Annotated in this window: 62 protein-coding genes and 4 tRNA genes (2 of these 66 running past the window's edge); 18 read left to right on the forward strand and 48 right to left on the reverse strand. The window is 47.8% G+C overall.

What is annotated here, in order from left to right; genetic code table 11:
• Positions 1-14: the final stretch of a monovalent cation:proton antiporter family protein gene (locus LRY47_RS08825; RefSeq protein WP_295224374.1), read on the forward strand. It extends 1,960 nt beyond the left edge of the window; 14 of the gene's 1,974 nt are visible here — the last part of the coding sequence; its start codon lies beyond the left edge, outside the window; its stop codon occupies positions 12-14.
• 144 nt (positions 15-158) lie between these two features.
• Here the strand turns inward: LRY47_RS08825 and csrA are convergent, their stop codons facing one another.
• From csrA to LRY47_RS08890, 13 genes are all read right to left on the reverse strand, one after another.
• On the reverse strand, positions 159-389 hold the full coding sequence (gene csrA, locus LRY47_RS08830; protein ID WP_295224376.1) for a carbon storage regulator CsrA: 231 nt from the start codon (positions 387-389) through the stop codon (positions 159-161).
• Positions 390-404: 15 nt separating this feature from the next.
• Complete coding sequence (locus LRY47_RS08835; RefSeq protein WP_295224378.1) at positions 405-839, reverse strand: flagellar assembly protein FliW; 435 nt, start codon at positions 837-839, stop codon at positions 405-407.
• Between the two features lie 83 nt (positions 840-922).
• A complete protein-coding gene (locus LRY47_RS08840; protein ID WP_295224381.1) occupies positions 923-4,708 on the reverse strand; it encodes a hypothetical protein in 3,786 nt (1,261 codons plus the stop codon).
• Between the two features lie 12 nt (positions 4,709-4,720).
• Entirely contained in the window at positions 4,721-6,472 is a 1,752-nt protein-coding gene (gene flgK / locus LRY47_RS08845; RefSeq protein WP_295224384.1) for a flagellar hook-associated protein FlgK, read from the reverse strand.
• A 29-nt stretch (positions 6,473-6,501) separates the two neighbouring features.
• Complete coding sequence (gene flgN, locus LRY47_RS08850) at positions 6,502-6,981, reverse strand: flagellar export chaperone FlgN (protein ID WP_295224386.1); 480 nt, start codon at positions 6,979-6,981, stop codon at positions 6,502-6,504.
• 68 nt (positions 6,982-7,049) lie between these two features.
• Positions 7,050-7,349, reverse strand: coding sequence for a flagellar biosynthesis anti-sigma factor FlgM (gene flgM / locus LRY47_RS08855; RefSeq protein ID WP_295224388.1), 300 nt, complete (start codon positions 7,347-7,349; stop codon positions 7,050-7,052).
• A 117-nt stretch (positions 7,350-7,466) separates the two neighbouring features.
• Complete coding sequence (locus tag LRY47_RS08860) at positions 7,467-7,859, reverse strand: rod-binding protein (RefSeq protein ID WP_295224390.1); 393 nt, start codon at positions 7,857-7,859, stop codon at positions 7,467-7,469.
• Complete coding sequence (locus LRY47_RS08865; RefSeq protein ID WP_295224392.1) at positions 7,859-8,971, reverse strand: flagellar basal body P-ring protein FlgI; 1,113 nt, start codon at positions 8,969-8,971, stop codon at positions 7,859-7,861. Before LRY47_RS08865 ends, LRY47_RS08860 begins: the two co-directional genes overlap by 1 nt.
• Positions 8,972-8,984: 13 nt before the next feature.
• Complete coding sequence (locus LRY47_RS08870; RefSeq protein WP_295224394.1) at positions 8,985-9,701, reverse strand: flagellar basal body L-ring protein FlgH; 717 nt, start codon at positions 9,699-9,701, stop codon at positions 8,985-8,987.
• Between the two features lie 91 nt (positions 9,702-9,792).
• Entirely contained in the window at positions 9,793-10,641 is an 849-nt protein-coding gene (flgA, locus tag LRY47_RS08875) for a flagellar basal body P-ring formation chaperone FlgA (RefSeq protein WP_295224396.1), read from the reverse strand.
• 12 nt (positions 10,642-10,653) lie between these two features.
• The gene (flgG, locus tag LRY47_RS08880; protein WP_295224398.1) at positions 10,654-11,442 is read right to left on the reverse strand and encodes a flagellar basal-body rod protein FlgG; all 789 of its coding nucleotides are present in this window, start codon (positions 11,440-11,442) and stop codon (positions 10,654-10,656) included.
• Positions 11,443-11,453: 11 nt separating this feature from the next.
• Positions 11,454-12,221 (reverse strand): flagellar hook-basal body protein, encoded by a 768-nt coding sequence (locus LRY47_RS08885; protein WP_295224400.1) that lies wholly within the window; start codon positions 12,219-12,221, stop codon positions 11,454-11,456.
• Positions 12,222-12,224: 3 nt separating this feature from the next.
• A complete protein-coding gene (locus LRY47_RS08890; RefSeq protein ID WP_295224402.1) occupies positions 12,225-12,977 on the reverse strand; it encodes a hypothetical protein in 753 nt (250 codons plus the stop codon).
• Between the two features lie 435 nt (positions 12,978-13,412).
• Between LRY47_RS08890 and LRY47_RS08895 the strand changes: the two genes are divergently transcribed.
• Both LRY47_RS08895 and LRY47_RS08900 read left to right on the forward strand, forming a co-directional pair.
• Positions 13,413-13,832, forward strand: a complete 420-nt coding sequence (locus LRY47_RS08895; protein WP_295224404.1) for a Fur family transcriptional regulator — start codon at positions 13,413-13,415, stop codon at positions 13,830-13,832.
• Entirely contained in the window at positions 13,820-14,716 is an 897-nt protein-coding gene (locus LRY47_RS08900) for a zinc ABC transporter substrate-binding protein (protein WP_295224406.1), read from the forward strand. The genes LRY47_RS08895 and LRY47_RS08900 overlap by 13 nt, the downstream gene beginning before the upstream one ends.
• Before the next feature lie 22 nt (positions 14,717-14,738).
• Here LRY47_RS08900 and LRY47_RS08905 read toward each other — a convergent pair whose 3' ends face one another.
• The gene (locus LRY47_RS08905) at positions 14,739-15,683 is read right to left on the reverse strand and encodes a radical SAM protein (protein ID WP_295224408.1); all 945 of its coding nucleotides are present in this window, start codon (positions 15,681-15,683) and stop codon (positions 14,739-14,741) included.
• A gap of 114 nt (positions 15,684-15,797) precedes the next feature.
• On the opposite strand from LRY47_RS08905, the gene LRY47_RS08910 reads away from it, so the two are divergent.
• On the forward strand, positions 15,798-16,910 hold the full coding sequence (locus LRY47_RS08910; RefSeq protein ID WP_295224411.1) for a hydrogenase small subunit: 1,113 nt from the start codon (positions 15,798-15,800) through the stop codon (positions 16,908-16,910).
• Positions 16,910-18,610: a nickel-dependent hydrogenase large subunit gene (locus LRY47_RS08915; protein WP_295224412.1), complete on the forward strand. Its 1,701-nt coding sequence runs from the start codon at positions 16,910-16,912 to the stop codon at positions 18,608-18,610. The genes LRY47_RS08910 and LRY47_RS08915 overlap by 1 nt, the downstream gene beginning before the upstream one ends.
• A gap of 17 nt (positions 18,611-18,627) precedes the next feature.
• Here LRY47_RS08915 and LRY47_RS08920 read toward each other — a convergent pair whose 3' ends face one another.
• Both LRY47_RS08920 and LRY47_RS08925 read right to left on the reverse strand, forming a co-directional pair.
• Complete coding sequence (locus LRY47_RS08920) at positions 18,628-19,002, reverse strand: DUF779 domain-containing protein (protein ID WP_295224413.1); 375 nt, start codon at positions 19,000-19,002, stop codon at positions 18,628-18,630.
• Positions 19,003-19,016: 14 nt separating this feature from the next.
• Positions 19,017-20,543 carry an aldehyde dehydrogenase family protein gene (locus LRY47_RS08925; RefSeq protein WP_295224415.1) on the reverse strand — a complete coding sequence of 509 codons (1,527 nt, stop codon included), beginning with the start codon at positions 20,541-20,543 and terminating at the stop codon, positions 19,017-19,019.
• Between the two features lie 340 nt (positions 20,544-20,883).
• Between LRY47_RS08925 and LRY47_RS08930 the strand changes: the two genes are divergently transcribed.
• From LRY47_RS08930 to LRY47_RS08960, 7 genes are all read left to right on the forward strand, one after another.
• Positions 20,884-22,035 carry an alanine--glyoxylate aminotransferase family protein gene (locus LRY47_RS08930; RefSeq protein WP_295224417.1) on the forward strand — a complete coding sequence of 384 codons (1,152 nt, stop codon included), beginning with the start codon at positions 20,884-20,886 and terminating at the stop codon, positions 22,033-22,035.
• Positions 22,036-22,047: 12 nt separating this feature from the next.
• Positions 22,048-23,160, forward strand: a complete 1,113-nt coding sequence (locus LRY47_RS08935; protein WP_295224420.1) for an ATP phosphoribosyltransferase regulatory subunit — start codon at positions 22,048-22,050, stop codon at positions 23,158-23,160.
• Between the two features lie 9 nt (positions 23,161-23,169).
• The gene (locus LRY47_RS08940; protein ID WP_295224422.1) at positions 23,170-24,456 is read left to right on the forward strand and encodes an adenylosuccinate synthase; all 1,287 of its coding nucleotides are present in this window, start codon (positions 23,170-23,172) and stop codon (positions 24,454-24,456) included.
• Positions 24,457-24,551: 95 nt separating this feature from the next.
• Positions 24,552-24,624 (forward strand) — tRNA-Lys (locus LRY47_RS08945).
• Positions 24,625-24,633: 9 nt separating this feature from the next.
• Positions 24,634-24,708, forward strand: a tRNA-Glu gene (locus tag LRY47_RS08950).
• Between the two features lie 127 nt (positions 24,709-24,835).
• A tRNA-Val gene (locus tag LRY47_RS08955) sits at positions 24,836-24,908 on the forward strand.
• 11 nt (positions 24,909-24,919) lie between these two features.
• A tRNA-Asp gene (locus LRY47_RS08960) sits at positions 24,920-24,993 on the forward strand.
• 55 nt (positions 24,994-25,048) lie between these two features.
• Here the strand turns inward: LRY47_RS08960 and LRY47_RS08965 are convergent.
• Entirely contained in the window at positions 25,049-25,441 is a 393-nt protein-coding gene (locus LRY47_RS08965; protein WP_295224424.1) for a type II toxin-antitoxin system death-on-curing family toxin, read from the reverse strand.
• Positions 25,441-25,668 (reverse strand): AbrB/MazE/SpoVT family DNA-binding domain-containing protein, encoded by a 228-nt coding sequence (locus tag LRY47_RS08970; RefSeq protein WP_295224426.1) that lies wholly within the window; start codon positions 25,666-25,668, stop codon positions 25,441-25,443. Before LRY47_RS08970 ends, LRY47_RS08965 begins: the two co-directional genes overlap by 1 nt.
• 112 nt (positions 25,669-25,780) lie before the next feature.
• On the opposite strand from LRY47_RS08970, the gene LRY47_RS08975 reads away from it, so the two are divergent.
• Both LRY47_RS08975 and LRY47_RS08980 read left to right on the forward strand, forming a co-directional pair.
• Positions 25,781-26,146, forward strand: a complete 366-nt coding sequence (locus LRY47_RS08975; protein WP_295224428.1) for a diacylglycerol kinase — start codon at positions 25,781-25,783, stop codon at positions 26,144-26,146.
• 60 nt (positions 26,147-26,206) lie between these two features.
• Positions 26,207-26,446 carry a hypothetical protein gene (locus tag LRY47_RS08980; protein WP_295224430.1) on the forward strand — a complete coding sequence of 80 codons (240 nt, stop codon included), beginning with the start codon at positions 26,207-26,209 and terminating at the stop codon, positions 26,444-26,446.
• Between the two features lie 77 nt (positions 26,447-26,523).
• Here LRY47_RS08980 and LRY47_RS08985 read toward each other — a convergent pair whose 3' ends face one another.
• The 6 genes from LRY47_RS08985 to LRY47_RS09010 all read right to left on the reverse strand — a co-directional run bounded on the left by LRY47_RS08985 (position 26,524) and on the right by LRY47_RS09010 (position 31,955).
• Entirely contained in the window at positions 26,524-27,174 is a 651-nt protein-coding gene (locus LRY47_RS08985; RefSeq protein ID WP_295224432.1) for a Crp/Fnr family transcriptional regulator, read from the reverse strand.
• A 19-nt stretch (positions 27,175-27,193) separates the two neighbouring features.
• The gene (locus LRY47_RS08990) at positions 27,194-27,994 is read right to left on the reverse strand and encodes a 4Fe-4S binding protein (protein WP_295224434.1); all 801 of its coding nucleotides are present in this window, start codon (positions 27,992-27,994) and stop codon (positions 27,194-27,196) included.
• A gap of 3 nt (positions 27,995-27,997) precedes the next feature.
• On the reverse strand, positions 27,998-28,753 hold the full coding sequence (locus LRY47_RS08995; protein ID WP_295224436.1) for a 4Fe-4S dicluster domain-containing protein: 756 nt from the start codon (positions 28,751-28,753) through the stop codon (positions 27,998-28,000).
• On the reverse strand, positions 28,750-29,061 hold the full coding sequence (locus tag LRY47_RS09000) for a chaperone NapD (protein WP_295224438.1): 312 nt from the start codon (positions 29,059-29,061) through the stop codon (positions 28,750-28,752). The genes LRY47_RS08995 and LRY47_RS09000 overlap by 4 nt, the downstream gene beginning before the upstream one ends.
• Before the next feature lie 110 nt (positions 29,062-29,171).
• Positions 29,172-31,559: a nitrate reductase gene (locus LRY47_RS09005; protein WP_366043571.1), complete on the reverse strand. Its 2,388-nt coding sequence runs from the start codon at positions 31,557-31,559 to the stop codon at positions 29,172-29,174.
• 18 nt (positions 31,560-31,577) lie between these two features.
• Positions 31,578-31,955: a cytochrome c3 family protein gene (locus LRY47_RS09010; RefSeq protein WP_295224443.1), complete on the reverse strand. Its 378-nt coding sequence runs from the start codon at positions 31,953-31,955 to the stop codon at positions 31,578-31,580.
• Positions 31,956-32,206: 251 nt separating this feature from the next.
• Here LRY47_RS09010 and LRY47_RS09015 point away from each other — a divergent pair, with 251 nt between their 5' ends.
• Positions 32,207-33,388 carry an FAD-dependent oxidoreductase gene (locus LRY47_RS09015; protein WP_295224445.1) on the forward strand — a complete coding sequence of 394 codons (1,182 nt, stop codon included), beginning with the start codon at positions 32,207-32,209 and terminating at the stop codon, positions 33,386-33,388.
• A 149-nt stretch (positions 33,389-33,537) separates the two neighbouring features.
• Entirely contained in the window at positions 33,538-33,972 is a 435-nt protein-coding gene (locus LRY47_RS09020; RefSeq protein WP_366043573.1) for a class II SORL domain-containing protein, read from the forward strand.
• 3 nt (positions 33,973-33,975) lie between these two features.
• Here LRY47_RS09020 and LRY47_RS09025 read toward each other — a convergent pair whose 3' ends face one another.
• Positions 33,976-34,380: a helix-turn-helix domain-containing protein gene (locus tag LRY47_RS09025; RefSeq protein ID WP_295224449.1), complete on the reverse strand. Its 405-nt coding sequence runs from the start codon at positions 34,378-34,380 to the stop codon at positions 33,976-33,978.
• Between the two features lie 100 nt (positions 34,381-34,480).
• Here LRY47_RS09025 and LRY47_RS09030 point away from each other — a divergent pair, with 100 nt between their 5' ends.
• Together LRY47_RS09030 and LRY47_RS09035 are read left to right on the forward strand one after the other, a co-directional pair.
• Complete coding sequence (locus LRY47_RS09030; protein WP_295224451.1) at positions 34,481-34,759, forward strand: antibiotic biosynthesis monooxygenase; 279 nt, start codon at positions 34,481-34,483, stop codon at positions 34,757-34,759.
• The gene (locus LRY47_RS09035) at positions 34,756-35,373 is read left to right on the forward strand and encodes a flavodoxin family protein (RefSeq protein WP_295224454.1); all 618 of its coding nucleotides are present in this window, start codon (positions 34,756-34,758) and stop codon (positions 35,371-35,373) included. Before LRY47_RS09030 ends, LRY47_RS09035 begins: the two co-directional genes overlap by 4 nt.
• Before the next feature lie 161 nt (positions 35,374-35,534).
• Here the strand turns inward: LRY47_RS09035 and LRY47_RS09040 are convergent, their stop codons facing one another.
• From LRY47_RS09040 to LRY47_RS09150, 23 genes are all read right to left on the reverse strand, one after another.
• Positions 35,535-36,149 carry an HAD family phosphatase gene (locus tag LRY47_RS09040; protein WP_295224456.1) on the reverse strand — a complete coding sequence of 205 codons (615 nt, stop codon included), beginning with the start codon at positions 36,147-36,149 and terminating at the stop codon, positions 35,535-35,537.
• Positions 36,150-36,404 carry a DUF167 domain-containing protein gene (locus tag LRY47_RS09045; protein ID WP_295224457.1) on the reverse strand — a complete coding sequence of 85 codons (255 nt, stop codon included), beginning with the start codon at positions 36,402-36,404 and terminating at the stop codon, positions 36,150-36,152.
• Between the two features lies 1 nt (position 36,405).
• Positions 36,406-37,632, reverse strand: coding sequence for a lipoprotein-releasing ABC transporter permease subunit (locus LRY47_RS09050; protein ID WP_295224459.1), 1,227 nt, complete (start codon positions 37,630-37,632; stop codon positions 36,406-36,408).
• 6 nt (positions 37,633-37,638) lie between these two features.
• Positions 37,639-39,186, reverse strand: a complete 1,548-nt coding sequence (guaA, locus tag LRY47_RS09055; protein ID WP_295224461.1) for a glutamine-hydrolyzing GMP synthase — start codon at positions 39,184-39,186, stop codon at positions 37,639-37,641.
• A 300-nt stretch (positions 39,187-39,486) separates the two neighbouring features.
• Positions 39,487-40,956 carry an IMP dehydrogenase gene (gene guaB / locus LRY47_RS09060; protein WP_295224463.1) on the reverse strand — a complete coding sequence of 490 codons (1,470 nt, stop codon included), beginning with the start codon at positions 40,954-40,956 and terminating at the stop codon, positions 39,487-39,489.
• Positions 40,957-41,138: 182 nt separating this feature from the next.
• Positions 41,139-41,951, reverse strand: a complete 813-nt coding sequence (locus LRY47_RS09065) for an NAD+ synthase (RefSeq protein ID WP_295224465.1) — start codon at positions 41,949-41,951, stop codon at positions 41,139-41,141.
• Positions 41,948-42,808, reverse strand: coding sequence for a nitrilase-related carbon-nitrogen hydrolase (locus tag LRY47_RS09070; RefSeq protein WP_295224467.1), 861 nt, complete (start codon positions 42,806-42,808; stop codon positions 41,948-41,950). The genes LRY47_RS09065 and LRY47_RS09070 overlap by 4 nt, the downstream gene beginning before the upstream one ends.
• Positions 42,809-42,962: 154 nt before the next feature.
• Positions 42,963-43,442 (reverse strand): cyclic pyranopterin monophosphate synthase MoaC, encoded by a 480-nt coding sequence (gene moaC, locus LRY47_RS09075; RefSeq protein WP_295224469.1) that lies wholly within the window; start codon positions 43,440-43,442, stop codon positions 42,963-42,965.
• A gap of 9 nt (positions 43,443-43,451) precedes the next feature.
• Positions 43,452-44,192, reverse strand: a complete 741-nt coding sequence (locus LRY47_RS09080; RefSeq protein ID WP_295224471.1) for an SH3 domain-containing protein — start codon at positions 44,190-44,192, stop codon at positions 43,452-43,454.
• Entirely contained in the window at positions 44,185-45,279 is a 1,095-nt protein-coding gene (ychF, locus tag LRY47_RS09085; RefSeq protein WP_295224474.1) for a redox-regulated ATPase YchF, read from the reverse strand. The genes LRY47_RS09080 and ychF overlap by 8 nt, the downstream gene beginning before the upstream one ends.
• Before the next feature lie 109 nt (positions 45,280-45,388).
• Positions 45,389-47,425 carry a sodium-translocating pyrophosphatase gene (locus LRY47_RS09090; RefSeq protein WP_295224476.1) on the reverse strand — a complete coding sequence of 679 codons (2,037 nt, stop codon included), beginning with the start codon at positions 47,423-47,425 and terminating at the stop codon, positions 45,389-45,391.
• A gap of 12 nt (positions 47,426-47,437) precedes the next feature.
• Entirely contained in the window at positions 47,438-47,998 is a 561-nt protein-coding gene (gene pth / locus LRY47_RS09095) for an aminoacyl-tRNA hydrolase (RefSeq protein WP_295224478.1), read from the reverse strand.
• A gap of 1 nt (position 47,999) precedes the next feature.
• Positions 48,000-48,950 carry a ribose-phosphate pyrophosphokinase gene (locus tag LRY47_RS09100; RefSeq protein WP_295224481.1) on the reverse strand — a complete coding sequence of 317 codons (951 nt, stop codon included), beginning with the start codon at positions 48,948-48,950 and terminating at the stop codon, positions 48,000-48,002.
• Between the two features lie 18 nt (positions 48,951-48,968).
• Positions 48,969-49,811: a 4-(cytidine 5'-diphospho)-2-C-methyl-D-erythritol kinase gene (gene ispE, locus LRY47_RS09105; RefSeq protein ID WP_295224483.1), complete on the reverse strand. Its 843-nt coding sequence runs from the start codon at positions 49,809-49,811 to the stop codon at positions 48,969-48,971.
• A complete protein-coding gene (locus tag LRY47_RS09110) occupies positions 49,808-50,410 on the reverse strand; it encodes a hypothetical protein (RefSeq protein WP_295224485.1) in 603 nt (200 codons plus the stop codon). Before LRY47_RS09110 ends, ispE begins: the two co-directional genes overlap by 4 nt.
• Positions 50,388-51,038, reverse strand: a complete 651-nt coding sequence (locus tag LRY47_RS09115) for a tetratricopeptide repeat protein (RefSeq protein WP_295224487.1) — start codon at positions 51,036-51,038, stop codon at positions 50,388-50,390. Before LRY47_RS09115 ends, LRY47_RS09110 begins: the two co-directional genes overlap by 23 nt.
• Positions 50,954-51,979, reverse strand: coding sequence for a tetratricopeptide repeat protein (locus LRY47_RS09120; protein WP_295224489.1), 1,026 nt, complete (start codon positions 51,977-51,979; stop codon positions 50,954-50,956). Before LRY47_RS09120 ends, LRY47_RS09115 begins: the two co-directional genes overlap by 85 nt.
• Complete coding sequence (gene accC, locus LRY47_RS09125) at positions 51,979-53,313, reverse strand: acetyl-CoA carboxylase biotin carboxylase subunit (protein WP_295224492.1); 1,335 nt, start codon at positions 53,311-53,313, stop codon at positions 51,979-51,981. The genes LRY47_RS09120 and accC overlap by 1 nt, the downstream gene beginning before the upstream one ends.
• A gap of 9 nt (positions 53,314-53,322) precedes the next feature.
• Positions 53,323-53,793, reverse strand: a complete 471-nt coding sequence (gene accB, locus LRY47_RS09130) for an acetyl-CoA carboxylase biotin carboxyl carrier protein (protein WP_295224495.1) — start codon at positions 53,791-53,793, stop codon at positions 53,323-53,325.
• Positions 53,794-53,805: 12 nt separating this feature from the next.
• Entirely contained in the window at positions 53,806-54,381 is a 576-nt protein-coding gene (gene efp, locus LRY47_RS09135; RefSeq protein ID WP_295224496.1) for an elongation factor P, read from the reverse strand.
• Positions 54,382-54,388: 7 nt separating this feature from the next.
• Positions 54,389-55,447, reverse strand: a complete 1,059-nt coding sequence (locus tag LRY47_RS09140; protein WP_295224498.1) for a Xaa-Pro peptidase family protein — start codon at positions 55,445-55,447, stop codon at positions 54,389-54,391.
• Positions 55,444-55,866: a type II 3-dehydroquinate dehydratase gene (gene aroQ / locus LRY47_RS09145; RefSeq protein WP_295224499.1), complete on the reverse strand. Its 423-nt coding sequence runs from the start codon at positions 55,864-55,866 to the stop codon at positions 55,444-55,446. Before aroQ ends, LRY47_RS09140 begins: the two co-directional genes overlap by 4 nt.
• A gap of 87 nt (positions 55,867-55,953) precedes the next feature.
• A protein-coding gene (locus LRY47_RS09150; RefSeq protein WP_295224502.1) for a tetratricopeptide repeat protein crosses the window boundary here: on the reverse strand, positions 55,954-56,265 show its 3' end. It continues 1,758 nt past the right edge of the window; the window shows 312 of its 2,070 coding nt (coding positions 1,759-2,070); its start codon lies beyond the right edge, outside the window — the gene reads right to left on this strand; its stop codon occupies positions 55,954-55,956.

Here is a 56,265-nt window from a genome sequence, read left to right on the forward strand (position 1 = left end):
TAGGTCAGGCATAACTCGGTATGCCGGAGGAGCGGATCGCGTCGTCGCATGTGCTCCTCGCGAAGACAAAAAACCTGTCTCTGCGAGGGCTTTAGCCCGAAGCAGTCTAATGGTTTTGTATGAATATGTAGTTTGTCAACAACCTGAATAATAGAATATTATTTATTGTGCTGTTTGAAGAAATCCACAAGGGAGACGAGGTTCTCTTTTTTGACAGCCTGAAGGTTCTCTTCCTTAATGGCTTCGTAGACCTCTTTTCTATGCACACTTACATCTTTGGGCGCTTCTATGCCTATCTTGACATTTCGCCCTGCGACCTCGACAATGGTTACTTCGATATTGTCGCCGATGATTATGCTTTCGTTTATCTTCCTTGATAATACAAGCATCTGCCTTCCTGCGGTTTATTTATTGAACATCGGTGTCTTGATCTGCCACTTATCTTCTTCCAGAATGACCTGCTTTGCAAGTTTTTTCTCAGAGTTCATTACCAGCGGCGCCCTGAGGTTCATTGTGGCGTTTTTAGGCTGGTCGGGAACAACGACGATACAGAACAGTTTCAGCTTGCTTTCATCCTCTGCTCCGAGAATTTTAAGCTCGCGTTTGTTCAGTCTGGGTGTGTACTCCTGAACAAAAAGTTCCGGTTCCACAAGGATAAAACAGATATCCTTGTCCTGAACCGACTGGAACCAAAGGAAAGGATAAGACTTTTCGTTCGATATAAGAATAAAATCGTTCAGATCGGGAAAACCCAGCATAGGGGACGACAAAGTGATTATGTCGTTCTCCGTGAAGGAAATTTCTCCCAGTTTACCGGATACTATCTTTCTGGTTTCCATTGTATCCTCACATATATTGACAGAATTTGCACCCATGAAATTCTCCTGTATTCCGTTAGCATCGTATATCTAATCGGCACTTTTTACAGATAATCAAGCAGACTTACATTTAAAAGCAGCGATGTTGATTTCAGCGCATACTGGTAAGCCGTTTCGGCAACTGTAAGATCCGCCGAAGCCTGTGTCTGGTCTATGAGTGTCGATCCTGTATATTTCGCTTTCAGCTCCTCTGTTGTGAGCTGAAGCGACTGATTGAACGTTATTGCGGATTCCGCTTTACTGGTACTGTTACCAACGGTAGTAAGCGCGGAAAGAACCTGAGATTCCGCCTGTTCCAGCACGTCCAGTTCATATTCGATACCGGAACCGACAGCAGCAGTGAAAGAATCCGTGGCATAAAGATATCCGGCGTCATAATACTGATAAACGCCATCCGCCACATAATATTTCTCGCCTGCGGTATCCATCGAATATGTATTTATAAGTTCGCCGTCGTCTCCTGTGACCTTTATCTTAACAGAATCGCCCGCCTTGGCAAATCCAAGCGTGCTTTCGTAGTCACCGGAAACGGCAGTACCTGTTACGCCATTGAACACGAAGCCTATTCCGTTTGTCCCTGTCAGTTCAGCCTGAACAACGCCGCTGATACCGGCATCGGATAGCTTTTCGTTTATATTTGCGATCATGTCTTCATATGTCATGAAGTTTTCCGCATCAACCTCAATGCTCACAGTGTGGTCGGTACCGTCGTTGTATGAAAAGGTCAAAGTTCTCTGTTCCGAGTTCTTCTCGCTGAGATCCATTGTTACCGCGGATCTGTTAACGACAGTATCGGCTCCGACTTTGTTCTGAAAGCCGAGGGCGCCTGTTTCATCACCTGAAACTATAATATCGGATGTAGGACCGGAAAATGAAATTAAATTTCCGGCATCAAGCGAAACACTGACTCCGGCAGGAAGCTGAGGCGTTATGACAGCCAGCAGCGCCGAGCTGTCCGCATAATCCACATTCGGTACGGTTACTGTGGTGTTCTGCCATGCTGCACCGTCATAGTAGTCTATATTCAGCGTTACCGGATTGTCCAGATTGCTGAGAGCAAGCTCGGCAGTGGTCTCGGCTCTTGCCGGATATGCATCGTCCATGCCCATCACATAGGCGGACAGGTCATCGTCATAATTTACGTCAATCTCCATTGCGCCTGAGTTTGTATCAATGCGGAGCTGTCCGTTATCGTTATAAGCTCTCACACCCATCTGCTGAAGATCGTAATCGGAATTTATCTGCGTAACAAAATCGTCAAGTTTATCTGCCGCCGTGGCTGCTGATGACGAGAAGTTTCTTGTCACTTTACCGTCTTCGGTGTTCAGAACAAGTTCAAAACCAACCGTACCGACGTTCAGGTCTTTAAAGGTGGATGAAGTCCATTCCTGTTTTTTCTGGAGATAGAAATCACTCTGGGAATCGTTATACTGAACTTCAAAGTTGAATATCTCGTTATAGTTTCCGCGGAACTCACCGTCCAGATAAGGAACGGCAGAAGAACCGAGATCCTCTTTAGACCATGAACTAGGTGCGCCGATACCTGAATCGGGGATGTTCATCTCAAGGGCAAAATAGAGGTTCTCGAGGGATTTGAAAACGTTGACGTTCTCACCCTTTTCCGTGATGTTCAGATCGCCGAAGCTGAGGTTTGAGTTGGCTGTCAGCTCAAGCTCGAACGATGTTGTAATAGGTGTTGCGGAATTGGCGATATCGCCGAGCTGTATCTTAACCCCGTTGCCTATCTCTATTTCTCCGCCGTTATAAGATGCTTTTGAAATGGGGCTTGCGGAGTTGTCATAAACAAGATTTCCGAGTTTGTCGGTAACCTGAATAGTGATATCGGTTGCGCCGACGTTCACGGTAACGTTCCAGTTGTCGTCCTTTTTGGAACTGTAATAACCGGAGAGCATTATATCGGAAGAGTTTTGTGCATAACCGATACCTGAGTTGTTCTCGTCGATGGCAAATGTCATTTTGCTTGTGCCGCTTCTGAGATCTTTAACCTGAAGCTTGCCGTCAACAAGGGTTGCGTCCACAGCATTTCCGTAAAGGTTTTCAATATATGAAAGCATATCGCTTATACGTTTTTCATCATCAATGGGATAGTCGCTGCCCCTTGGCGTATCGAACTGATAATCGGTTCCGACCTTTGTGGCAAGATATGTTTCATCGGTATATTCACAGTTCATCAGTTCAAATTTGATGTCATATTGTCCGGGCGTTGCCGCATCAGTAACGTTTGCGTATACGTCAAAACCCATTCCGTTGTCCATCAGCGCCTGATTGAGCGCGGACTGGATGTCGGCAGCAGAACCGGATGCCGGAGTAAAACCGATTGTCTGACCGTTCACGGATACTTCCGTGTAAACTCCACCTGTTATCGGAACATCGGTATGTGTTGTAGAAACGGGACCGACATAGTTGTCATACGCAAGTTCAAAGGTTGTATCCATACCGTTTGCTGTAACAGGGAGGTCTTTGAATCCCAGCCTGTTGTTTTCGGAACCTGTGACGGATAACTGCACACCCTCGCCTGTTCTGTTGGATATGAACATGAGCCTGTCGCCGTCGCTTACAGCGGACATTTCTCCGCCCAAACCCAGATTTTCAAGGCTTCTGTTGATGTCGAAAATAACCTCGTCCATATCTGAATAACCTTTCTGGGAAAGTGTTATGTCATAGTCTCTGTTACCGTATGTAACAGTTATGGTTCTTTCCTCTTCGGAAGCTTCAGACATATCAAGGTTAACGTTTCCGGGAGATGAGACTCTTGCCGTACCGATGGCATAGCCGTTATGGTCTGTTCCGGAAAACTTCATAGAATCCGCGGTGCTGACGTTAGCGCCGTCTATCTGCGAGAATTTTGTCGTATTAGTAATGCCTATTCCGTTAACGGTGTTTCTGGTGGTGCCTTTCGTGGTTCTGTAGGTCTCCATAAAGGTATCCTGACCGCTCACGTTTATAACAACTTCCTGGTTGGAAGCTATTTTTGATGTTATCTGCCCGTCGTCGCCCACATATGTGATATCGTCGCCGGGAGTATAGTAAAACTGCATCTTGATACTCTGACCGTTAGGTATATCGTCAGGAAGCTTTATACCGACACCGACACCGGTGTTGATAACGCCTTCTCCGTTATATGCCGCTACAAGAGTATTGGTGGTAATGTTGCCTGTGGTTGTGGTCTCGTCCGAACCGTTGCTGTCCAGAAGAACGGATTTGCCCAGAGAATCGGTCATTGTCACATATGAAACGCCGTCCATAACGCTAACGTTAACGGTGTATGCGCCCTCTGACAGCTCCGGCATGTCGCCGAAAAGTTTTTTGGATATCGCTTCTGTACCTGAATATGAAGAAACCACAGCGGAAACTTCTCTGTCACCGGAAACGAATGGCTGTGTCTGTGTTTCATATCCGCCGAAAACATATCTGCCGAGATACTGTGAGTTGCCGATATCCTTCATCGCATTCAGTATTGAAAGAACATCACCCGCAAGAGCTTTACGGCTTTCCGCGTTCTGGCTGTCATTTCGTCCGGCTACGGCGAGTTCGTTGCGCGCCTTTGCAAGATAATCATAGGCTGTCTGGAGAAGATTGTCCTCGTTGTCAAGCCATGTCACAGCGTTGTCGGCATTTCTGCCGTACTGGGTCGCCTCGTTTGACATAATCTGCATATTATATGCCGTAACATAATATGTGGGATCGTCTTCAGGATTGAGCATGTTTCTTCCTGCTGCGACCCTTTCATTGGCATCCAGAAGGTTAGAAAGACTTCTGGCATTACCGGAAGTGTAATTCATATGTATCATATTTGTAGTGATTCTCATGTCAGCCCCCTCTTATCTGCCGCCGGTACCGAGACCGTTAACTATCTTGTCGATCATCTCATCGACAACGTTGATGAATCTTGCACTCGCCTCATAGGCTCTCTGAAAACGGATGATATCCGCCATCTCCTCGTCGAGCGAAACGCCTTTGATACTCTCCAGTTTCAGAGAATATTCATCCACAAGGTTCTCTTTTGTGGTGGCATAGGTGTCTGCAGTAGATTTGTCGGTTGCTATTGTTCCGATGAACAGTGAATAAAACTCGTCCAGAGTTACATTATGGTCGAGCAGGTCTGTGTTCTTAAGGTCTGCAATAGCCGCCGCGTTGGTGTTATCGCCGACAGCTCCCGACTGGGATGTGGCAAGATAGCCGATGTTCTCTTTGATCAGAGTGGAAACATCGATGTTAGACGCATCCTGACCGGAGAAGAAACCGTAGGTTCCGGAAGCAACGAGAAAACCGGACGTATCCTCAGCAAAGGAGAACGTATATCCGGATTCAGAAGTTATTTTAAGTGTGTTGCTCTGTGAAAGGGAAGCCTGTATCAGACCGCCGTTGGGGTTGCCGTCAGCGTAAGATATCTTTGATATTACAGAGTTGAGAGAGTCTTTTGAAGGATCTATCTCTATGTCGAGATTCTGCACCAGATTGCCCTCAGTATCGTAAACCGCAATACGGAGAACTCCTTCATTAACAGCCGAAGGCAATGCACCGGCAGTTTCACCAAGGGGGTATGACGGGTTTTTGACACCGCTTGAGGATGTTATCTGGGTAAGTCTGTCAGAACCCTGACCCAGAGCGTGCAGTTTATTTGTAGAAGTTATAAGCGAAGCCGCGAGATCATCAAGCTGATCCATGTAATTCTGCGACAGATTGTCGCGCACTTCAAGTTCGCCGCCTATTTTTCCGGAATTGAATGCGGATGTGATATTCACACTCTCTTCACCGGTGGTCTTTGAACCCCAGTAGATGCTTACGTCAGTATCGCTGCCGGATGTCTGGGCTGCCGTAAGGGTGAAATAGTTCCCCTCGTCAACCAGTGCGTTTCCGTTCACATAAACGGCAACCTGACCGGAAGAACGTTCCACAACAGATATGTTGGTAAGCTCGGAAAGGTCGTTCAGCAGAAGTTCCCTCTGGTCGCGGAGATCATTCGCCATAGAACCTGTCGCCTCAATTAAAGCTATCTGTCCGTTCAGATAGGAGATGTTCTGGGAAATGGAATTTATTTCGGAAACATAATCTTTGATATTTTTGTTCGATTGTTCCTGCATACCTTCGAGTGCAGAATAACTTGCGCGTATCTTCTCCGCCAGAACGGATGCTTTTTCAACAACAGTCTGCTTTTTGATAAGCGCTTCGTCGGATTCGTCGGTTGCTGTGTTCGCAAGGTCGCTCCATGCATCAAAATATTCCGCCATCGCTTCGCCAAGCCCCGAACCGTCTTCAAGTTCGTTGAAATATATCTCAATGTTGGTAAGGGTATCCTGAAGTGTTGTGTAATACGCAAGATCTGAAGTCTCATTCCTTATGGTAGACGCAAGAACAGAGTCGTATACCTGTACAACATTCTCTACGGATACACCTCGTCCGAAAACTCCGTAGCTTGTGGTCTGTGAGTTTGATGTCACAAGGCTCACTCTCTGTCTGGAGTATCCAGGGGTGTCTACGTTTGTAATGTTGTTACCGGCAACGTCAATTTGCGCCTGTGAAGCAAAAAGTCCCGATACGCCTGTGGATAATATTCCTAATATGTTTCCCATGTCCCTCTCCCGCCTTCTTTCGGGCGAACTTAGCCTGTCTGACAGATAGTTGACGTTTTAACAGACTTATACTGCTTTGAAATGCCGTATGTGTTTCTGCCTGCTATGCCGAGCTTCTGGAAAAGCCCGTCAATAAGCGTCATATTTGTCTTGAAGAGAATTTTGAGTGAAGTGTTCGCGTCGTTCACTTTTTTTGTAAGGGTGACAAGCTCATTGCGGACTGCCATCAGCTCTGAGGAATGTTCCCCTGCAAGTTCACGCGCGATGATCTCAACACGAAGCCCTTCGCGCTCGTGCTGTTTTTCGATCTTTTTGATACAGTTGATAAAAGCCTCATTGATAACCTTTTCTTTATAAGCGAGGGTATCCTTGATCTTCGCCAGCTCGTTTGTACGGGCGGCGTTCCACTTCATTGCGGCTTCTTTTTCCTGTTGAAGAATGGACAGCATCTCAGTGTAAACTTTTTTCTGAGAGTCCATTATCTCAAGCAATGCTTTGATGTTCTCCATCTCATACCTCCGAATGATTCGGCAGTTATGAGACACAGGTCAGAACGGGAATTTTGACTAAAGTTTTTTTAGAAGAGGTCTTCCACAGACGTCTGAACTATTTTTTCAGCAACCTGGCGTCCGGAAACATCATATGTTCCGTTTTCGATCCTGCTTTTAAGATCGGCCACCAGATCGGTTCTGACATCGGGAGACGATGCAAGGGTATTTTTCATTCCTGCCAGCACTTTAGCACTGTCAGAAAGTGAAACCGAATCAGAGCCGGATGTCGATGAGGCAGACTCCGCAGATGAAGCAGAGGTCTTCTTCTTTGAAGCCGCTTCGTTCGCCTTGTTCAGGTCGAATCTCATTTTGTCGTCTATTCTCATTGTGAGCCTCCGGTACTAGTCTCTAATCGGACTACCCTATAAAAACTTTAGCAGTTTTGCTCCGGTTATTCCAGTAAAAAAAACTGTTACCCGTTTCCTGCTCTCATATCGTGTCAGTTATCTGACTGACATATCAGAAGCAACATCCGTGCCACTTAATTGCTGCCTTAATTTGACTATATCGTCCCCGGCAGAGGCTGTTTTTTCCTGTGCGGGGAAATTATTTCCTTTATCATCTGCTGTGTATTTTCCCAGTGAATCATAAAGCATTTTCGCAAGCCCCATCCCGCCGCCTTTAACGGATTCCTGAGCAACCTCGGAATCGAGCATAGAGGTGAATATCTCCTCTCCGCGGCTTTTTTCGATAAGCCCGCCTTCAATCTCGGACTTACGCATTGTCTCGAACATTTTTGAAACGAAAAGCGCCTCAAAATCCTCACAGGCCTTTTTAAGCTTTTCGTCTTTATCTCTGGCATAGTTTACTGAACTGTCTACAAGATCTATGTTCATTACATCACCTGCAATTCGCCGTGGAGAGCGCCGGCAGATTTTATAGCCTGAAGGATTGATATCAGGTCTCTGGGGGTTACGCCGATGGAGTTAAGCGCTTTCACAAGGTCGCTGATGGCTACGCCTTCGGGAACGACCATGAGTTTGGCATTCTCCTCTGTAACAGTTATCTGCTGTTGCTGCTGTCCCTGCTGATTATTGTTGTTAGGACCGCCCTGATTATTTCCTATGAAGTTCTGATTCTGGTTCACTTCAACAGTGGAATTGATATTTATGGTCAGGTTGCCGTGGGAAACCGCAACCGTGTTTATGCGTACGTCCGCACCCATGACTATTGTTCCGGTGCGCTCGTCCACGACAACTTTCGCGAGGTTTGTAGGCTCAATTTCAGCCGACAGAACGTTATCCATAAAGACATAGAAATTGTCCATCTGGGAGCGGGGAACTATCACCTCAAGTGTGGAAGGTGAAGTTATCTTTGCAACGTTTGAACCGACGCGGCTGTTTATAGCGTCTTTCGCTTTTACCATGTCGGATACGCTTCCGTTTTTGAAGTTAAGAACTATGTTGGATTCATCCATATTGAACGGCACTTCGCGTTCAACTATAGCGCCGTTGGGTATCATACCGACGGTGGGGTGGTTCTTTATGGTGCCTGCACCCGATGCCGCAACGTTCATACCGCCGACGGATACGGGTCCCTGCGCAACCGCATACACCTGACCGTTTGCAGCGGAAAGGGGTGTCATGAGCAATGTGCCGCCCTCAAGACTTTTCGCATCACCCACTGATGAGACTATTACGTCCATCTTGCTGCCGCTGTTTGAGAAGGGCATGAGCTTCGCAGTTACCATAACAGCCGCAACGTTCTTAACCTTGACGGCATTCTTGTCAACTGTTATGCCCATCCTCTCCATCATGTTCACCAGCGACTGAACGGTGAATTCCGTACCGCTTTTGTCGCCTGTGCCGTTAAGACCGACCACAAGACCGTAACCGATAAGCTGGTTGTCTCTGATCCCCTCAACGTTTGAAATATCCCTTATCTTTACCAGAGCAAATGCGCTCTGAGCGAATACTGCAATTATAAGTGTTAAAAATACTGTCCTCATCCCATGTCCCCCTTTAGAAAGGCATTATCCAGTTATAGAGCGTCATAAGCCATCCGGGTTTGTTCGCGTCGGAAAGCATACCGGAACCGCTGTAGGCTATCTTTGCGTCTGCAATTGCCGTTGATGCCACTGTGTTGTCAGCCGCTATATCTTTCTGGCGGACGATGCCGCTCAGGGTTATCGTCTGTTTCTCGTTATCTACGATTATCTCTCTGTGTCCCTCAATAACGAGGTTGCCGGATGGAAGCACCTCAACCACCCTTGCACCTATGGTACCTGTCACCCGGTCGGTCTTAGACTTTGACCCGTTTCCTGTGAAGCTGTTGGAAGAGTTAAGACCGTTGTCCAGATTAAGTGCGTTTCCTGTACCCAGCAGGTTTGAAACGCCAAGGTTTGCAGGGAGTCCCATCAGGTTTGTAAGTGTGGATGAAGTCGCCTGAGTTTTCGCAGTTGCTGTGGAGTTGGAGTTTGTAGCGGAAGAACTTTCGATTATGTTGACAGTGATGATGTCGCCGATGTGTCTGCCCTTATAGTCAAGAAACAGGCTGCTTTGCGAAGCAGTGTCTGTCCAGAGTGAAGCCGTGGGCTTCTTGGATGCCTGCATCTTTCTGTAATCATCAAGCTCTTTTTGATAGCTGTTTGTAAGAGCGTCGTTCTCAAAGGTGGGTTTCTTTGCGCATCCGGTTGTGATAACCGCTGTCAGAACCAGCATCAAAAGAATATTTTTCATAATGTCATACTCCGCCGCTTATATTCAACAGAGTAATAACAAAATCCGTGCCAGATTATGAACAGATTATGGAGATTAAAAAAGCAGGGTGTTATCTTGAGTTTACAATAACTTTGCGCCCTTCGGCATAGGTTCCGCGGATAATTTTGCCGCTGGCTATGTTTTCCGCACGGACGATTTTTCCCTCATATGCATCTTCGGTCAGTCTGCCCTGGGCAGATATCTCAAGGTTGCCCGATCTGTAGATTATCGTTACGTTTGAATCCTTAAGCGCATCCGGCTGTTTCTCGACAACGCTGTCGGTGATGGGTCTGCCCGCCGGAATGTTTATGCTCGCCATAAAGCCGTCCAGCTTCATGACAGGTTCACCGTGAACCTTTGACAGATCCATGCGGTAAACGGCGGCTCTGGATGCCACCAGTTCGCCCCTTTTTATCATCGAGGAAGCGACATAAACATCTTTATATGCTTTCAGCAGGACGCTGTAGCTGTATTTTCTTGTTCCGTTGTCAACACCCACGGAAACGTTTCCGAATCTGTTGACTGGGATATCTATCTTATACTGCATATTTTCGGCTGTGAAAAAAGGTCTGGTCATGCGAACCTGCTCAACCTCGACACTCATGTCGGGATACATGACGGCAAGCTGGTTTTTAATATCCTCTTTGAAGCGATCCTCGGTTATCTCAGTGCCGCGCCTTTTAAAGGTCGCCTCACCTGGCTGTGCTCCGGTTACCTTATACTTGTTTATGATATAGGCTGCCATCTGCCTGTTGATGACCTTTTCCTGTCCGTAATCCAGTCCGCAGTATACGTCGTCGTTTACAGGAAAACCGGGAAAGATGTCCCGCAATGTGACACATTCCGAATCTATAAGTATTACGTTTGCCTCGGCTCTGGCAAAGACCAGCATAAGAATAAGCAGTGTTACAAATCTCATGCCTATACTATATTATCTTTTTAGGCTGTTGACAACCTGAAGCATATCATCTGCCGTCTGAACCGCTTTGGAATTTATTTCGTATGCTCTCTGTGCCGTGATCATATTTACCATGTCTTCAACAACGCTTACGTTTGACATCTCAAGGACGCCCTGTGCAATTGTACCGAAATTCTCCTCTCCGGGAGTTCCCGCAACGGGTTCACCGCTGGCGCCGGAAGGGATGTAGAAGTTTTTTCCTATGGATTTCAGACCCGCAGGGTTTATAAACTTCACAAGCTCAATCTGTCCGACCTCCTGCGCTTCGTCCTGATCAGGGGTTACAACGCTTATTGTTCCGTCCTCACCGAAAGAGATGGACGTTGTATTGTCCGGAATAGTGACGGCAGGATCGAGAAGATAACCGTTCTCATTGGTCAGGTTGCCGTTGACATCTATTTTAAGAGAACCCGCCCTCGTGTAGCCGATATCACCGTTAGGAAGCTGAAACTGGAAATATCCGTCACCCTCTATGGCGATGTCGAGATCGACGTCGGTATTCTGGAAGTTACCCTGTGAGTGTACCTTTTCAATGGCGGAAACTTTCGTACCCAGACCAACCTGAATACCTGTGGGGTGGGTCAGACCTGCGGCGGATATAGCGCCTGCCGGTTTAATCTCCTGATATATAAGATCCTGAAAGAACGTTCTGGATTTTTTGAATCCGACGTTATTAACGTTTGCAAGGTTGTTTGATATAGTATCAATATTTGTCTGCTGTGCCGTCATACCGGAGGCGGCTGTCCAAAGTGCTCTGAACATTTATCTGCTCCTTAGCTCATTGAGCCGACAGAATTAACTGCTTTGTTGTTGAGTTCGTCTATGGTTGTAACGACCTTCTGGTAGGTTTCAAAAGTTCTGTTAGCTTCAATCATGCGCACCATCTCGGAGAGGGGATTCACGTTGCTGCCCTCCAGAAATCCCTGCTCTATACCGGGGTTTTCCGATTCTTCCGGCAGCATGTCCACAGCGGCGAAAAGGTTTGTTCCCACCTTCTCAAGCTTGTCCATATCCTCAAACTGCGCCGTCGCTATGCGCATCGTCGGCACACCATTGACAAGCAGGTCGCCGTTTTCACTGACCACAAGAGACTGCGCATTCTGCGGGATTGGTATGTTCTGCGGAACTGTCAGGTTTGAAAGCACCTTGAATCCGTCCTGCGTGGTAAGCTCCCCTTCGGAGTCCACCGTAAAATCGCCGTTTCTCGTAAAACGGATACCGAAAGGTGTATCCACTGCAAAATACGCATTAGGGTTTGTCAGCGCAAAATCAAACTGTCGTCCAGTCTCCTGCATATTTCCCATTGAATAGTCAGTCTTTATATCGTCCAGCCTCGCCGTAGCGTTTATCGTCTTATTGTACAGACTGTCTCTGATTATGTTGTCGGGATACTGCCCCGCATTTGCAAGGTACTGCGAAAAAACCGCAGTATCAGCTTTGTAACCTTTGGTGTTGGCGTTGGCGAGGTTGTTGGATATAACATCCATCCGCCTCTGCTGTACCATCAGACCTCCGGTCGCAGTGTACATTCCGTTCAGCATATATCAGCCCTCCCTGTCAATTCCGACCTTAGCCAGAACCCTGTCTGTTGCCGCCTGAAGCTTTGTTCTGTCACCATGCGCCTCCGGCAGACTGTTTGCCATTATGTATGCAAGCCCTTTCATGGTCAGTGTTCTGACGGGCATTGCCTCTTTTTCCGAGTAATACCAGAAATTTTTATCCGACTTGCTCTCCATCCGCAGGCTCGCCGCGAACACAGGAGTGTCGTCTTTATTCATTATGGAAAAATTTACTTTAGAAAAATTCGTGCCATATTTTCTGTCGAAAGATTCCTTCGCGTTGAACACGACTATATATTCCGCCTGCTTGATGGTATCCACAGGAATTCCATATTCTCCCGCCGCAAGAAAGTTGCGTATCTGGGTATGGAGCTTCTCGTTAAACTCGTATGTACCATCCGAATGGGTTATTCTGGGCGGAACAACATATATGAACCTGCCGTGATCAAGCCTGCGGGTCATTATATGTGTGTAGTCCTCCGCCTTCTCCTTCGTTTTATCATAAAGGAGCGACGAAACATTCGTATTTGTCTCAAGAACCACGGCAAAAAGCAACAAACCAGAGCTTGGTTTCATAAGTTCCGTCACCGGTTCTATGATAATATTGTCTATCTTTCCGGTGACACTTTTGCCCGCCTTTGTGACAGGATTTTCCTTGACCAGATTGACTCCGGCTTCCTTCACAGCGCATCCGCTGAAGAAAACCAACGCAAAGAGCATGGGAAATATTTTCTTCATGTTTCGCTCCTGAAATGTGTAGAAGCAATGGAGATGCCAATTTGATTAAACGCAATTTTATCCATCCATGGAAAAATTGCGCCAACACTCCGGTCGGCAAACCTCCCTCCGTTCACGCAAGCGGGTTTCTTCCATGAAACCTATCACCATCTCGCAAACAGCTTCCTGCTGTTTCCTCGCAACGCAAGTTTCAGGCAAAGCCTGCCCCTTGCTCACACTACAAATATTTTATTGCACCAAAGCGCAAAAAATATTCTCCGTGAGGTCCATCCATGGACCTTTGGGGCAAACAAGCCCCCCCCCTCCCTCCGTTCACGCAAGCGGGTTTCATCCATGAGACCTCAAACTGATAACAAAGAGGAGAAAAGACCAGATTGCTTCGCCTTATTCCGTTTTTACACTTGCAAATCATTTGCAAAGATGTATCATAAGCACATGGAAAAATGTAAAGCAGACAACCTGCTCAAAACTACAAATACTGTCAGAACAGAGGCAAGAGAGACTATTCTCCACGCCGTGCTGGACAGCGAAAGACCACTATCTGCAAATGAATTGCATTTAATGGTAAAAGACAGAGGAATAGACCTCGCCACGGTATACCGTGCAATGAAGCTTTTTACCGAAAAAGGGCTTGTCCGCCCCGTACATGCGGACAGCGGACTTACATTTTACGAAAAGTCCTGCGAACACAACCCGCCGCACGCACATTTCATATGCGAGAGTTGCGGGGGGATAGAGTGTCTCAAACCATACGGATTCGACGAGTCCGCTTTTTTCATAAAGCTCGGACAGCAAAAAGAAGTGTCGTCCGTAGAACTCATACTTAAAGGAAGGTGCAGCTCATGCGCAAGTTAGCTCTGTTTATGTGTGCCGTACTCATTGCGGCGCCTGCATTTGCGAAGATGAAAGTCTTCGTATCCATCGCCCCTCAGAAATATTTTGTTGAGCAGATAGCGAAGGACAAAGCGGATGTTTTTGTCCTTGTTCCTGCCGGTTCAAGCCCCCACTCATACGAACCCAAACCGAAGCAGATGACAGAGCTGGCTCAGTCGTCCATATACTTCTCAATCAGCGACCCGTCCGAACAGGCATGGCTGAAAAAGATAGCCGGAGTGAACAAAAACCTTAAAATTGTCGCTACGGACAAAGGGATAAAAAAACGTCAGATGGCAGAACACCATCACCACGACGAGGATGAAGGCGAAGAGGAACACGGACACGAACACCACGATCATGACGATCACGATGATCATGAAGGAATGGCAGACCCGCACATATGGCTTGACCCTGTACTTGTAATGGCGCAGGCAAAAAATATTGCCGCCGCTCTTTCACAGGCAGACCCCATGAACAAGAATTTCTATGCCGCAAACCTGAACGGCTTCATGAACAACCTCAGAATCCTTGACCAGCAGATATCAAGGATAACTCAGGCGTCAAAGAATAAAAAATTCATGGTATTCCACCCGTCATGGGGCTATTTCGCCGACAGGTATAAACTGACACAGGTGTCTGTTGAAATAGACGGCAAATCCCCGAAACCCGCCGAGTTGGCAAAGCTCATAGACACAGCGAAAAAAGAGAAACTGAAAACGATATTCGCACAGCCTCAGTTTTCAAAGAAAGAGGTTGAGACCATAGCCAAAGAGACCGGCGCAAAGGTTGTCATGATTGATCCTCTCGCCCCCGACTGGGAAAACAGTATGCTTAAAACTGCAAAGGCAATCGCAGGACAATAGAAAAAGGCGGGACACAACCCGCCTATTTTATGAAATAGAAATTAACGCCGTCCATGTCTCTTATCTCAAGATGTTCCGTCGGAATCTCCGCCAGCACAGCTTCAACATCCGCTTTCGGCACGCCGAACACCATTGATATATCTGCAACACTGCACGGACGCATACTGATAAGCCTTTCAAGTTCCGCGCGGGTCATACTCCCGCCGGAGAAATCCTTTATATAGTTGCTGACAGGTTCAACCCGTATGCCTTTTTTTGACAGAAACAGAGCCGCTTCCAGCAGGAAAGAACTGCCCACCGCCTTCGCACTGGAAAAAGCAGGCGGACGATGCACGGTGTTAAGCTGAACCTTCTCATATCTGCATCTTTTTATTATATCAGCGATTTTTCCGAGTTCCTCAAAATTGTCGTTTATCCCTTCACAAAGCAGTATCTCAATAAGCAGTCTGCCCTGATATTCGTTGGAAAACGTCACCACAGCTTCGTTCACATCCTCAATCTTAAGAGAAGGATGAGGGATACATATCATCCTGAAAGTTTCCTGCGTCGCCGCGTCGATACTGGGAACAACAACATCCGCCGCCATAAGTTCCTCGCGAACCTGCGGATCGGTGAAAAGCGTGCTGTTTGTCAGTACACCCACGGGAACCTTGCTTATCTGTTTAATTTTTCGTATCAGATAACCCAGATCTGAACATAAGGTCGGCTCTCCGGAGCCTGTAAGCGTAACAATATCAAGCCCATGCTCAAGCGATGGATAACATTGGCTGAATTCATTTATTATATCTTCAGGATCATTAAAACGCTGTCTCATAATAGAGCATTGTGTAGTCCTCCCCACTTCGCAGTATATGCAGTTGAGCGAACATACCTTGGAAGGGACTATGTCAATCCCCAGTGAACGCCCCAACCTCCTTGATGGTACTGGACCAAACAAAAATCTGTATCCTTCGGATTTGCCATACATATCTTTTCACCCTGTTTTAGACAAAAGTTTAAATTTATTGTAATACTACTGTGCAAAAACACAAGAATCAGTTTATAATGTATTTATATAGAAAACCGTTTCAGGAGGTCTGTGATGAGTCTTAAAGAAGTCCTGCGAACCTGCGGTGTCAGCAGAAGAGAGTTTCTGCAATACTGCACCGCAGTCAGCGCCACCCTTGCGCTGCCGCAGACGTTCGCTCCGCAGATTGCCGAGGCTCTTGAAAATGAAGATAGCCGTCCTTCCGTTATATGGATGGAATTTCAGAGCTGCTCAGGTGATTCAGAAGCGATTCTGCGTTCGGGTCGTCCGAAAATTGGAGAAATCGTCCTCGATGTCCTTTCCGTGGACTACATGGAAGTTATTATGGCGGCGTCAGGACACCTTGCCGAAGAAGCAAAAGAACAGGCAATGGAAAAGAATATGGGCAAATACCTGCTCGTCATAGAGGGTGCGATTCCCGTTGACGACGACGGAGTATATTGCTGTATTGCCGGCGATTCTGCCATCAACCACCTTAAAAAAGCTGCCGCAGGAGCCGCTGCTGTCATAGCCGTCGGAAACTGCGCATCATTCGGCGGAATACCAGCCGGAAACCCCAATCCCACGGGAGCGAAAGGCGTTCAGGATGTCGTAAGCGGAAAACCCGTTGTGAACCTGCCCGGCTGCCCCTGCAATGCGGACAACATCACCGCCCTGGTGGTGCATTATCTCGTGTTCGGAGACCTGCCGGCACTGGACAGACACCTCCGCCCGAAATTCGCATACGGAAAGCGCATCCATGACAACTGCGAGCGCCGGGGTCATTTCGACGCCGGACAGTATGTCGACGCATGGGGCGACGATGCCCACAAAAAGGGCTGGTGTCTTTACAAAATGGGCTGCAAAGGTCCCGAATCGTTCCACAACTGCCCCACCATACGCTACAACGACGGCATAAGCTGGCCTGTAATGGCTGGTCACGGCTGTGTCGGCTGTTCGGAACCGGGCTTTATGGATACTATGGCGCCGTTCTATCAGCGCCTCCCCAATATTCCTGGATTCGGTGTTGAATCTCAGGCAACCAAGATCGGCATGAAACTTGCCGGTGCCGTCGCCGCTATATTCACGGTTCACGGAATTGTCAATCTGATACGCAACAAAGGCATGGTCAAAAAGGTCGAATCCGAACACCTTGACCGTGAAAAAACGGAAGAAGGGGGCAAATAATGTCTGACAGGATAGTTGTAGACCCTATCACCAGAATAGAGGGTCACCTGCGCATTGAGGCAAAGGTTGAAAACGGCGTTATCACAGACGCATTTTCAAGCGGCACAATGTTCAGAGGTATTGAAAAAATCCTTCAGGGCAGAGACCCCAGAGATGCGTGGTACATCACACAGAGATTCTGCGGCGTCTGCACCACGGTACACGCAATAGCATCCATCCGCGCAGTTGAAAACGCACTGGACATCCATGTGCCTTACAACGCGGAACTGATGCGCAATATAATAATGGGTTCCCAGTGCGTACAGGATCACGTTATCCACTTTTATCACCTGCACGCTCTGGACTGGGTGGACATCACATCCGCCCTTCAGGCAGACCCTGCGAAAACAGCACAGCTTCAGCAGTCTGTTTCCGACTGGAAATACAGCAGCGAGGCGTATTTCAAATCAGTTAAGGACAAGCTCACCGCATTTGTGAACACCGGAAAACTCGGTCCCTTTGCAAACGCATACTGGGGACACAGTGCATACAAACTGCCGCCGGAAGCAAACCTGATGGCAGCGGCGCACTATCTTCAGGCGCTTGAGATACAGAAAGAAATCATCAAGATACACGCCGTTCTCGGTTCAAAGAACCCCCACCCGCAAACGTTCCTTGTGGGCGGAATGGCTCTTCCCATCGACCCCAACAGCCAGAACGGACTTAATGCCGACCGTATCGCCATGATTAAGGAATACAACAATATCGCGAAGGAGTTCGTTGAAAAGGTGTATATCCCCGACGTGCTTGCGGTTGCCCCCTTCTATCTGGACTGGGCTGGCATCGGCGCCGGACATAAAAACTATATGTCATACGGCGAATACCCCGAAACGAACAAGGGATACCCTTATGACATGTGGCTCCCCTCAGGTATAATCATGGGCGGAGACCTCTCCAATATAATGGAGGTTGACCAGACCAAGATAGCCGAGGACACAGCCCACTCATGGTATGCGGATAAAGACGCAAAACACCCATACGAGGGTGCCAGCGAAAAACGCTACACAGGGCCTAAGCCTCCGTATCAGTTCCTTGAAGTTGAAAAAGACTATTCATATGTAAAATCACCCCGCTACAACGGCGCACCCATGGAGGTAGGACCGCTGGCAAGGGTTCTTATTGCCTATGCAAAAGGACACAAAGAGATAAAACCTGTTGTGGATTCCGTGCTGGCAAAACTGGGCGCAGGTCCCGAAGCGCTGTTCTCAACTCTGGGGCGTACTGCCGCAAGAGCTATTGAGACCCTTGTCATCGTTAACCGCATCGACAAATGGATAGCCGACCTTTCGGAAAACGTGCGCGCAGGGGACTATTCAACCCACGCCGGAGAAAAATGGGAACCTGCATCATGGCCTAAAAAAGCGATGGGCTACGGATGGCACGAAGCACCAAGAGGTGCGCTGGGTCACTGGATAGTCATTGAAGACGGAAAGATAAAGAACTATCAGGCTGTAGTTCCGTCAACATGGAACGCAGGACCTATGGACAAGGGTGACATCCACGGTCCCTATGAGCAGTCCCTCATCGGAACACCCATAGCAGACCCGGACAAGCCCCTTGAAATACTCAGAACCATCCACTCGTTCGACCCGTGTCTCGCATGTGCGATACACCTTACGGATGAAAAGGGGATAGAGATAACGAAAGTACAGGTACTTTAAAAGAAAGAAGGCAGACCCTAGGGTCTGCCTTCGCTTTTATCAGGTTGCAACGCGCATACGCGCGATCTTGTTATAAAGTGACTGTCCTCTCCGGCGGGCAGTGAAAATCCCTCAGGATACCCTTCACCGACATCCAGTATCAGCTGGGTGTGCTTCCACACCTCATACTGCCTGAAGTCGATATAGAACGGACATCCGCCCACTTCTCCGAGAAGAACATCATTCTCGCTGATGATGAATTCGTCTTTGCCGAAGCACATGGGCAGACTGCCGTCACAGCATCCGCCGGACTGGTAGAACATGATGGTATCATGTTTCTCCAGAAGTTTTTCTATTGCCTCAAGAGCTGCAGGTGTGGCGACAACCGCGGGTTCACCTGTTGACGTTTTCATCTTGCCACCTCTTTTTAGAAGAATCCCAGAGCATTAGGGCTGTAGCTGACCAGAAGGTTCTTGGTCTGTGTGTAATGCTCAAGCATCATCTGATGGTTTTCCCTTCCGACACCGGATATTTTATACCCGCCGAAAGCTGCGCCTGCGGGATACATGTGATAACAGTTGGTCCATACGCGTCCCGCTTTTATAGCACGACCCATGCGGTATGCAAGGCTTCCGTTTCTTGTCCAGACGCCTGCACCGAGACCGTACAGGGTGTCGTTTGCAATGCTGAGAGCTTCCGCTTCGTCTTTAAACGTTGTAACGGCAAGCACAGGGCCGAATATCTCTTCCTGGAACACACGCATCTTGTTGTCTCCTTTCAGAACTGTCGGCTCGAAGAAATATCCTTCCGCAAATTCTCCGCCGAGAACGTTGCGTTTACCGCCGATGAGACACTGTGCGCCTTCCTGTTTACCGATATCAACATAACCGCTTATTTTCTCAATCTGCTGTTTGGAAACCTGCGGTCCGATCATTGTAGACGTATCAAGAGGGTTGCCCTGAACGATCTTTTCTATGCGTTTGAGGCAACGCTCCATGAACTTGTCATAGATTGATTCCTGAATGAGTGCACGGGAGGGACAAGTACACACCTCGCCTTTATTGAAAGCGTAAAGGACAAGTCCTTCAACAGCTTTGTCAAGGAATGCGTCGTCAGCCGCCATAACGTCTTCAAAGAAGATGTTGGGAGACTTTCCGCCAAGCTCTGTCGTGGACGGAATGAGGTTCTGCGCGGCATACTGCATTATCAGTCTGCCTGTGGTGGTTTCGCCTGTGAAGCCTATCTTTGCAATACGAGGGCTTGTCGCAAGCGCCTTGCCTATCTCTCCTCCGGGTCCTGTGATAACGTTGATTACGCCGGGAGGCACAACGCCCTGAATAACTTCCATAAGCTTAAGGATAGACCAGGGTGTCGGTGATGCTGGCTTGATCACCGTACAGTTTCCCGCCGCCAGAGCGGGAGCTATCTTCCATGCAGCCATGAGGAGGGGAAAGTTGAAAGGAATTATCTGTCCGACAACTCCCAGTGGTTCGTGGAAATGGTATGCAACCGTATCTTTATCAATTTCTGTTAACGTCCCTTCAAGAGATCTTGTGGCTCCCGCGAAATAGCGGAAGTGATCCACAGCCAGAGGAATGTCCGCCGCCAGTGTCTCGCGGACAGGTTTTCCGTTTTCCCAGCTTTCCGCAACAGCGATCATTTCAAGGTTTGCTTCAATTGCGTCAGCTATTTTGTTAAGAACCGCGGCTCTCTCTGCAAGAGATGCCGAACCCCATGCGTCTTTCGCCTTATGAGCGGCATCAAGAGCCAGATCGACATCCGCTGCCGATGATTTGGCTACTTCGCAAAAGGGTTTTCCTGTGGACGGACTGATATTGGGCATATACTGCCCGCTGAGAGGTGCCACCCACTCACCGCCGATAAAGTTATCATAGCGGGGTTTTAGTGATACAATACTTCCTGCCTTTCCAGGTGCTTCGTAAATCTTTCCCATTGCTACCTCCATAGCTGTTGATACAAGATTTTTTTTTGCCAGAGGCTCTGCCTCTCCGGAAATTCTTTAAGAAGTGTATTCGGAGTAATTTGCTCCGAATGCATCTATTATAATAATAGCCCCGTATGTCAAAGCGTCAAGCCAATGAAGGCAGGTTATTTCCAAAACGGAACCATTATATATACTATGTATTATATACCCGTTAGAACACTCAACAATCGTTTAGTTCAAAAAAGTATAACGCACCCTTTTTATTTTTATTTCAGTCTTCCTTTCATTGACTATATCTATACGCTGTAGTATCGTGAAAAGTAATTTTGTCTAAAATGAAGGTGCTTATATGCTGAAAAAATACCTCATGGCTCCCGGACCGACACCCGTTCCGGAAAGAGTGCTCCTTGAAATGGCGAAACCCGTCATCTACCACAGAACAGATGAATTTTCCAAAACCTTTGCACAAGCCGCAGAAGGACTTAAAAAGGTATTCAATACAAAGAAAGAGGTTCTGATGCTCGCCGGAAGCGGTACAGCCGCTATGGAAGCAGCCATCATCAATACCCTGAACCCCGGCGACAAGGTTCTGGTCATTGATGCGGGCAAATTCGGACAGCGCTGGAAAAACATATCAAAAACGTTCGGCATGGACGTGCATGTCATTGAAATGGAATGGGGCACATCTGCCGACCCGGCACAGGTTGAAAGCTTCCTCATCGCAAATCCCGACACAAAAGCTGTCATGATTCAGGGAAGCGAAACCTCAACCACGGCTTACCATCCCATTAAAGAGATAGCGAAAATAATCTCCACAAAAGACGACACTATATTTATAGTTGACGGTATCACATCCATCGGTGTTCACGAAACAATGATGGACGAATGGGGCATCGACATAGCCGTTACAGGCTCACAGAAAGCACTTATGCTGCCCCCCGGTCTCGCCTTCATTGCCCTCAGCGACAAGGCATGGAGATTCTGCGAAAAAGCGACCATCCCCAGATATTACCTCGACCTCAAGCGCGAGCTTAAATCTCAGCGCGAGGCGACTACCGCATACACTCCCGCTGTGACCATCATCAACGGACTCAAAGTTGTTCTGGACATGATGGAGGAAGAGGGACTGGCAAACGTATACAAACGCCATCAGATAAACGGCGACGCAACAAGAGCCGCTGTTCAGGCGATGGGCTTTAAACTTCTGCCCACAGGCACACCTTCAAACGCGGCGACAGGTTTTTACCTGCCCGAAGGTTTTGAAGGCGGAAAATTCGCCAAGTTCATGCGTGAAAAGGTCGGCATAACCTACGCAGGCGGACAGGATCACCTTAAAGGTAAAATAATCCGCGTCTCCCACCTCGGCTACCATGACGCGTTCGACACAATCGTCGCTATCAGCGGTCTTGAAATGGGACTCGCTAAATTCGGCGTTAAGTTTGACATGGGAGCAGGTGTAAAAGCCGCGCAGGAAATACTGAAAAACTACATCGGTGAATAAATGGTACGCAATATGATGCCGAACTCCGCGGGAAACATTGCCCCCGGCAGATCGGTCAAAATGAACCGCATCGAAAACACAATAAAGGAAGTCGTCAAGTCATACGGGTATATGGATATTTTCCTGCCCATCTATGAGTATTACGATATGCTCAAAGACACAATGCACAACTTCCGCGACGAAAACATAATCCGTTTCATAGACCGCAACACCGGAAAATCTCTGGTTCTGCGTCCGGACTTCACACCGCAGGTGGCAAGGTATTTCGCAAACTACATGAACGATTTCCCTCTGCCCATCCGCCTTTCGTACAACGGGCGGGTGTTCCGCAACGTTGATCTGGACAAGGGCGTTAAGTCCGAAAAACTTCAGGTGGGCGCGGAGCTGTTCGGCAACAGCAGACTGGAAGCCGACACGGAAATGCTCCTTATGGCGAAGCGCGTCTTTGAAAAGCTCAATATCGAAGGCTGTAAATACGTCTTCGGTCACAGCAGTTTTACACGCAGAGCGCTGGAACTTGCCGGCGAACATAAAGAAGAATATCACAAACACCTCGCCGCAAAGAACATAACCGCCGTTGCGGAACTGTTCAAAGGCGACAACGACCCTGAAAAATTCCTCAGGCATCTGCCCAAAGCCTTCGGCGGTATCGAAACAGTGCGCGAACTGGCAGAAAAATGCCGCTTCGACAAAGAGCTTGCGGAGAGCGTCGATTATATAGTGACACTCTTCAAAAAACTCATAGCCCTCGGGCTGGATGCAAAATCACTCGTATTTGACGCATCCGAATCGGCAGGACTTGAATATTACACAGGTATCACACTCAGCGTTCTCCACGCGAAAATAGGCGAAAGCCTCGCGGTGGGCGGACGTTACGATAATCTTACAGAGAACTTCGGCAGAAAAGCATGCGCATGCGGCATGGTCTTCTATGTCGAAGAAATTTACAGCGTTGACGAATCCGACATGAGCCTGAAAGAGATAGACTGGCTTGTTGTCGGAAGCGAGAACCTCGGCAAATGCGAGGAACTTAGAGACAAAGGCTTCTCCGTTTTCTATGCAGAAGACGAAAAAGCAAAGTCTGAACTTGAGATCAGTTACAATTTCTTAAATACACTTTCGTGAGGTAGCAAAATGAGCTGTACAGTAGTTCTGGGAGCCCAGTGGGGCGACGAGGGAAAAGGAAAGGTCGTAGACCTCAGCACAGTTGACGCAGACGTGGTAGTCCGCTATTCCGGCGGTCACAACGCAGGTCACACAGTTGTCGTCGGCGACACAAAATACATACTCCACCTTATCCCCTCCGGCATTATCCACAGAGGCAAGATAAACATTATCGGAAACGGTGTTGTCATCGCTCCCGACGCGCTCATCGAAGAGATGGAGATTCTTAAAAAACAGGGCGTTGTTTTCGATGAAAACTTTTACATCAGCAAACGCGCTCATGTGATCATGCCCTATCACAAGACCATAGACGTCCTCAGAGAAGAGATGAAAGGCAAAAAGAAGATCGGCACCACAGGAAGGGGTATCGGTCCCACATACGCCGATAAATCCGCCAGAACAGGTATCAGAATATGTGACCTGTACGACGATGAAGTTTTCCGTGAAAAACTGGAACAGAACGTCCGCGAAGTGAACTTTCTTATGGAGCACCTCTTCAAACAGGACAAAATCGACGCAGAAAGAATCTTTAAACAATATAAAGAATACGCAGAGTACATCAGACCCTACGTCGCAGAAACATCCGAAATGGTCACAGACCTTTACGACGCAGGTAAAAAGATAATGATGGAAGGCGCACAGGGAACAATGCTCGACCTCGACTTCGGAACATATCCCTATGTAACATCCAGCAGCGCATCCGCAGGCGGCGCATGTACAGGTTCCGGTCTGTCACCACGCAAGATAGACAACGTTCTTGGCGTTGTGAAAGCATATTCCACACGCGTGGGCAGCGGACCCTTCCCCACTGAACTTCTCGGTCAGGACGGCGAAGATCTGCGTCAGGCAGGACATGAATTCGGTGCAACAACCGGCAGACCCAGAAGATGCGGCTGGCTCGACCTCGTCTCCCTTAAGTTCTCCGTGTCTATAAACGGCATAAACCTCATCGCACTTACTAAGCTCGACGTCCTCTCAGGACTGGATAAGATCAGAGTTTGTACAGCTTACGAGTACGACGGTAAGGTTCTTGACAAATTCCCCGCAGAACTTAAATATCTCGACGAGTGCGTACCTGTTTATACTGACTTCGACGGATGGAAAGAAGACCTTACAACTGTAAAAAGCTACGATGAACTGCCTGCGAACGCGAAAAAATATGTACAGTTTATCAGCGATTTCCTGAAAGTTCCCTATGCACTTGTGAGCCTCGGAACCGACAGAGAGCAGACAATAAAATTAAATGAACTTTTTTGATAAAAAGTAGTTGACATCAATTTATCACTTTGGTATAACCTACCTCTCGCGTGGGTGACCAAACGTTGCTTGAACGGGAAAAACTAAAGTGATACGAGCCATTAGCTCAGTCGGTAGAGCAATTGCCTTTTAAGCAATGGGTCGTTGGTTCAAGTCCAACATGGCTCACTTTTATATGTCTCCATCGTCTAGCCCGGCCTAGGACATCGGCCTTTCACGCCGACGACAGGGGTTCGAATCCCCTTGGAGACGTTTTAAAAAAATAGGTGCCAAGGCTTCAGGATGAAGCCCGCGGAGCGTAAGCGGAACGAAGGCTTTTGCCTGAGAGCAGCGGCATCGAAAATTTTCCATTGACGGAAAATTTTTGCAAAGTATAATCGGGTGGTTAGCTCAGCTGGGAGAGCATCGGCCTTACAAGCCGAGGGTCGCAGGTTCGATCCCTGCACTACCCATTTTTTTAACAGGGGGCGTAGTTCAGTTGGTTAGAACGCTGGCCTGTCACGTCAGAGGTCGAGGGTTCGAGTCCCTTCGTCCCCGTCCTGTTAAAAAAGCGAAAAGCCTGTCTTCGGACAGGCTTTTTTATTTGTATCCATTAATCTTTAACTTCTGTACATTTCCTGAAAAAATCCGCGACGTCCGGTTTACTCATCTCACTTTCCGCGACAGATAAAACCATCTCAGCAAATGTCTCCTGAGAAACATTTAACAAATAGCCGTTAAAATGAAGAAACATCAACGCAGATACAGCTCCGGTGCGTTTGTTTCCGTCAACAAACGGGTGATTATTAACTATATGATATAGGTAGGCTGCTGCTATCTCATAAACATCACCATGAAGGTAGCTATCGTCAAAAGATGCCTGAGGCATACTGCAAGCCGATTCCAAAAGAGACATATCGCGAATACTTGCATCTCCTCCATAGAGATGAATCTGATTTGCATGAATCTCCAAGACCTCTGATAGTGTTAAGAAGTTATAATCCATTACTCAGCCAATTTCCTAAGAGCATCAGAGTACTGCTCATTAATATCTTTAAGTGCCTTGTCAAAAGCGTTTTGCCTTTCGTCATCAGTAACCGGAGTCAGAATAAGTGCTTTGCCATCAGTAGTGATTTTGAACTGTGTCTTGGCATCCGCTCCCAGAAGTTCAAGAACAGGTTTTTCTATAACCAGAGCAAGGCTGTTTCCATGTTTTGTGAGATTTTTTATCATACATCACCGTATATACAATGTTATAACAAAAATATAATTCCTCTACTATTTATTGTCAATCTTCTGACCACAATTTTATTTCCACTTTTAAAATCTATGCTACAATAACGTCATGCTGAACAAACAGAAATTTCATCTTTTCAAAAACTGGGGATATGCCCTGCAAGGTCTGAAAGAGGTATTCCTCAACGAAAGCTCTTTCAAGCTCGAAGTGTATGTTTTCATTGCCCTTCTGATAGGCATAATCGCCGCTCCAATCCCCGTTCTCCACAAAGGTATACTCAGCACCTCAATGCTCATCCCTCTTGCGGCAGAGCTGGCAAACAGCGCCATAGAACGCACGGTGGATCTTGTCACCATGAGATACGACGAAAAAGCGAAACGGGCGAAGGATGCCGGAAGCGCACTGGTCTTCATGAGCTTCATCATCACAGGTCTCATCTGGTTCTGGACAATTTTTTCACTGTTTTTTGACTGATATCAATTTCATTCCTGCAAAGTCCACTATATTTACAAAAAACACGAGAAGGAGGAGACCATGCACGAAGGTTGCAGCGGTTCTTTTGAATCAGGAAAACAGGTAGTGGATAAATTGCGTATGATGGGTTTTTCAGAAGGAATGATGCCTCTGCCCCTGCAAATAACATGCGATAACTGCGGAAAAGAGTTTGAGATGACCACATTTGAAGCTAAATGCGAATGTGGAATGGTTTACGGTGTTACACCCTGTCACGCTTTCAGCGCCGAACACGTTCAGGCGGCTGGTGTGGAATATTAAGAATCATATATAGACTGCTTCGTCATTTCATTCCTCGCAGAGACGTTAAGGCGTCTTTGCGAGCGAAGCGAAGCAATCTATTCCAGATTCTTTAAAATTTTAATTTCCCTGCCCTGCACTTCGATGTAGCCCTCTTCCTGCAATTTCTTAAGTATACGGGAAAAGGTTTCGGCGGTAGTGCCGAGAAGAAGCGCAAGCTCACCCTTCGGCACCGGCAGTTTCACCACTGCTGATTCTTTCTTCTTCTGGGATTTCAGCCAGTTCACAAGCCTAGCCCGCACGTCGTTAACGGTGAGGCTCTCAATCAGGTTTACAAAATATTTGATACGCTTTGAAAGTGCTCCTATGAGCTTCATGGACACCTTAGGATCCTTTGATATGACCTCTTCCAGCCTGTGCGCGTCTATCTCAAGGAGTTCACACTCTTCAAGTGTCATGGATGTCACTGGATATTTCAGTCCGAGCTGTAAAAGAATCTCGGCAAATATCTCACCTGAACGCACAAAATGGACGACTGCCTCTCTGCCTTCGTCGTTGGTGCGGAAAAGCTTTATACTGCCCTTCACGAGGAAATAGACTGTACTGCCCTCCTGCCCCTCAACGAACAGAATACTCTTCTTCTCCGCCGTTCTGTGGCGGCAGATGGTATCCAGCACCTTCATAAGTTCGGGATCGGCTGAGCCGAAAAACCCCGCCGCAAATTGTTTGACTGCTTCCTGTTTGTTCATATCAGAATTATAGCATAGATCATTTAAATGTAAATTTCAGTGTGTCCTGCGCCTTGTTATCAGGGCAAGCGTCCACGCAGTCGCCGCAGTTGTTGCAGTGTGCCGATTCGCCCATTGTCATGGGGTTTATCATCATGGGGCAGCTTCTTACGCATGACATGCAGTTTGAGCAGTCCTCTTTTACTTTTCGCACCGTCATGCCCCTTTTGGAGCGGAAGAACGACAGAAACGTTCCCGTGGGGCAGAAAAATCTGCACCAGAACCGGAAATAGAAAAATTCCAGAAGAAGAAGCACTGCGACAAACACAAGCTCGAACGTGACATAATGGAATTTTACAATCACCATCGCCTGTGTGGATATAACACCCGGTGCGGATATCAGGTTCAGTATCGGCACGCCTGCTATCGCCATAAGCACAAGTCCGGCGAACAGAAATATATATCTCACTCTCGCCTGTCTGATATGTATGTTTTCAGAGTATTTCGGTTTATACGCTTTCAGTTTCAGTTTTCTGCGAAGCCATGACATGAACTCCGCGCAGAGGTAATAAGGACAGAACCAGCTGCACCACACCCGCCCCAAAAGGAGCATCAGCACAATGGGAATCACAACCGAACCAAGCATATATTCATTCACCCGTCCGGCGGCTATCATGGATTGAAAAACAGCCAGCGGGTCTGCCATTGCGGCATCACCGATATCCATAGAGATGAACGTACCCTTTACAAAGTACAGCTCGAACACGTTCAGAACCGGTATGAAAAAAATGGCAAAAACCGTGAGTATCTGCGCCGCGCGCCTGTATATTTTAATCTTCATGGTTTAATACTGCTCATCATAATTTTCTGTGTTGTACTCGAAATCGGGCTTAACGTCCGACGAGTCTATCTTCTGCTTCTCCTCAAGGAGTTTTTCACCTTTCAGAGCATCAGCGCTCTTTTTCCGCTCCCGCCCGTGTACCTTCGAGCGTCTGCCGAAATATCCAGTGTTTTTGTCAACAGGCATACCTTCGGGATAGATTGCGATTGCTTTTTCCGGCGTGGCGGGGCATTTTTCCGTGCAGATGCCGCATCCCGTGCATTTGTCAGTCACCACAGGCAGTATGAATTTTTCCATTACGATGGCTTCATCGGTATAGGGGCAGACGTTATAGCAGGTGCCGCAGAGCTGTGCTGTACCCGTTGCCGAAACGCCCAGCATCTCGTCCTTATAATATAAGAAGTTAAGGCAGGTGTTCTGGTTGATAACGGCTATGCCCATGCGCACCTTTTTGCCGTCGGTGAGCTTCGGGTTAAGCGCTCCCGTTGGGCATACCTTCATGCACCGCATACAGAGGTAACATGCCTTGTTCTCCGGATAGATGTATGGAGTGCCTATCTGGAGTTTTTCAAACAGGTCTGCGCGTTCGATGGAATCGTACGGACAAACCTCTATGCAGCGTGCGCACCTTATGCACAGCTCCATAAAGGTCTCCTCTGATGCCGCACCGGGCGGGCGCAGTCTGTTCTTTTTATAGTAGTTTTTGAACGGATTGCTGTTCAGAAGCCCTTCAAACAGCTCCGTGAACCTGTTTCTCATCGTTCTTCGCGCTTTTTACTTTTAAAAAAGCCGTCCAGAGACGGAACCTTGTTGCCTGCCAGAATTTCTTCAACCTCGTCCTCAAAATGAAATATATGGTGAGCAACTTCGAGTATTTCGGGAAATCCGCGAAGGTCGGCGCATATCTTCTGAAGGTGTTCCTCGCCGTCCGCTTCGATGGCTATGATTATCTGCGTTTTGTCCTCGCTCACGGCGAAAACGTCTATATTATCGCTGAATTTCAGTATCTCTTTCGCTTTAGAATAGTTTTCGGGGTTTACATACACCACGCTTCCTGAAAAAATCATAAATAATCCTCCGATTGTATCAAATGAGACTGCCGCGTCGCGGCACTCCTCGCAGAGACATTCAAAAAAGCGCCCCGCCGTCGCGGGGCGCAAGAGGCGTATAAACTCCCTTAGGAGTATTTTGAATTTATGTCGCTGATTATGAACTTCTCTGCAACGTTCTTCGGTCCGGAGACTTTTTTAATCTTAACGGACGCGATCTTGAATTCAGGCTCGAAAGAGACCTCATCCACTGCGTCGTTGCACACAAAGTTGATCATGCGGATGAACGCCTGATCGTGCCACGGAACGAACAGTACACCCGGGAGCGTGCCTGTCACAATATGCGCGGGCATTACGCATTTGCCGCGTTTGCTTGCTATTTCAACCATATCGCCTGCCATAATGCCCGCCTTTTTCGCATCCGAGGGGTGGATCTCAACGTATGCGTTGGAGTGCGCTCTGGCTATCTCAGGGATACGCATTGTCATAGTGCCTGTGTGCCACTGCTCGATTACGCGACCAGTTGTGAGATAAAAAGGATATTCGGCATCAGGAACTTCCGCCGCTCCGGCATAGGGACGCATAAAGATGTTCGCCTTGCCCTCTTTTTTGGCATCGTTATAGAAGTTAACCTTTCTTGCCGGATCAAAGTTGTGTCCGAACTTCGCTTTGAATCCCTCATGGCTGAACATGGGGTCTTCCCCGCGGACATATCTTCTGTTTGTGCCTGGGTGGTCAACGGAAGGACAGGGCCACTGAAGTCCAGCTTTCTCCTTTTTAAGACGTGAATAGGGAGCGCCCTCAAATGTATGGTCTGTGTCTTTTGTGACGTATCTATAGTCATCCCATGCCATCTCGTTCATCTTCATTATGTCGTTTCCGTTCCACGGGATGAGTTTTTCCATGCCCATGCGCTTGGCTATCTGTGCGGCAATCCATATATCAGGTTTCGCCTGACCGACGGGTTCAACAGCTTTTTCGGTGAGCTGGCTTCTGCGCTCGGAACATCCGTAAACACCGCCCTTTTCATAAATGAACGCGGCGGGCAGAACAACGTCCGCAAGCTGAGTCGTGCGTGTCGGGAAGATATCGAGAACCACCATAAAGCTGTCCTGCATCCCCTTCACATATCGGTGGAGGTTGGGCAGCGACTGTGCAGGGTTTGTTGTGCAGACGAGCATAGCCTTAATGGGTTTGGACGCATCTGCCTCGCCGCCGAGCGAATCGAACATTTTCATTGTATGGAATCCGGGTTTCGGGTCTATCGTTCCGGGCTCGATGCCCCAGCATTTTTCAACGTGGGCGCGCCATGCGTCGTTTGCCACCGGTTTTGTGCCGGGGAGCAGGTGCGAAAGTGCGCCTGTTTCGCGCACACCGCCGCAAGCATTTGGCTGACCTGTCAGCGAGAATGAATCTGCACCGGGTTTGCAAATCTGACCTGTGATGAGGTGCAGGTTGTGGATAAGGTTGTTCGCCCATGTTCCTTTAACACGCTGGTTAAGTCCCATACACCACAGAGACATAGTGGCGTCGCTCTTTGCAAACCACTCCGCCGCCTGTTTGATGTTCTCTGCGGGACAACGGGTGAGTTTCTCGACCTTTTCAAGGGTGAAATCTTTCAGAAATTCCTTATATTCTGCAATGGTCTTTACTTCTTTACCGTTTGTAATTCTGGTGTTCTGCATCATGAATTTTTCATCATAAAGGTTGTTGTCGAGGATGTATTTTATCATTGCGTTGAACACTGCAAGGTCTGTTCCGGGGTCAACGGGGAGCCAAAGGTCGGCTATCTTCGTTGTTGATGTCTTTCTGGGTTCGCAGACGATAATCTTAACGTCGGGGTTGTTCAGCTTGTGGCGCATTATTCTGCGGAAAAGCACAGGGTGACATTCGCTGGTGTTTGACCCTGTAATGAACAGACATTTAGATTTTTCAATGTCCGCATAGGAACCAACAGGTTCGTCAGAACCGAATGTGCTGACATAGCCTGCAACAGCGGAAGCCATGCACAGACGGGGGTTGCCCTCAACCATATTTGTACGGAAACCGCCTTTGAAAAGCTTGTTAAAGGTGTATGTCTCCTCCGTAAGCGCCTGACCGGAACCGTAGTATCCCACTGCGTCCTTGCCGTATTTCTGACGGAAATATTTGAATTTATCTGTGACATAGGTGAGAGCCTCGTCCCATGAGACAGCTTTGAATTTGCCGTCCTTCTGGCGTATCATGGGAGCTTTCAGCCTGTCGGGGTGATACATACATTTATACGCGAGGAAACCCTTTACGCAGAGGAAACCGAAGTTTGTCTTCGCATCGGGGTTGCCCTTGATGGCGACGAGTTTTCCCTTCTTAACGCCGACGTATACGCCGCAGCCTGTTCCGCAGAAACGGCAGGTTCCTTTCACCCATTTGTCAACAGCCTCCGCCGCCTCAACGTTTTTGGGCAGAGCAACGCCAACGGAAGCAGCAGCCGCGGCCGCCATTGATGCTTTTATAAAATTTCTTCTTGTTATGTTCATCATAATTTAAGACCTTCCTTACTTAACATCTGTGGGGGTATAGCCCGCTTTATGTATCAGAAACGTGTGTGCCTTGTGGCATGTGATGCAGGTCACTTTAGGCGCGGTGTTCATCTCCGCCTCGTGGTCGTGACAGCCTATGCAGGTGAGCTGGTCGGGGGTCTTTTTAAAATTCTTTTCGTCACCGTGACAAACCTGACATTTAACGCCTGTAAACCCGTGGGCGCTCGACTCCCACTGTTGATATGCTTCCGGTGTCACATCGACATGACACTCGATACAATCTGCCGTACCCATTTTTTCAGGGTGTCCCTTCACTTTTGAACTCTTTGCCGACGCCGCGCCGAATGCGACGAGCGTGAGCAGCAAAATAAAAACAGCCAGTCTCTTGCCCATAAAAAATACCTCCGGTTATCGTTCGGGATGTTAACGTACTCAAGCCGCACTGGGTGCGGCATCTGGGGTAAGTAGTTTAACATCGTTATTTCTGATTCAAGACTAACGCTATTTTTGTAAATGAGGGATTAAGGTTGTAAGAGTACTGTAAATTATGTAAATACAGCTTATGACCGTTATTTATACTCTTTGACCGGTTGCTTATAAAGGCGCACGGGGGTATATTAAATTATAAAACACCGGAGGGAGTTATGGCTCATTTCGACTTTATTGTGGCGGGCAGCGGCGTCAGCGGCATGGTTTTCGCCCGTAAAATGGCTGAGAAGGGAAAAAAGGTTCTGGTTCTGGAGAAGGCTGACAGAGCCGGAGGATGCCTCGCATCCGCATCATATGACAATTTCTGGCTGGAGCTTGGCGGACACACCGTTTACGCTTCATATTCATCATACATATCCGCAATGAGAAGCGCGGGAATGGAGCAGGATTTTCTGCCAAGAAAAAAGGTGCCTTTCCGTATGCTCACATCAGCTGGGCTTGTTCCGCTGTCAAAATGCCTGAACAAGCTGGAACTTTTTTTGAATCTCCCAAAAGCACTTTTCGTAAAAAAAGAGGGAAGAACCGTCAGGGACTTCTATTCTGCCTTACTCGGAAAAGGCAACTATGAAAAAATGTTCCGCCCTATGATAGCGGCTGTCATTTCACAGGAAGGCTCTGATTTTCCGGCAGATATGATGCTGAAAAGCAGACCGAAAGACAAAACACTCCCACGCAGTTTCACCATAAAAGGCGGCATGGCAGAATTTATAAAAAAGACTGCAGAAATGGAGAACGTGACACTGAAAACATCATGCGGCGCGGACAGCGTAAGTCTTGACAACGGCATATACACCGTTACGGCAGGCGCTGAGGTGTTCACCGCTGATAATTTCACAGCGGCGTGCTACCCCGCAGAAACAGGAAGACTGCTCGCTGACGTTGCACCTGAAATCTCTTCCATGCTGGCACCTATTCCCAGCGCAAAGGTAGAAAGCGTCGGCGTTGTCCTTAAAAAAAGCGACGTCTCCGTTGGCGAACTGAGCTTCATAATCGCCGCAGAAGGCGACTTCACATCCGTGGTGTCCAGAGACGTGGTGGAAGATGCACATTACCGCGGATTCGCTTTCCACTTCAAACCTGACAGGCTGACTGATGAACAAAAAACTTCAATAATAGAAAAGAGTTTAAACACAGACAGGTCAAAATTCGTGCATAAGGCGGAAACAGTGCATTACTGCCCCACCCTTAAACTCGGACACGAAGAGATGCTGGAAAAACTCGACAGTCTCGTTGTTAAAACCAAAGGTCTTTACATAACAGGCAACTGGTTCACAGGACTTGCCATTGAGGACTGTGCGATGCGCAGTGCCAGAGAAGCGGCAAGGGCAATACTATAAAATATTTTTTAATATTTTTTAAAAATTAACTTAATTTTAACTGACGAATATGCATTATAAATCTTTCTTTAAAGGAGGTTTATATCATGGATAATGGTGTTTCACGCAGAGAACTTCTTAAAGCGTCAGTGATAGGCGCTACTGTTGCCATGGGCGGTATTGCCACTGCACATGCCGGAGAGACAACGGATGTCCGCATAGGAAATTCAGTTAAGTCCGCAGACTGGAAAAAGGAGAAACATGTTCCGCTGATTGAAATCCCCCAAATGATCAAAGCGGGAGAACCTTTTATTGTTACCATGACCGTGGGAAAAGACATCCCTCATCCCAATACGACTGAACATTTTATCGGATGGATAGCGCTTTATTTCAAACCGGAATCAGGTGCTTTCATAACGCAGCTGGGCAAATACGAATTCTCGGCACACGGAGAATCATCTCTCGGAGCTAATAAAGGTTCCTCATATGCCGATCCCTGCGCTATGGCAAAAGTTAAGCTGAACACATCCGGAACATTGACAGCAGTGAGTTACTGCAATATACACGGTCTTTGGGAATCATCCATTCCCGTAACTGTTGCATAAGAATTACTGCACAGATATATTATCAGGCTGTTCATACTCGGCGGAGGCGAACATCTCTCTTCCGCCGAGGTATTCTTCATATTCAATACCCCAGTCTTTCATCATATTAAGTATAGGTATCAGCTTTCTGCCGATATCAGTCAGACGGTACTCAACCTTCGGCGGTATCTGATTGTAGATATGACGGCTTACAACACCGTCCGCCTCAAGCTCCCGAAGCTGTTTCGCAAGCATCCTTTCCGTTATGCCGTTCATACCTCTTCGTAATTCGCTGAAACGAAGCACCTGCGCCTCTGCAATGTGATAAAGTATTATAGCTTTCCACTTGCCCGAAAAAACCGTCATGGTAAGCTCAAAAAAGCAGTTGTAAGACTTTCCGCACAGATTTTTCGGTTTGCAGTTGCCCATAGGAACCTCACTATACTTTATGTAAGTACATGTATTTTTTTACCGTTCTTGCGTTTACTATAGTATCAGATTATTATTTCCGCAACAAGAGGAGGCTAAAATGTTTATTATCCATGTCACAATGACACTTAAAGACGGTTACGCAGACAAAACACTCGAAGGGCTTCTTAAAGTCCGCCCCGACGTTCTGAAAGAGGACGGCTGTGGAGAATACACCATAACAAGACTCGGCGATCAGGTTTTCTGTTTTGAAATATGGGAGAGCGACGCACACCTTGATGCGCATATGAAACAACCCTATATGACCGAATTTTTTGAAATGACAAAAGACTGGCACAAAGACGATGTGATTTTCAACAGATACGAGGTGGCAAAATGAAGGTTTTAGGCATAAACGGCAGTCCCAGAAAGGGCGGAAACACTGAAATTATCGTCAACAGAGTTCTTGACGGACTTAAAAGCCGCGGATGGGAAACAGACTATGTGCAGATCGGCGGTCAGGTGTTCCGCGGATGCGTATCCTGCGGAGGATGTTTTAAAAATCAGGACGGCAAATGCGTTCTTAAAGAGGATAAATTCAACGAAGTTTTTGCAAAAATGGTTGAAGCTGATGCGATAGTTATAGGTTCACCGACATATTTCGCGGACGTTACATCCGAAATCAAGGCGCTCATGGACAGAGCGGGATATGTCGCCATTGCCAACGGACACCTTCTGAAAGGCAAGATAGGCATGGGCGTTTCTGCTGTTCGCCGCGGCGGTTCCATACACACAATAGATTCAATCAACCATTTCCTGCACCTCTCCCGCATGATTCTGCCCGGTTCAACCTACTGGAACATGGTATACGGAAGGGGCAAAGGCGAAGTACTCAACGACGAAGAGGGGATGGCGAATATGGATCATCTGGCTGCTGTTACCGACTGGCTCGGCAGAGCTATCAAGCCTGTGATAGACAGCTATCCGCTTTCAGGCGGCTCCTGCGCCGAATAGAGCTTGAAGCAGTTTGAGGAAGCACTCAAACCAATACAAAAGAAAGACTGAGCTTCTTATCTCCCCCTTTGACAAAGGGGGATTAAGGGGGATTTTCATTGAATTTTAATCAAATCCACCCAACCCTCCTTTATTAAAGGAGGGAGCGGAAGCTAAGCTTATTAAAAAATAATTTCCCGCATAGAATACACCGCCCTGTCCGCAATGGATGTGTGATCCTCGTCGGCGAACTGCCGGAGAAAATAGGTGAACACGCCTGCGGCGCGGGCGGATGTGATTCCCATCCTAGAATCCTCCACCGCAAAACATTCTGTGGCTGCGATGTTTAAGCGTTTCTGAGCCAATAAATATGGCTCTGGATGCGGCTTACCGTTAACAATGTCATCGTTGGTCACAATCGTATCGAACGCAGAAAAATCTATGACATCAGAAAATATCTCTATCTCCGCTCTGCTGCTCCCCGTTACGATAGCGCGCAGAATGGGTCTCTCCATCAGCTCTTTAAATCCATCGGCAATAACAACACCGTGCTTTTTGAAAAAATCCGCTTTTTTGTCTATGAAACTCTGGTTCAGATATTCGGGAGTGACCTTTCCGTATTTTCCGGTTATATATCTGAAAATATCCAGCCATGAACTGCCGCTGAAATACATAAAGTCTTCAACGCGCAACCCGTGTCCGTATATGTCGTGCATAGCATCGTGGAACGCTTTGAAATTGCCCTGTTCCGTGCCGAGAATTGTATTGTCGAAATCCAGAAGTGCCGCCTTGAACATCTATTCTCCAAATACCTTCATAACGTCGCCCTCATCAGCATCTATCTCAAGTGTTTTAAGCCTTGAGGCATGACCTGAAACCAGTTTCACAGAGGATTTTGAAATCCCCAGTGATTTCGCAACAAACTTCACCAGTTCGTCATTCGCTGCGCCGTCCACAGGCGGTGCGTTAAGCCGTATCTTCGGTCTGCCGTCGTGCATCCCCGAATGTTCGGTCTTTTTCGCTCCGGGCTGAACGTATACCGAAAGCTTCATATCAGTCCCTTCTGAGCGCTTCCACAGGGTCGAGCTTCGCCGACTGTCTGGCAGGGAAAAGCCCCGCAGCATAGGTTATCACCAGCGAACATGCGGACACGACCACAAAGGTCATAAAGTCCAGTTTCACTGGTATTCTGTCCATAAAATACACGTCGGCAGGGAGGGAGATTATTTTGAATTTCATCAGTATGACACAGATGGCAAGTCCAAGAATGTTGCCTATTATCGTTCCGGTGATGCCTATTATCATGCCCTGACGCTTGAAAATGCCAGAAATTGAGCCTTCGGAAGCTCCCATGGCGCGAAGTATGGCTATATCCCGTTTCTTATCTTTCACAGTAACGGTTATCATACTGATAACGTTGAACGAAGCCACTATTATGATAAGAGTCAGGATTATGAACATAGCGTACTTTTCCAGTTTAAGAGCAGAAAAGAGGTTCTGGTTCATGCTTATCCAGTCCCTTGACCAGAAAGGGAAGTCCAGTTTTTTCTGTATCTCTCCGGCTATCCCTACGGCAAGGTCGAAATCTGTCGTTCCCACGCTGAAACCGGAAACAACGTCCGACAACCCGAAAAATTCCTGAGCCGCAGACATATCAATGTATGCAAGGGTGTTGTTGTATTCGTACATTCCCGTATCGAATATGCCGCACACCATGAAATGCTTCATCTTAGGGGTGATGCCGAAAGGTCCTTTTTTGCCCAGAGGAGAAACCATCGTAATGTTGTCGCCCACGACAACGCCGAGATTAGCGGCGAGTTCCTTACCGATGGCTATCATGGGTACACTGCTCTTTTTGTTCAGGTCTGCAAAGGAGCCTTCTTTCATGAATTTGGCGATGGATGTGACCTTCATCTCGTCGTTCGCGTTTACCCCGCGTATGACGGAACCTGCCACGTTATTGGGACTTGTCAGAAGAACCTGACTGATGATGAACGGTGAAACGCCTGTTACGTTCTTAACAGAGGCTATCTTCTGCTGAACGGTGCGCCAGTCCTCGATGGGGCTGACGTCCATGCGGTTCACCACTATGTGAGCGTTCGCGCCGAGAATACGGTTTTTCAGGTTGTCCGAAAAGCCGCTCATGACGCTTATCACCACTATCAGCGTGGCGACACCCAGAACAATGCCCAGAACCGATACTCCCGAAATGAACGAGAGTATACGGTTGGACTTTCTTGATTTTAAATATCTTTTCGCTATAAAGCGTTCAAATTTCAATGGAAATTACTCCCATTCGATGGTTGCCGGCGGCTTTGAGCTTATGTCATACGCCACGCGGTTGATGCCTCTCACTTCGTTTATGATGCGGTTTGATATCCTGCCAAGCACTTCATATGGAATGTGCGCCCAGTCGGCTGTCATGCCGTCTGTGGATTCCACCGCGCGGATGGCAACTGCGTTCTCATACGTTCTGTTGTCACCCATAACACCGACGGTGTTTACGGGCAGAAGAACAGTGAAAGCCTGCCAGATTTTTCTGTAAAGTCCTGCATTGTGAAGTTCTTCCATGTATATTGCGTCCGCTTCACGCAGAACGTCGCATCTCTCTTTTGTCACTTCGCCAAGGACACGCACACCCAGACCGGGTCCGGGGAAGGGGTGTCGCCAAATGAAGTTTTCGCCTATCCCAAGCGCCGCGCCCACAGCACGCACTTCATCTTTGAACAGTTCGCGCAGAGGCTCAAGAAGTTTGAACTTCATATCCTCCGGCAGACCGCCGACGTTGTGGTGTGTTTTGATGGTCACGGAAGGTCCGCGGAAAGAGACCGACTCGATAACGTCTGGATATAATGTACCCTGTGCAAGAAAATCGAAGTCGCCCAGTTTTTTGGACTCCTCTTCAAAAATCCTTACGAACAGGTTGCCGATGGCTTTTCTCTTCTTCTCAGGGTCGGTCACGCCTTTCAGCGCTTCGAGGAATCTGTCCTCTGCGTTAACGGCAATAAGGTTCATATGAAAGTGGTTGCGGAAAGCCTCCTCAACCTGTTTGCCCTCGTCCTTGCGCAGAAGTCCGTTGTCAACGAACACGCATGTAAGTCTGTCGCCGATGGCTCTGTGGATGAGTACCGCCGCAACGGATGAATCCACGCCGCCTGAAAGTCCGCAGAGAACTCTTTTGTCGCCGACCAGTTCGCGTATGCGCTCAATTTCAGCTTCCACAAAGTTTGCAGGTGTCCAGATCTGCTGGCATCCGCAAACGCCGACCACGAAGTTTTTAAGGATCTGCGCGCCGTTGTCGGTATGCGCAACTTCGGGGTGGAACTGAATGGTGTATATGGGTCTTGTGTGGTGCTTCATAGCTGCCACAGGAGCGTTTTTCGTATAGGCGATAACGTCGAATCCCTCGGGCATTTTCTCCAGTCTGTCGCCGTGGCTCATCCAGACGGTGAATGATTCGGTGTTTATGCCTTCAAAAAACGGGTCTTTTTTTCCGATGAAAAGCTCTGCGCGTCCGTATTCCCTGTGGTCTGCGGCGGCAACTTTTCCGCCGAAATATTCGCCTGTGAGCTGGTGTCCGTAGCAGATGCCCAGCACAGGCGCGCCGAGATCGTATATTTCTTTTGAAACAGTGGGCGCGTCCTCATCGTAAACTGATGCGGGACCGCCGGAAAGGATTATACCCTTCGCGCCGAAATTTCTGATTTTTTCAAAGTCCGCGTTACAGGGGTAAATTTCGCAGTAAACGTTCGCCTCGCGCACGCGTCTGGCGATAAGCTGTGTGTACTGCGAACCGAAATCCAGTATCAGTACCTTCTGGCTGTGTATGTCCATTTAATCTCCCATAAATTTCCCATCCATGGGGAAATTTCTGATAACGTTCAGCGAGGCAAAGCCTCCGCCTCACTCACTCTCCGTTCGCATCACAGGTAAAACCCGCTCTGCTCACTCTGAGAACTTCATCATGAAGTTTTAGTCTCCCATAAATTCTTATAAAGAAAATCCCTCCAAACCTCCCTTTGTTAAAGGGAGGCTTTTCTCCCTCCTTTGGAAAACATTTACACTATTTTATGTAAATGTTTCTGTTCCAAACTCGTTGGAAAAGGAGGGCGGGGGTGGATTTATATTAAATTCTTATGTTGTAACCCAATAGTTGGGTGCTTCTTTGGTGATTATAACGTCGTGGACGTGGCTTTCTTTCAGTCCTGCGCCGGAAATCTTAACGAATTTCGCATATTTGCGCAGGTCTTCAATGTTGCGGCTGCCTGTGTAACCCATACCGGATTTCAGACCGCCCACAAGCTGATAGATGGTTCCGCTCAGTTCGCCTTTATAATGAACCCTGCCCTCGATACCTTCCGGTACATATTTCTGCTCGTTCATTACATCGTCCTGAAAATATCTGTCTTTGGAGCCTTCTTTCATGGCGCCCACAGACCCCATGCCTCTGTATACCTTGTAGCTTCTGCCCTGAAAAAGTTCAATGTCGCCGGGGGCTTCTTTTGTTCCTGCGAACATGGAACCCATCATAACGCATGAAGCACCTGCGGCAAGAGCCTTAACGAGGTCACCGGAATATTTGATACCGCCGTCGGCGATAATCGGAATACCGTATTTGTCGCCCATTGACGCACAGTCCATAATAGCTGTTATCTGGGGAACGCCCACGCCCGCAACGACGCGTGTGGTACATATCGAACCGGGTCCGATACCGACCTTGACACAGTCTGCGCCTGCTTTTGCGAGGTCTTCAACCGCTTCACCTGTTGCAACGTTACCCGCAACGACCTGAATGTCGGGATATTCTTTCTTTATCCAGCGCACCATGTCAAGCACCTTGAAAGAGTGACCGTGAGCCGTGTCAACAACTATGACATCAGCTTTCTTAGCCACCAGTCCGGCAACGCGTGCTTTCGCCTCTTCGCCGACGCCAACAGCGGCACCGACGAGCAGTCTGCCCATGTCATCCTTTGCTGCGTTGGGATATTTGATGCGTTTGTTTATGTCTTTAATGGTGATAAGACCTTTAAGCTGATAGTTGTCGTCCACCACCAGAAGTTTTTCTATTCTGTGCTGCTGAAGGTGTTTCATGGATTCTTCCAGCGATGTTCCCACAGGAACGGTAACGAGGTTTTTGCTGGTCATGAATTCTGAAACCTTCGCAGTGTATCTGTCTACGAAACGCAGGTCTCTGTTGGTAAGGATACCCACAAGTTTTTCATCCTTAACAACGGGAACCCCGCTTATTTTATATCTGCCCATAAGGTCAAGCGCGTCTTCGACAGTTCTGTCGGGGTCGATGGTGACAGGGTCGACAATCATTCCGCTTTCGGAACGTTTAACCTTGTCAACTTCGTCCGCCTGCGCCTCTATGGACATATTTTTGTGGATGAAGCCGATGCCGCCCTCCTGCGCCATTGCTATGGCGAGTCTCGCCTCGGTCACTGTGTCCATTGCCGCACTGACAAGGGGGATATTAAGTCTTATCCTGTCAGTGAGTTTGGTTTTCGTGTCCACATCCTTCGGAAGGATCTCACTTTTCGCCGGAACGATGAGAACGTCATCGAACGTCAGCGCGTCCTTCAGTATTTTCTCATGGTACATCCAATCACCTCTATGTAATTACGATTATCGTCTAATTAGTAACAAGGCTCATGGATGAGCCTCGCGGTTGTATTTTTTGGCAATTTATTGCTAAAAAATACATTAGCGTGAGCAAAGTGCAAGCTTTTGCTTGTGCTTTGCGTCACTCCAAAATAACAGGAGGTTATTTTGGAGATAACTAATTAGTAGCCCCAGTCCCTGCAATAGCGGAAGTCGCGTCCTATTGTCCGCTGGCTAACCTTTGCAATGACCGTAGTGTTCCTCTTAAACTGGTTTCTGCGCACCTTCTCCGCAACCTTTTTAACGAGTTCTTCGTCAAAACCCATCTCAATAAGTTCCGGTGTGCGTCTGCGCTCGTCCACCATGGCATAAAGCAAATCGTCCGCCTGTCTGTATGTGAAGCCGAGCTCCTGTTCGTCCGTTTGCCCGACCCAAAGGTCTGCCGTGGGCGCTTTGTCCACAACTGACTGCGGTATTCCCAGATATTCTGAAAGCTCCCAAACCTGCGTCTTGTAAAGATCGCCAATGGGGTTCAGTGCGCTTGCAAGGTCGCCGTACCATGTGCCGTAGCCCAGCAGAAGCTCGGTCTTGTTGCTGGTTCCAAGCACCAGCCCCGCAACTTTTGCCGACATATCGAAAAGACATATCATCCTCTGACGTGCCATCACGTTGCCCATACGGAGCTTATCAATGTCGGGCATCATCTCGAAATAGGGGTCGGTCATGGGGGTTATCTCTATAACGTCAAAATTCAGCCTGAAAGTTTCCGCAACCTTCATGGCATCCTTAAGGCTTTCGTCACTGCTGAGTTTATACGGCATACAATAGGCATACACCCTGTTGCCGCCAAGCGCTTTTGCCGCCAGCGCCGCGCTTAGAGCGGAATCTATACCGCCGGAAAGTCCAAGCACAACGTTTTTAAGCCCTATTTTCTCTGTTTCGTCTTTTATAAAGTTTGTGAGTATATCAACTGTGAGATCAAGGTCAAGCTTCATTTTCTGCCTCCGTCATCGTTCAGAAAATCCCTTACAAGGAAGCTCTTTTCATCCCGAAGGAAGGGGGTTTCTATGCGCGCTCTGCGCACGCTGTCCTGATCAACATCAACTGTCAGTCCTGTTTCTTTGAACATTTCCGCCGCAGCCAGCCTTCTCCCTTTCGCATCATATGCTTCGGAACCTCCCCAGAAGGATACTCCGTCCTCGACGCCGACACGGTTGACGAACACCAGATTCACCGTCAGAACACTTGCAATGTATCTGTTCGATGTCTGCCATGTGTTTGAAGCGTCGTGTCCCTGCTCAAGATTGCCTCTGGCGGGGCTGTTTGAAGGTATTATAATATTCTGCGCGCCGGATTGGGAAAGGATATACAGAGAGCTTAAGTGGAATACATCCTCGCAGACGAGTATTCCGCATTTACCGAACTCCGTATCGAATGCCTCTATGCTGTTGCCTGACGCAAAGTATCTGCCCTCTTCAAAAAGCGTATAATCCGGCAGATAGACCTTTTTGTGCAGATGCACCGTTTTACCTCTGTGGACAAACGAAGCGGCGTTATAGAAAAGCTTTTCCTTCGACTCGTAAACAAAGCCGAACACAATGGCTATGTCATTTGAGTATTCCAGAAATTTTTGGTATACGGGGTGCGTTTCGTCCATCGCAACGTCGTATACAAGGTCGAGAAGATAGTAGCCTGTGAGTGAGAGTTCAGGGAAGACCACAAGGTCACAGCCCTCTTCCACAGCCTGCTCAATTATTTTAAAATGGTTCTCGGCGTTCTTTTCCAGATTGCCCAGTATAGGTTTTATCTGCGCCAGATGTACTTTCATAATTTCCTCTATAAGAAAATCCACCCCAACCCTCCTTTTTCAAAGGAGGGAGTAATAATCTCCCCCTTTATAAAAGGGGGACCAAGGGGGATTTATATTCTTAGCTTTCCTGTCTTATGGTACTTACGAAAAAATCCAATCCTGGGATTTTTTCGCCAACGCTTCAATCGGCAAAGTCTCATTCCTGCCTTATATATGTTCCGCTTTTGCCGCCGGTTTTTTTCATTACCCTGATCCCGCCGATAAGCATGTCTTTGTCAACAGCCTTGCACATGTCATAAAGTGTCAGCGCCGCAACGGAAACACCTGTGAGCGCTTCCATCTCAACGCCTGTTTTGCCCGCCATCTTAACGACAACTTCAATATCGACCTGAGATTTTTCTCTGTCCGGCTCAAAATATACGTCCACTTTTGTTATAAACAGCGGGTGGCACATGGGGATAAGGTCGGAAGTACGTTTAACGCCCATTATTGCGGCTACACGCGCAACCTCAAAAACGTTCCTGCCCTTCGCCATCTTGCCTTCGATAAGCATATCCATGGTTTCGGGCTTCATTTTTATAAATCCTGCGGCAATAGCCTCGCGTACTGTTTCACCCTTGTCGGTAACATCCACCATACGGCTTCTGCCCTCTTCGTCAAAATGCGTAAGTTCCATCTTTCCCCCCTATCTCGGATATTCGGCGAACACGTCGGCAAGCTTTCTGGTAGAGCGGACGACTGTCCAGAGGGATATTTTACCCTCTTTGATATCGCTAAGCTCCTGCTTGGTCGGTTTCATGACAAGATCGGCATAAACTGCCTGCCCTGCCACTTTGCCGCCCATACCGAATGACGGCACCATAATAGTCACCTTATATTCCGCCGCCTCATGCACCAGCATCTTGCGGAAAAGAAGGCTTAAAAGTTCCCGCATGTTCTTTGCCAGCGGGTTCTTTTTCAGCGAAGGTATCTCCTTACCGTTGCTGTCTATTCCGGAATATAGCAAAATAACCTCTGTAGGTTTTTTTGACGCTTCCAGTGTCAGTTTAGGGATTACCTTCTGTTTCTCCGCAAAGTCCGATTTTTTTACTGTTGAATTGAATTTATCAAGCACACGGTCGATACTCTCTTCCGTTTTGTCTTTCTTAGTCTCTTCTTTTGGTTTTTCTTTCGATGTATGAACGGCGCTGGCTTTGACATAGCCTGTGCCGCCGTCCAGAAGTTTTATTTTAAGCCAGCCGCTTTTTGAAGACACAACCTCAACGGATGAACCGCGCCCCAGAAGCCCGATAACCTCCGATTTTGATGAAGGCTTTGCATAGATGTTGGCTCTGGACGCCGAAACACTGCCATAGGTGACCTTAGCATCAGCCCACCCGCAGAAGAAAACAAAAAGCAGGGTCAGTATCAGTGTTTTTTTAAACATTAAACCTGAAATAGATTATGTCCCCGTCCTGAACGATATATTCTTTACCTTCAAGACGCATTTTTCCCATCTCTTTTGCTTTCGCCAGAGAATTGAACTCTTTGAAGTCATTATACCCCGTGACTTCGGCGCGTATAAAGCCTCTTTCGATATCGGTGTGTATCTTTCCTGCCGCTTTCTGTGCTGTTGTGCCGCGTGTAATCGTCCATGCGCGCACCTCTTTTTCGCCTGCGGTGAAAAATGTGATAAGATCCAGAAGCTTATAGCCCTGTTCGGTCATTTCGGAGAGTCCTGAACGGGTCAGTCCGAGGCTTTCAAGAAATTCTTTCGCCTCTTCCGCATCCAGTTCGGATATCTCCTGTTCTATTTTTCCGCAGATGCGCACGCACACTGCGTTCTCTTTTGCTGCTATTTCGCGTACTTTCGCCGAATATGCGTTATCTTCAAGGATATTTTCCTCGTCAACGTTCATAACATACATAACGGGTTTCGCTGTGATGAACGAATATTCGCTGAGTTCAGCCACATGCTCTTTGTAGCCGTCTATATTTCTGATAAGGGTTCCCTTTGCAACCTCTGTCTGGAGTGCTTTCAGCGCCTCAAGTTTTTTAAGGAGGTCTTTGTCGCCGCCTTTGCTGGCTTTCTGTGTTCTTTCAACGGCACGGTCGATAATCTCCATGTCGCTGAGGAGAAGCTCTGTGTTTATGATGTCGATGTCACGTTCAGGGTCAACGCCGCCTTCAACGTGGGTGATGTCGGTATTGTCGAAACAGCGGACGACGTGCGCGACGGCATCCACCTGACGGATATTGGTAAGGAACTGGTTGCCCAGACCTTCGCCCTTGCTTGCGCCTTTTACAAGTCCGGCGATATCCACGAACTCAACTGTGGTTCTGACGATAGATTTCGGTTTGATGAACTGTATTATGTAGTCCTGTCTTTCGTCCATGACAGGTACGATGCCCTTGTTAGGGTCGATGGTGCAGAAGGGGTAGTTCGCGCTTTCCGCGCCCGCTTTCGTAAGTGCGTTGAAGATGGTGGATTTGCCGACATTGGGCAGTCCCACTATTCCGCAGTTGAATCCCATTTAAAACTCCGATTATAAAATAAAGGTCTCCTTTAAATATAGGAGACCTTGGATTCACTGTAAAACAAAAAAGGCAGACACGCAAGTGTCTGCCTCTATTTTTTTCATCTTACACAAGGAGCGGTGCGATGATCAGTGAAACGATTGACATCAGCTTGATGAGGATGTTCATCGCGGGACCGCTTGTATCTTTGAAGGGGTCTCCAACTGTGTCGCCGACAACGGCTGCTTTATGCTGGTCGGAACCTTTGCCAGCGGAGCCGTATGCGCTCTTTTCAACAGCTTTTTTAGCGTTGTCCCATGCGCCGCCCGCATTAGCCATAAGCAGAGCGAGAAGAACACCTGTAACGGTTGCACCCGCAAGCGTACCGCCCAGAGCTTCCTTACCGAGGATAAAACCGACAAGGATGGGGCTGATAACAGCAAGAACACCGGGAAGTATCATTTCTTTAAGAGCTGCTGCAGTGGAAATATCCACGCATGTTTTGGGGTCGGGTTTAACGCCCTCTTTGCCTTCAAGAAGTCCGGGGATCTCACGGAACTGACGACGGATCTCTTCGACCATCTGCTCAGCAGCTTTACCGACGGATGTCATAGTAAGCGCGCCGATGAGGAAGGGCAGAAAACCGCCTATGAAAAGACCGATAACTACTTTCGGTTCAGTGATGTTGATTACGCTGACGTTAGCGGAGCTTGAGTATGCAGCGAAAAGAGCAAGAGCTGTAAGCGCTGCGGAACCGATAGCAAAACCTTTACCCACGGCAGCAGTTGTGTTGCCGATGGCGTCAAGGCTGTCTGTAATGTTACGCACGTCTTTACCAAGACCTGCCATCTCAGATATACCGCCGGCGTTGTCGGCGATGGGTCCGTATGCATCAACTGTCATAGTAACGCCCACTGTTGCGAGCATACCCACAGCCGCGATACCGATACCGTAGAGACCTGCAACCGCGTTTGCAACATAGATACCAACGCAGATGAGCAGAACGGGAACAACAACTGACTCAAGACCGACTGCAAGACCTGTGATGATGTTTGTTGCGGGACCTGTTTTGGATGCATCGACAATTCTTTTAACAGGACCTGCCGCAGTGTAATACTCTGTCACAAGACCGATCATGATACCGATGAGAGTACCCGCCAGAAGTGCAAAGTATACGCCGTTGGCGATAGCCATTGAGGTTATGTAGAAATATGCAAAGATGAGGAAAAGTCCTGCACCGATAAATGTTGAATAACGAAGAGCCGCAGCCGGTTCGATGTTTTTCAGCAGTTTCATTGAGAAAACGCCTGCAAGAGAAGCTATCAGACCGAGAACGGCGAGCATCAGAGGTGCAGCCATAAGGTGCATCTTTGCGTTTGTAACATCGTACTGAATTGAGGGTGTTACCATTGCAAGAAGCTCGGGAGATGCAGTCGCACCGATGATGAGTGTCGCAACGATTGAACCGACATATGATTCAAATATATCCGCGCCCATACCTGCGATGTCGCCCACGTTGTCGCCAACGTTGTCAGCAATAACGCCGGGGTTTCTGGGGTCGTCTTCGGGGATTCCGGCTTCAACCTTACCCACAAGGTCAGCGCCCACGTCTGCCGCTTTGGTATAGATACCGCCGCCCACACGCGCAAAAAGAGCGATTGAAGATGCGCCCATTGCGAAGCCGTTGATATATTTTGCTGTCTCAGGATTGCCGAATATCATGAAAAGCACGCCGACGCCTATGAGACCGAGAGACGCAACAGCGAGACCCATAACGGCACCGCCGTTGTATGCAACGGAAAGAGCAGCAGCCATGCCTTTTGCTCTTGCGGCTTCGGAAGTTCTGACGTTAGCTTTTGTAGCCGCTGTCATACCGGAAAATCCGGCAAGGATAGAACATAATGCACCGCCAAGGAAAGAAAGTGCGGTGTAGATTCCAAGGTCTTTAGCAAAAACCATAAGGACAAAAACGATAGCTATGAAGATAGCAAGAACCTTGTACTCACGACGAAGAAACGCCATGGCGCCGTCGTGGATGGCCTCAGATATCTCTTTCATTTTCTCGCTGCCTACCGGCTGTTTTGCGATCGTGCCGTAAATCACGAAAGCAATGATCAGACCGAGGACGCCCAGTATAGGCGCGAGGTAAGACATGTCAGTCATCTTGTCACTCCTTTAGATATTCCTATTATTATAAGCGTTCATCGCTTTTAAAAGCCCGTCTTTAACTATGGAAACTATAGCTTTTACACTGAAAATCATTAGTTCGTCAAGTTTTTCAGCCTCGTCCGGTGCAAACCGTCCCAGCACATGACCGACAACCTCTTTCCTTCTGTCATTACCAATGCCGATCTTGACACGGGTAAAGTCCTCGGATCCCATATGCTGAACAATTGATTTTATCCCGTTGTGACCGCCGGAGCTGCCGCCTTTGCGTATTTTAAATTTACCGAACTCCATGTCCAGATCGTCGTGAACAACGATAATATCCTGAACAGGTATCTTATAGAACGCGCAGAAGGGTTGAACACTTTCACCGCTCAGGTTCATGAACGTCTGAGGTTTAAGCACAAAATGCTTTGCCCCGTCTATGAACACTTCCGTGTAAAGCCCTTTAAAGCCCTCTTTAAAACTGCCGCCGTATTCGCTTACCAGAGCATCCGCCGACATGAAACCGAGGTTATGGCGGGTGCGGTCATATTTTTCGCCCGGATTGCCAAGACCTACAATCAGCAACTTATACCTGTCCGGTGGCAAACAGTGAGCTGATGGATTCTTTCTGCCAGATTCTTGTTATGGCTTCCGCAAAAAGACCTGCTATTGTAAGCACTTCTATCTTGCTGACAGCTTTCTCTTTCGGGAAGGGAACGGAATCCGTAACCAGAACTTTCTCAAGGGGAGAATTGATTATTCTTTCGATGGCGGGTCCTGAAAGGATGCCGTGGGGAGCAGCAGCCATAACGGATTTAGCTCCGTGGTCTATACATGCCTGAGCAGCCTGAGTAAGTGTACCTGCCGTATCTATCATGTCGTCAACTATGATAACTCTTTTATCTTTAACGTCACCGATAACGTTCATTGCCTGCGCAACGTTGGCTTTTTCGCGGCGTTTGTCAACAATTGCAAGGTTCGTGTTGAGAATCTTGCTGTATGCTCTGGCTCTTGCCACACCGCCGGCATCGGGTGATACCACTATATATTCTTCGCCGATCATTTTGTTGGCTCTGAAATATTTTTCAAAAACAGGTGAGGAATAGAGGTTATCCACAGGGATATCAAAAAAGCCCTGAATCTGTCCGGCGTGCAGGTTCATAGTGACAACCCTGTCGATACCGGATTTTGTGAGGATGTTTGCGATAAGCTTCGCTGTGATCGGTACGCGGGGTTCGCTGGTTCTGTCCTGTCTGGCATAGCCGAAATAGGGCATTATAGCTGTTACGCTGTTTGCTGATGCACGTTTGAGTGCATCCACCATGATCATAAGCTCGATGAGGTTCTCCTCTGCGGGTTTGCATGTGGACTGGATAACAAATACGTCACGTCCGCGGACGCTCTCGTTTATTCTGACGAATATCTCGCCGTCACTGAATTTGCGGATATCTGCGTCGCCCAGTCTCATTCCCAGCTTGGAAACTATGTCCTGTGCAAGAGGACGGTTTGACGTCCCGGAAAAAACAAGATAGTCCATGTTGTGTACTCCTGAAATTTATATCAATTTGGTTAAAAAACACTTCCAGCCGGGATTTTGTCCGGCGATAAGCTTTTCCGCTGTTAGTGCGCGGTCAAAATCACGAAACAGTCCGAAAACGGTTGCTCCGCTTCCGCTCATAAGAGCAAAATCTGCTCCGGCACCCGCCAGCGCCGCCTTTGCCTGCGAAACAGCAGGGTAAAAAGGCAGAACAGCAGGCTCAAGCCCGTTAAAGAGGATATCTCCGTACTGCTCAAAATTAACTATGTGCGGGATTTTATTCAGTTCCGCCCTGTCAGTCAACTGCAAATTGCCCGATGTGAAAACTTGCGCTGTTGACACATGTACGGAAGGGTTCACCAGAAGCACGAACGCAGGCGGCAGAACACCCCACGGAGTCAGTATCTCGCCGCGTCCTTCGCCCACCATCGGTTTGTCATATAAAAAGAAAGCCGTGTCCGACCCGACACGTGCCATGATGTCTGTGCGTACAGACATAGGCATGTCGATTCCCTTGAGCTGCAAAACAGCTTTAAGATATGCAGCGGCGTTTGAACTTCCGCCGCCAAGCCCGCCGCCGTCCGGTATTCTTTTTATGATGTCCACACTGTGACGGCAGTCCATATGATAGTCGGCTGTCAGAATATTTCTGACCTTGCTGATTATATTGCGTTCATCTGTGGGTATGTCTGGATTGTCGCAGGTGATTGAAAACTTTTCGGACTCCGTAACGGTTACCGTGTCGAAAATGCCAATTGGAGCAAAAAGCGTATGAAGTTCATGAAAACCGTCGGGTCGTTTACCGAGGATATGCAGAAAAATGTTTATCTTTCCACAGCTTTCAACGGTTATGCTGTTCATTGCAGTTTTATGTACACCGACTGTTTTGGAGTAACATATTCAAGTTCCTCCGCACGTCCGCCGCTGTATCGGTATGTGTATGTGCCTTCCGGCGTCTTGATGGTCTTTATCAGGTAGTCCGCTCCGGCGGTCACTTCATATTTATCTTTCGTAAGAAAATAATCGCCGTTTTTGAGAGAAATTTTGAATGAATCGTCAACATTGATATACGGATAACGGATAAGCTCCACCATACTTTCAAGGTTTTTCTGCTTCATTATATATTGCGCGAGAAGAGTAACATCGCCTGTTCCATCAACAGCGGAAACTTTGCCGTCTCTGTAGTCAACCTTTGCTATTGTTATGCCGAGAGGTCCCAGCATGGTGAGAGTGAAATCGTTGCTGCACTGCTTGTCCAGATAACCTTTAAGACGGATATCCTGCTCTTTGTAGAGATAGCGGACGACAACCTTCCCCTTGTATTCACAGACTATCCTGTTGGCTTCCTCTATCTTGCGGAGTGCGTCGGAATGGATATCAGTAACGACAGGCTTAACGGCGCACGCCGATGTAATAAACAGAGCCAGCAGAACAAGGCTAATTCTCTTTAATGATCTCATCTACGCTTTTCTTGATGCCGAGTTTTTTCATTATGGCTTTCAGGTGAGAAACTATCTCTTCCTCGTCGGGAGCTTTTTTAGCGGCTCTTTTCTGATAAGTGAGAGCTTCCTTATATTTGCCCTGTTTGTAAAGTATCCAGCCGAGGCTGTCCAGATATGCCGCCTCTTCCGGTTTTTTTTCCAGAGCTTTGCGGATGAGCTTTTCACCCTCTTTCAGATTGGTTCCCATCTCCGCATACATGTAGCCGAGAAAATTAAGGAACGATTCGTTGTCGGGGTAATGTGTTAGCCCTTCTTTTATAGTTGCCACAGCCTTGTCTCTTTGTTTCTGTTCATCGTACATAACTGCGAGGTCAAGTCTGAGTTTGATATCCTTGTCATTTTCCGCCAGAGCGCCCACAAGCACTTTCTCCGCGGAAGCGTAATCCTCTTTCTGGATATAGGCTTCGGCAGTTATGCGGTAAAAATCAACGTCCTTGTATATTTTGTCGATACCCTCAAGAGCCTTAATAGCTCTGTCGGGTTCTTTATCGCGGATGTATATCACTGCGAGACGTTTTCTTGCGTCGGCAAAATCAGGACGCTTAGTGAGCAGGGCGTTATATGCCGCCTCCGCCTCTGTGTCCATCTTGCAGCCTCAGCCATAAGAGCCATTGAATAGCCGGTCTGTATGTCCCCGTCTATCTCGTAAGCTCTTTTGAAGTAATCGTATGCTCTGTCGTATTTTCCAGCACTGTAGCTGAGCGAGCCGAGCTGTTTCAGAACATACAGTTTTTCGTTCCCCTGAAGACTGTCAAGGATACTTTCGTAAAGGGGATAGGCATCGCCCTCTTTCCCCTGTTTTTTCAGTATCTCCGCCAGTCTGAACTGCGCGATGATATTTCCCGGATTGGTCTCAATGACCATTTTAAGGTATTTGACTGCGTTGGCAGTGTCGTTCTGACCGAGGTAATAGTCAGCCAGTCTTGACGCGGCAAAGAAGTTTCCGTCCATATCCGCGGCTGTCTGATAATCTGCAAGCGCTTCTTTTTCAAGTCCCAGCATGGCGTACATCTTCGCTCTGCCGACGTAGTATTCCGATTTTTTCTCAGTGGCTATAAGCTGATTGTATGCACTGATAGCGCTGTTGAAATCGCGCATCTCCTCATAGGCGTCTGCAAGCGATTCAATATATTTGCCGTCGTTTGAAAGCTCATACGCTTTTTTATACATCTCAACAGCTTTCGGCATATTTTCTCTGTTCAGACGGTAAATGTCACCCATAAGCCCCACAAGCTCAACCGAATCGGGATTATGTTTCAGACCTTTTTCAACAGTAAGTTTTACTGCCTGAATGTCGTTGAGCTTTATATAAGTCTGCGCAAGCTTGATGTAAACATATGCGCTGTCAGTATTTTCCAGAAGCTGTTCATATAGTTCGGCAGCATCTTCGTACTGCCCCTCGTTATCATACAGCGAGGCGCGCATGTACAGCGAATCCAGTGAATAGTCAGCGGTACTCGTATCTGCCGAAGACATTATGCTCGTCAGAAAAAGCCCCGCCAGTATGATAATGAGTTTATTTCGCATCAAAAATACCTTTCTATAAATGCCGTGCTTATTTCGCCTTTTATGAACGCATGATGATCGAGTATCCTTTTGTGAAGAGGTATCGTTGTTTTAATACCCTCTACAACAAACTCGTCCAGCGCTCTTTTCATTCTGGCTATCGCCATTTCCCTGTTCTTTCCGAATACGATAAGCTTAGCTATCATACTGTCATAATAGGGAAGGACGGTATAGCCGTCGTAACATGCTGAGTCCACTCTGGTTCCGAAGCCGCCGGGAGTATTATAACCTGATATGGTTCCCGGACAGGGACGGAAAGTTTCGGGGTCTTCCGCATTTATCCTGCATTCTATGGCATGACCGACTATCCTGATATCTTCCTGTTTCAGATCAAGTGGTTCGCCTGCGGCTACCCTTAGCTGAAGCTGAAGAAGGTCTATGTTGGTCATCATTTCCGTAACAGGGTGCTCAACCTGAATACGGGTATTCATCTCCATAAAATAGAAGTTTTCATATTTGTCCACAAGGTATTCTATTGTTCCGGCATTCTCATATTTAAGCGCCTCGACAGCTTTAATGGACGTTTCGCCCATTTTTTTTCTTGTGGCATCGCTGATACCGGTGCTGGGAGCCTCTTCCAGAAGTTTCTGGTGGCGGCGCTGTATGGAACATTCCCTCTCAAAGAAGTGGAGTCCCTTTCCTTTTCCGTCGCCGAAAACCTGAATCTCAACGTGTCTGGGTTCCTCTATGTATTTTTCAATATACACTTCATCGGATCCGAAAGCGTTTGCTCCTTCCGCACGAGCCATCTCAAATGCGTTGTGGAAGCTCATTTCGTTGTGGGCAACCCGCATGCCTTTTCCGCCGCCGCCTGCCGCCGCCTTGATGATGACAGGAAAACCTATCTTTTTCGCTATCTCAAGACCCTCTCTGACATCCTCGACAGAGCCGTCGCTTCCGGGAACAACGGGTACTCCGAAGTTCCTCATCGCGTCCTTGGCTGCTGATTTGTTACCCATCATTGCGATGTGCTTCGAGCTGGGACCGATGAATTTAAATCCGCTCTCTTCACAGATAGCGGCAAAATCCTCGTTCTCCGCCAAAAAGCCGTATCCTGGGTGAATAGCGTCTGCATCGGCTATTTCAGCCGCCGCCATGATGCTTTTCACATTTAGATAGCTGGCTCTGGACTGTGCCGGTCCGATGCATACCGCCTCGTCCGCCATTGCGACGTGGAGGCTGTCGCGGTCAACGTCTGAATAGACAGCAACCGTTTTGACACCAAGTTCCCTGCACGCTCTGATTATTCTGAGGGCGATCTCGCCCCTGTTTGCTATCAGTACTTTATTGAACATGACACGCCCTTATATGGGTTCGACTATGAATATCGTCTCTCCGTATTCTACGGGTTTTCCGTTCATAACGACTCTTTTTTTGATAACGCAATCGAATTCAGCTTCAATTTCGTTCATAATTTTCATTGCTTCAACAATGCAGAGCGTCTGTCCGGCTCTTACAGTGTCGCCCTCCGAAACAAAGGGAGCTGCGCCGGGTGCAGGAGCTTCATAAAGAGTACCCACTATGGGTGATTTGACCTCTGTTCCGGCAACTGCGGGAGCTGCAGCAGGTGCAGCCGCAACAGCGGCAGCGGGTGCAGGAGCGGCCGCTAAGGGTGCGGGTGCCGCGTACTGCATCTGGGGCATACCCTGAATTATCTGGGGAGCGTCCCCTGTTTTGGATATGTAAATGCTCTCTTTTTCGTTTTCATACTCAAATTCTTTAATGTCCGACTTTTCAATAAAACGGATCAGTTCTTTGATCTCTTTGATATCCATCTTCCACCCTCCTTATTTGGCGGTTCTGACTCTTTCCATGTATATCTGTTCTCTCGTGTCAATTTTAAGCACATCGCCTATGTTTATGAACAGAGGAACGTTAACAGTGCCGCCTGTGCTTACGGTTGCGGGTTTGGAGCCGCCGCTGACAGTGTCGCCTTTAAGACCGGGATCTGTTTCAACAACTTCAAGTTCAACAAAGTTGGGCAGGTCTATGCCGATGGGCTGACCGTTGAATATCTGTACGCCGACGTGGATATTCTCTGGCATGAAAAGTGCGCTGTCGCCCACAGTGTCGGAAGGAATCTCAATCTGCTCAAAGCTCTCGTTGTCCATGAAATAGTGTTTTTCGCCGTCGCTGTAGAGAAACTGCATCTCTTTTTCTTCAAAATCGGGCTGCTTAATCTTCTCGTCAGATTTGAAGGTTCTTTCGATAACGGCTCCGGTGCGAAGACTTTTCACTTTCGTGCGGACGTTTGCACCGCCTCTTCCGCATTTAATATGAAGATACTCGACAACTGCATAGGGTTCACCGTCGAGTTCAATTTTTGCTCCTCTTTTGAACTGGTTGGGAGTGATAACGCTCATAAACACCTCATAATATGTTCTTATAGATATATCTGTCAAAAACCGCTGTAAGGTTCTCGCATCCGTTTTCAGTGACAAGCACAGTGTCCTCCAGCCTTACGCCGAAATTGTCTGGAAGATAGATGCCCGGTTCCACCGTCACCACCATTCCCGCTTTAAGCACTGTGTCGTCACGCCTGTTCAGGCTTGGTTTCTCATGTACGTCGATACCGACGCCGTGTCCGAGACTGTGGTTGAAAAATCTTCCGTAGCCTCTGGATTCTATATATTCTCTGGCAACTGCGTCGGCTTCGCTGGCTTTCACGCCCTCACGCACGAATTCCGAAGCTTTTTTCAGTGCGGTGTAAACTATATCCGCGATCTTTTCAGCTTCGGCGTTTTCGCCTGCGATCACAAGCCTTGTCACGTCACTGCAATAATTCAGTTTACATCCGTAGTCAAGCACCACCGGATCGTTGAGTTCAACCTTTTTGCGTGTGGCTATTCCATGAGGGAGCGCTCCCCTTGCGCCTGATGCAACAATCGTATCGAACGATGTTGTTCTGGCGCCTGCAAGCTTCATCTGTTTTTCAAGTTCCGCCGCCCAGTGGTCTTCCGTATTGCCGGCAACAAACACAGGCAGTGCGTTCACAAAACCTTCATACGCTGCGCGGTACATATCCTTTATCTGAGATATCTCGTCAGCGTCTTTAACTATGCGCAGACCGCCTATGAGATTTTCCCTGTCTATATCCACATCGCATCCGGCTTTGATGAGCGTTTCATACTCAAGCAGACCGCAGGAATAGGTCACATGAACCTTTTTATACTGCGCAGCCTGTGCCGCGGCAGATTCCTGATAGCCGTTTACGATGATGCTGTCAATTCCTTTGTAAAGCTCCGACCTTATCTGCTGCTCATATCTTCCGTCGGTCATAAAGAGTGCCGAACTGCTGTCCACAAACAGCATGGCAGTGCTTCCGGTGAATCCGGTGAGGTAGAAGATGTCAGAAAGTGAGCTGACGAACAAGCAGTCGATGCCGCTTTTTCCCATCAGCTTTTGAAGTTCAGCTATTCTGCCTGTCAAGCAAGCTCTCCGATAAAATAATCAAGGGCAAGCATATATGACTGAGCACCGAAACCTGCTATAACACCATTCGCAATATCCGAAAGGTATGAATAGTGTCTGAATTCCTCACGCTTATAGACGTTTGAAAGATGCACCTCTATGAAAGGAATGGACACCGACAGAAAAGCATCTCGGATAGCTATGCTTGTGTGAGTATAAGCTCCGGCGTTTACAATTATTCCGTTTGCGTCGGTTCTCTGTATCATATCAATGATATCGCCTTCATGATTTGACTGAAAAAATTCCAGTTCGCACCTGCCGTCTGCTCTCTGCTTCATGCCTTCGCATATGGAATCAAGAGTGGCATCGCCGTATATACTCTTTTCCCTGCGACCAAGCATATTCAGGTTAGGACCGTTAACTACAAGGATCTTCATCAGTTTCCCCCGTAAGATAATTCAGCTATTATATCAATTAGTACCGTCAAATCCAGCTATATAAATACAAACAGCTTACGTTTCAGCCTATTTTGAGTTATTTTTTATAAGCTCCAATAGGTTTTCAAGCTTGTTCACTTGTTCATATGTCTCATCATCCAGTTGTTCCGGATCATATATGAAGCCTGCCGCACTACTATTATCTGAATCAATGCTCACATATTCATCCGATCCTGGTTTTCTATCCCGCTCCTGAATTTCATCAAGAGCAAACAGTGTGGCAAGTTCATCATCAAGTTCGGTATCGCGGCTTATCTCCTGCTGTATCTCGGAGACAAGAGCCGGTTCCTGTTCAAGTATATCATCCGGCAGTTCAGCATCCTCAGCAAAGACTGGCTC

The sequence above is a fragment of the Seleniivibrio sp. genome (genome assembly GCF_021209385.1).
Classification (GTDB): domain Bacteria; phylum Chrysiogenota; class Deferribacteres; order Deferribacterales; family Geovibrionaceae; genus Seleniivibrio.

Bases quoted from the DNA above. Each gene is read 5' to 3' on its own strand.
- csrA (WP_295224376.1), bottom strand. From the start codon at position 389: ATGCTTGTATTATCAAGGAAGATAAACGAAAGCATAATCATCGGCGAC.
- LRY47_RS08835 (WP_295224378.1), bottom strand. From the start codon at position 839: ATGGAAACCAGAAAGATAGTATCCGGTAAACTGGGAGAAATTTCCTTC.
- LRY47_RS08840 (WP_295224381.1), bottom strand. From the start codon at position 4,708: ATGAGAATCACTACAAATATGATACATATGAATTACACTTCCGGTAAT.
- flgK (WP_295224384.1), bottom strand. From the start codon at position 6,472: ATGGGAAACATATTAGGAATATTATCCACAGGCGTATCGGGACTTTTT.
- flgN (WP_295224386.1), bottom strand. From the start codon at position 6,981: ATGGAGAACATCAAAGCATTGCTTGAGATAATGGACTCTCAGAAAAAA.
- flgM (WP_295224388.1), bottom strand. From the start codon at position 7,349: ATGAGAATAGACGACAAAATGAGATTCGACCTGAACAAGGCGAACGAA.
- LRY47_RS08860 (WP_295224390.1), bottom strand. From the start codon at position 7,859: ATGAACATAGATCTTGTAGACAGTTCAGTAAACTATGCCAGAGATAAA.
- LRY47_RS08865 (WP_295224392.1), bottom strand. From the start codon at position 8,971: ATGAGGACAGTATTTTTAACACTTATAATTGCAGTATTCGCTCAGAGC.
- LRY47_RS08870 (WP_295224394.1), bottom strand. From the start codon at position 9,701: ATGAAAAATATTCTTTTGATGCTGGTTCTGACAGCGGTTATCACAACC.
- flgA (WP_295224396.1), bottom strand. From the start codon at position 10,641: ATGAGATTTGTAACACTGCTTATTCTTATGCTGGTCTTTGCCAGAGCC.
- flgG (WP_295224398.1), bottom strand. From the start codon at position 11,442: ATGTTCAGAGCACTTTGGACAGCCGCCTCCGGTATGACGGCACAGCAG.
- LRY47_RS08885 (WP_295224400.1), bottom strand. From the start codon at position 12,221: ATGCTGAACGGAATGTACACTGCGACCGGAGGTCTGATGGTACAGCAG.
- LRY47_RS08890 (WP_295224402.1), bottom strand. From the start codon at position 12,977: ATGAAGAAAATATTTCCCATGCTCTTTGCGTTGGTTTTCTTCAGCGGA.
- LRY47_RS08895 (WP_295224404.1), top strand. From the start codon at position 13,413: ATGGAAAAATGTAAAGCAGACAACCTGCTCAAAACTACAAATACTGTC.
- LRY47_RS08900 (WP_295224406.1), top strand. From the start codon at position 13,820: ATGCGCAAGTTAGCTCTGTTTATGTGTGCCGTACTCATTGCGGCGCCT.
- LRY47_RS08905 (WP_295224408.1), bottom strand. From the start codon at position 15,683: ATGTATGGCAAATCCGAAGGATACAGATTTTTGTTTGGTCCAGTACCA.
- LRY47_RS08910 (WP_295224411.1), top strand. From the start codon at position 15,798: ATGAGTCTTAAAGAAGTCCTGCGAACCTGCGGTGTCAGCAGAAGAGAG.
- LRY47_RS08915 (WP_295224412.1), top strand. From the start codon at position 16,910: ATGTCTGACAGGATAGTTGTAGACCCTATCACCAGAATAGAGGGTCAC.
- LRY47_RS08920 (WP_295224413.1), bottom strand. From the start codon at position 19,002: ATGAAAACGTCAACAGGTGAACCCGCGGTTGTCGCCACACCTGCAGCT.
- LRY47_RS08925 (WP_295224415.1), bottom strand. From the start codon at position 20,543: ATGGGAAAGATTTACGAAGCACCTGGAAAGGCAGGAAGTATTGTATCA.
- LRY47_RS08930 (WP_295224417.1), top strand. From the start codon at position 20,884: ATGCTGAAAAAATACCTCATGGCTCCCGGACCGACACCCGTTCCGGAA.
- LRY47_RS08935 (WP_295224420.1), top strand. From the start codon at position 22,048: ATGATGCCGAACTCCGCGGGAAACATTGCCCCCGGCAGATCGGTCAAA.
- LRY47_RS08940 (WP_295224422.1), top strand. From the start codon at position 23,170: ATGAGCTGTACAGTAGTTCTGGGAGCCCAGTGGGGCGACGAGGGAAAA.
- LRY47_RS08965 (WP_295224424.1), bottom strand. From the start codon at position 25,441: ATGGATTATAACTTCTTAACACTATCAGAGGTCTTGGAGATTCATGCA.
- LRY47_RS08970 (WP_295224426.1), bottom strand. From the start codon at position 25,668: ATGATAAAAAATCTCACAAAACATGGAAACAGCCTTGCTCTGGTTATA.
- LRY47_RS08975 (WP_295224428.1), top strand. From the start codon at position 25,781: ATGCTGAACAAACAGAAATTTCATCTTTTCAAAAACTGGGGATATGCC.
- LRY47_RS08980 (WP_295224430.1), top strand. From the start codon at position 26,207: ATGCACGAAGGTTGCAGCGGTTCTTTTGAATCAGGAAAACAGGTAGTG.
- LRY47_RS08985 (WP_295224432.1), bottom strand. From the start codon at position 27,174: ATGAACAAACAGGAAGCAGTCAAACAATTTGCGGCGGGGTTTTTCGGC.
- LRY47_RS08990 (WP_295224434.1), bottom strand. From the start codon at position 27,994: ATGAAGATTAAAATATACAGGCGCGCGGCGCAGATACTCACGGTTTTT.
- LRY47_RS08995 (WP_295224436.1), bottom strand. From the start codon at position 28,753: ATGAGAAACAGGTTCACGGAGCTGTTTGAAGGGCTTCTGAACAGCAAT.
- LRY47_RS09000 (WP_295224438.1), bottom strand. From the start codon at position 29,061: ATGATTTTTTCAGGAAGCGTGGTGTATGTAAACCCCGAAAACTATTCT.
- LRY47_RS09005 (WP_366043571.1), bottom strand. From the start codon at position 31,559: ATGAACATAACAAGAAGAAATTTTATAAAAGCATCAATGGCGGCCGCG.
- LRY47_RS09010 (WP_295224443.1), bottom strand. From the start codon at position 31,955: ATGGGCAAGAGACTGGCTGTTTTTATTTTGCTGCTCACGCTCGTCGCA.
- LRY47_RS09015 (WP_295224445.1), top strand. From the start codon at position 32,207: ATGGCTCATTTCGACTTTATTGTGGCGGGCAGCGGCGTCAGCGGCATG.
- LRY47_RS09020 (WP_366043573.1), top strand. From the start codon at position 33,538: ATGGGCGGTATTGCCACTGCACATGCCGGAGAGACAACGGATGTCCGC.
- LRY47_RS09025 (WP_295224449.1), bottom strand. From the start codon at position 34,380: ATGGGCAACTGCAAACCGAAAAATCTGTGCGGAAAGTCTTACAACTGC.
- LRY47_RS09030 (WP_295224451.1), top strand. From the start codon at position 34,481: ATGTTTATTATCCATGTCACAATGACACTTAAAGACGGTTACGCAGAC.
- LRY47_RS09035 (WP_295224454.1), top strand. From the start codon at position 34,756: ATGAAGGTTTTAGGCATAAACGGCAGTCCCAGAAAGGGCGGAAACACT.
- LRY47_RS09040 (WP_295224456.1), bottom strand. From the start codon at position 36,149: ATGTTCAAGGCGGCACTTCTGGATTTCGACAATACAATTCTCGGCACG.
- LRY47_RS09045 (WP_295224457.1), bottom strand. From the start codon at position 36,404: ATGAAGCTTTCGGTATACGTTCAGCCCGGAGCGAAAAAGACCGAACAT.
- guaA (WP_295224461.1), bottom strand. From the start codon at position 39,186: ATGGACATACACAGCCAGAAGGTACTGATACTGGATTTCGGTTCGCAG.
- guaB (WP_295224463.1), bottom strand. From the start codon at position 40,956: ATGTACCATGAGAAAATACTGAAGGACGCGCTGACGTTCGATGACGTT.
- LRY47_RS09065 (WP_295224465.1), bottom strand. From the start codon at position 41,951: ATGAAGCTTGACCTTGATCTCACAGTTGATATACTCACAAACTTTATA.
- moaC (WP_295224469.1), bottom strand. From the start codon at position 43,442: ATGGAACTTACGCATTTTGACGAAGAGGGCAGAAGCCGTATGGTGGAT.
- LRY47_RS09080 (WP_295224471.1), bottom strand. From the start codon at position 44,192: ATGTTTAAAAAAACACTGATACTGACCCTGCTTTTTGTTTTCTTCTGC.
- ychF (WP_295224474.1), bottom strand. From the start codon at position 45,279: ATGGGATTCAACTGCGGAATAGTGGGACTGCCCAATGTCGGCAAATCC.
- LRY47_RS09090 (WP_295224476.1), bottom strand. From the start codon at position 47,425: ATGACTGACATGTCTTACCTCGCGCCTATACTGGGCGTCCTCGGTCTG.
- LRY47_RS09100 (WP_295224481.1), bottom strand. From the start codon at position 48,950: ATGGACTATCTTGTTTTTTCCGGGACGTCAAACCGTCCTCTTGCACAG.
- ispE (WP_295224483.1), bottom strand. From the start codon at position 49,811: ATGAACAGCATAACCGTTGAAAGCTGTGGAAAGATAAACATTTTTCTG.
- LRY47_RS09110 (WP_295224485.1), bottom strand. From the start codon at position 50,410: ATGAGATCATTAAAGAGAATTAGCCTTGTTCTGCTGGCTCTGTTTATT.
- LRY47_RS09115 (WP_295224487.1), bottom strand. From the start codon at position 51,038: ATGGACACAGAGGCGGAGGCGGCATATAACGCCCTGCTCACTAAGCGT.
- LRY47_RS09120 (WP_295224489.1), bottom strand. From the start codon at position 51,979: ATGCGAAATAAACTCATTATCATACTGGCGGGGCTTTTTCTGACGAGC.
- accC (WP_295224492.1), bottom strand. From the start codon at position 53,313: ATGTTCAATAAAGTACTGATAGCAAACAGGGGCGAGATCGCCCTCAGA.
- accB (WP_295224495.1), bottom strand. From the start codon at position 53,793: ATGGATATCAAAGAGATCAAAGAACTGATCCGTTTTATTGAAAAGTCG.
- efp (WP_295224496.1), bottom strand. From the start codon at position 54,381: ATGAGCGTTATCACTCCCAACCAGTTCAAAAGAGGAGCAAAAATTGAA.
- aroQ (WP_295224499.1), bottom strand. From the start codon at position 55,866: ATGAAGATCCTTGTAGTTAACGGTCCTAACCTGAATATGCTTGGTCGC.